This is a genomic window from Micrococcus sp. 2A (assembly GCF_039519235.1).
In the GTDB taxonomy this organism is placed as follows: Bacteria; Actinomycetota; Actinomycetes; order Actinomycetales; family Micrococcaceae; genus Micrococcus.
Genome location: NZ_CP154351.1, coordinates 1,817,136 through 1,874,806, shown reverse-complemented (window position 1 = coordinate 1,874,806; position 57,671 = coordinate 1,817,136). Strand labels below are relative to the sequence as shown.

Genomic DNA, 57,671 nt, shown 5'->3' with positions numbered 1-57,671 from the left:
CATCCGAATCCGGGGAACTTTGTCCCACGACGACGTTCGAGCGACCTTGAGCGGATACGAGGTCCTAGTCCTGCCCACCCGAAGTGAGAACTTCGGGCACGTGATCGCAGAAGCACTCTCGGTGGGGGTGCCGGTTGTCGTCCCCGATGTCACGCCGTGGACATCGGTGCTCGAGACCGGCGGCGCCGGCCGTGTCGTGGAACGCTCCGCGGCAGCGATCCGATCAGCCCTCCAAGAACTGGCGGACATGTCCGAAGCCGAGGTCATAGGCACGCGCCGTGCGGCGGCAAGTGCCTATGACGACTGGCGCCGGGCGTCGCTGGCGACGCCGCACCTGTTCGACCTCTTGAGGGGCCGGGGGCTCTTTCCAGACGCATGACGACGGGCGCCGCCCAGGGAGTGTTCCCTCCGCTTTGTGAGTGCCCAACCCCAGTAGACTCGGGGGCGATGCGCGTCGGCTCCGGCGCGCCCTGCCTGACCTCGGAGAGACATGCGCACAGTGGACATCGGCCAGCCGTACCCCCTCGGGGCCACGGTGGACGACACCGGCACCAACTTCGCCATCGCCGTCGGCCGGGAGGTCGAGGCCGTGGAGCTGTGCCTCGTGGGGGAGGACGGCACGGAGGAGCGCATCCCGATCGAGGAGCGCCACGACACCACATGGCACGTGCACGTGGCCGACGTCGGCCCGGGCCAGCGCTACGGGTACCGGGTGCGCGGTCCCTGGGAGCCCGCCCGCGGGCTGTGGCACAACCCCGCCAAGGTCCTGGTGGACCCCTACGCGCGCGCCTTCACGGGCGAGTACGCGTGGGGCCAGCAGCACCACTCGTACGACTTCGACGAGCCGGACCGCATGGACACCACCGACAACCTGGGCTCGACCATGCTCGGCGTGGTGGTGGCCGACGACTTCGACTGGGGCGAGGACGCCCCGCCGCACACCGAGCTCGCGGACACCGTGGTCTACGAGACGCACGTGAAGGGCATGAGCCGGCTGCACCCGGACGTGCCGGAGGAGCTGCGCGGCACCTACGCCGGCATGGCCCACCCCGCCGTGGTCGGGCACCTGACGCACCTGGGCGTGACCGCGGTCGAGCTCATGCCGGTGCACCAGTTCGTCAACGACGCGACGCTCCAGGAGAAGGGGCTGGACAACTACTGGGGCTACAACACGATCGGGTTCTTCGCCCCGCACGCCGCCTACGCGGCGGCAGACGACCTCGGCGGCCAGGTGCGCGAGTTCAAGCAGATGGTCAAGGACCTCCACGCGGCCGGCCTCGAGGTCATCCTGGACGTGGTCTACAACCACACCGCCGAGGGCAACGACAAGGGCCCCATGCTCTCCCTGCGCGGCTTCGACAACGCCGGGTACTACCACCTCGTGGCGGGCGACGAGCGCCACTACATGGACTACACGGGCACGGGGAACTCGGTGGACCTCTCCAGCCCCAAGGCCCTCCAGCTCGTCATGGACTCGCTGCGGTACTGGGTGACCGAGATGCACGTGGACGGCTTCCGGTTCGACCTCGCCACCACCCTCACCCGCGTGGAGGGGGAGAAGGGCCCGGACATGTTCTCCGGCTTCTTCGACGTGGTGCGCCAGGACCCGGTGCTGCGCATGGTCAAGCTCATCGCCGAGCCCTGGGACGTGGGGTGGGGCGGCTACCAGGTGGGCAACTTCCCCGGCATCTGGAGCGAGTGGAACGGCATGTACCGGGACACGGTGCGCGACTTCTGGCGCGGTGAGCCGGGCACCCTCGGCGAGTTCGCCACCCGCCTCACCGGCTCAGCGGACCTGTACGAGGGCGACGGCCGCAGCCCCGGCGCGTCCGTGAACTTCGTCACCGCGCACGACGGCTTCACCCTGCGCGACCTCGTCTCCTACAACGAGAAGCACAACGCCGCCAACGGCGAGGACAACAAGGACGGCGACTCGCACAACCGCTCCTGGAACTGTGGCGTCGAGGGGCAGACGGACGATCCGGAGGTCCTCACCCTCCGTGCCCGGCAGCAGCGCAACTTCCTCGCCACGCTCCTGCTCAGCCAGGGCGTGCCGATGATCAGCCACGGCGACGAGCTCGGCCGGACGCAGGGCGGCAACAACAACGCCTACTGCCAGGACAACGAGATCGCCTGGATCGACTGGTCCACGGTGGACGCGAACCTCGTGGAGTTCACGCGCACGCTCATCCGGCTGCGCCGTGAGCACGCGGTGTTCCGCCGGCGCCAGCACTTCGACGGCCGCCCCGCCGCCCGCGACGTGGACGCGCCCCTGCCGGACATCGTGTGGCTCGAGCCGGACGCCTCGCCCAAGACGGAGGACGACTGGGGCAACGAGGCCCGCTCGATCGGGTTCTACCTGAACGGCCATGCGCTGCCGCGCCGAGACGGGGAGGAGGAGCCCTACCGGGACTTCTACGTGCTGATGAACGCGTGGTGGGAGCCGGTGCCGTACACCCTGCCCGGCCCCACGTTCCCCGCGGCCTGGGAGATCGTCCTGGACACGTCCTCGCACGTGGCGCCCCAGGGCACCCATCCGATCGTGCGCGCCGGCGAGCTGGTCGAGCTGCCGCCGCGCTCCACCATGATCCTGCGCCAGACCCCCGAGGACGCCTCGGCGTGAGCCGCCCGGCCGAGGGGCGCGTCCCGGCGCGCCCGCGGCGTGCGGGGCCCCGGGCCCCGCGGTGGATGCTCGCGGCGCTCGCGGTCCTGGCGATCGCGGCCCTCGCGTACGGCGCGGCATGGGCCGCCCGCCAGACGCTCGAGCCCCACGCGGAGAACCCTGAGCACGTGGACGCGCTGCTCGTGCTCTACAGCCAGCCGGCGGTCTACGACGCGGCGCTCGACCTGCTCGGCGCGGGCGTGGCCGACCGCGTGTTCGTCTCCGCGCACCTCGGGCCGGACGGCCATGAGAAGCTGTGCGGAGAGCCGGCGAAGGCCGACCCCCGCCTGCACGGCGTCACCGTGGAGTGCTTCTCCCCGGATCCGGTGACCACCCAGGGGGAGGTCATGTACGCGGGCGAGCGCATGCGGGCCCTCGGCCTGCAGGACCTGGGGGTGCTGACCTTCGGCGAACACCTCGAACGCGCCCGCCTGCTCGCGCAGCGGTGCTGGCCGGAGGAGGAGGGCACGGTGTCCATGTACGAGTTCGACGCCGGATACGACGACGGCGTCCGCGCACGACAGGCGGCCTACGCGGTCCTCGCGTACGGGAAGGCGGGCCTCACGCCCGGCTGCGGCGACGAGCTGCCCGGCGTGGTGCGCTGGCCGCTCGATCTCGCCAAGCGAGCCCTGGGCATGCCCATCGAGGCCGCCGTGCGCACGGCTGGCGTCCGGCCGGTCGGCATCACGCTCGCGGAGACGTCGGCGTGATCGTCGGCGTGGGCGTGGACGTGGTGGACGTGCCGCGGTTCCGCGCGCAGCTGGAGCGGGCGCCCGCCCTGCGGGAGCGGCTCTTCACCGCGGACGAGCGGGACCTCCCGCTGCGCTCGCTCGCCGCGCGGTTCGCCGCGAAGGAGGCCATCGCCAAGGCGATGGGCGCCCCGCCCGGCATGATGTGGCACCACTGCTGGATCCCTCGCCCCGAGCACGGCGACGGCCGTCCCGAGGTGCGGCTGACCGGCACGGTCGAGGCGCAGGCCCGAGCCCTCGGCATCACCCACTGGCACCTCTCGCTCAGTCACGACGGCGACGTCGCCGCCGCCTACGTCGTGGCCGAGCGGCGAGCGGAGGAGGACACCCCGTGACCGCATCCCCGACCCCGTTCGCCGTCACCGGCTCCGCCGTGCGCGCCGCGGAGGTGCCCCTCCTGGCCGCCGGCCAGGGCGCCGCGCTCATGCGCTGCGCCGCCTGGGGGCTCGCCCAGCACGTGCTCCGGGTCCTGCGCGGGCGCGGCCCGGTGGCCGGCGCGACCGTCGCCGCGCTCGTGGGCACGGGCAGCAACGGCGGCGACGCGCTGTGGGCTCTGGCCCTCCTGCGCCGCCGCGGGGTGGCGGCCGTCGCCGTGCCGATCGCACGGGACGAGCACGGCGCGCCTCGCTGGCACGCCGAGGGCTGGGCTGCCCTGCGCGCGGCCGGCGGCACGGCCGCGGACGTGGTGCCGGCCCGGGCCGACGTCGTGGTGGACGGGATGCTCGGGACCGGATTCCGGGGGGAGTTCGCCGTGCCGGACGCGGCGCGCGGCCTGCCCGCGGGCGCCGCCGTGGTGGCGTGCGACGTCCCCTCCGGCGTGGACGCGGACACGGGCGAGGTGCGCGGCGGGGGCGTGCGCGCGGAGGTCACCGTCACCTTCGGCGCGCTCAAGACGGGCCTGCTGCTCGGCGACGGAGCGGACCTCGCCGGGGACGTCCGCCTCGTGGACATCGGCCTCGGGCCCCATCTGCCGAGCGCGCCGGCGGAGCGGCTGCGCGTCATGGACGGCCCGACGGCGGCCCGGCTGCACCCCGCCCCCGCGGCGGACGGCCACAAGTACACGCGCGGCGGCGTCGGGGTGGTGGCGGGCTCCGCGCGGTACCCGGGCGCGGCCGTGCTCAGCACCTCCGGGGCGCTCGAGGCGGGCGCCGGGATGGCGCACCACGCCGGCCCCGCGACGACGCGGGCCGCGGTCATCGCGGCGCACCCGGAGGCGCTCGTCTCGGCAGAGGGGCCGGCGCCGGAGCGCACGGACGCCTGGGTCGTCGGGCCCGGTCTGGACACCGAGGACGACGCGCGGGAGCGCTTCATCCGGGTGCGCGACGCCGTCCTGGCGAACCCGCGGGCGGCGCTCGTGGTGGACGCCTCCGCCCTCACCCTCGTGACAGCGGAGGACCTCGCCGCCCTGCGCGACGCCGGGGCCCGCGTGGTCCTCACGCCGCACGCGGGGGAGTGGGCGCGCCTCACCGAGCGGATCCCCAGGCCGGGGGCCGACGGCGCCGGCCACGCCCCGGACGAGCTCGCCCGCCTGCGGGCGTGGTCCGCCGCCCACGGCGCCGCCGTGCTGTTGAAGGGGCCGCGCACGCTCGTCGTGGCGCCCGACGGCGAGGCGTGGCTCATGGGCGAGGGCGGCCCCGAGCTCGGGGTCGGCGGGACGGGCGACGTCCTCTCCGGCGTGCTCGGCGCGGTGCTGGCCGCCGATGCGGCGCGCCGGGCCCGCGCGGCCGAGGAGGAGGGCGCGACGTGCGGGGCCGGGGAGGTCGAGCACGTCCCGACCCTCGCGTCCCTCGCCGCCGCGGCCGCGTGGCTGCACGCCCGCGCCGGCGCCGACCAGGCCCGTGCGGGCCGCATGACCGCCGGGACCCTGCCGGCCGCGGTCGGGGGGACGGTGGCGCGGATGTGGTGGGGCGAGGCACGCGGAACCCGGGCTGATTGAATGGGATCCGTGACCGACCACCCCCTCGAACGCCGCGCCCGCATCGACCTCGCCGCCGTCCGCCACAACGTGCGGACGCTGAAGGAGCGCACCCGCCGTCCCGACGGCACGCCCCCCGCGCTCATGGCCGTCGTCAAGGCGGACGCCTACGGCCACGGCGCCGTCCCCGTGGCCCGCGCCGCGCTCGCGGCCGGTGCCGACCGCCTGGGCGTCGCGCACGTGACCGAGGCGCTCAGCCTGCGGGCCGCCGGCGTCGACGCCCCGGTCCTGGCGTGGCTGCACACGCGGGACACCCCGTTCGCGGAGGCGCTCGGGGCCGACGTCGCCCTCGGCGTCTCGGGGTGGGAGATAGAGCCCGTCGCCGACGCGGCCCGCGCCGCCGGACGTCCCGCCACGGTCCACCTCAAGCTGGACACCGGCCTGGGGCGCAACGGCTGCCCGCCCGCCGTGCTGCCGGACCTCGCCGCGCGCGCCGCGGCGCTCGAGGCCGAGGGCGTGCTGCGGGTCGAGGGCGTCTTCTCCCACCTCGCGGTCGCAGACGAGCCCGAGCGCGCCGCGGAGACCGACGCGCAGCTCGCGGCGTTCGAGGCGGGTGTGCGGGTCCTGCGGGAGGCGGGTCTGACGCCCTCCGTCCGCCACATCGCCAACACGCCCGCCACGCTCACCCGCCCGGACGTGCACCTGGACATGGTCCGCGTGGGCCTCGGCCTCTACGGCCTCAGCCCGTTCCCGGATCGCCCCGCGCCGGAGTTCGGGCTGCGCCCCGCGATGTCGCTGCGGACGTCGCTCGCGAGCGTCAAGGCGGCACCCGCCGGCCAGGGCGTGTCCTACGGCTACCGGCACCGCACCGCCGCGCCCACCGTGCTCGGCCTCGTGCCGCTGGGCTACGCCGACGGCGTCCCGCGCGTGGCGGTGGACGCCCCCCTCGACGTCGCCGGACGCCGGCTCACCGTGGCCGGACGCATCGCGATGGACCAGTTCGTGGTGGACCTCGGCCCGGACGCCGCGGAGCGCGTGGGCGACCCCGTCGAGCTGTTCGGCCCGACGTCGGGCATCCCCGCGGACGCCTGGGCCGAGGCCGCGGGAACCATCAACTACGAGCTCGTCACCCGCATCGGGAGCCGCGTGCCGCGCGAGCACGTGGACTCGGACCACGGTCTCGAGGCGAGCGCCGGGGACGCCGCGGCGACGACGGGGGAGGCCCGCGCATGACCACCCTGCCTGCGCCCACGCTCACCACCGCCGTCGAGCTCGACGGGGCCGTCGGCACCCGCGCCGTCGGGCGCGCCCTGGCCCGGGTGCTCGGCCCCGGCGACGTCGTCATCCTCACGGGCGACCTCGGCGCCGGGAAGACGACGCTGACGCAGGGGCTCGGGGAGGGCCTCGGCGTGCGCGAGGGCGTCATCTCGCCCACGTTCGTGCTCGCCCGCATCCACCCGGGACCCGCCGACGGGCCGGACCTCGTGCACGTGGACGCCTACCGCCTGCGCTCCGGGGCGGAGCTGACCGACCTCGACCTCGAGGAGAGCCTCGACCGCTCCGTCACGGTGGTGGAGTGGGGCCGCGGGCTCGCGGAGTCGCTCGCGGGGTTCCCCGAGGACCCGGACGCCTCGTGGCTCGACGTGGAGATCGTCCGCGCCCGCGGCGGGGAGTCGGCCGGCCCGACGTCGGACGGCGGGCCTCCCGTGATCGTCACCGACTTCTCCGACGAGGAGGGCGAGTCGGCCGAAGAGGTGCGCACCGCCGTCGTGACCGGCTACGGGCCGCGGTGGCGCGGGGTGCGCCTTCCGTAGACTGGCGGGCATGCCGCTGCTCCTCGCACTGGACTCGTCCGCCGCCGCCTCCGTGGCCGTGCTCGCCGACGGGGAGGTCCGCGCGGCCTGGGCCACGGAGCGCACCACGACGCACGCCGAGGTGCTCGCCCCCGCCGTCACCCGCGTCCTCGCCGAGGCCGGCGTGCGCGGAACGGACCTGGACGGGATCGCCGTCGGCGTGGGCCCGGGGCCCTTCACGGGCCTGCGCGCCGGCCTCGCGACGGCGGCCATGCTCGGCTTCGCGTGGGACGTGCCCGTGCACGGCGTGCGCAGCCTCGACGCGCTCGCCCACCGCGCCGGCGTCGACGCCTTCCGCCGGGGCGCCGAGGAGTTCGTCGTCGCCACCGACGCGCGCCGTCGGGAGGTCTACTGGGCGCACTACGTGCAGGTGGGCGGCCAGCCGACCCTCCTGCACGGCCCGTTCGTCACGCCGCCCGCCGAGGTCACCCCGCTGCCCGCCTACGGCGCCGGCGCCGGCCTCTACCCGGAGGCGCTCGCGGGCGTGGACGGGTGGACCGCCGCCGTGCCGGACGCGGAGGGCCTCGGCGCCGTCGCGGAGCTGGCCCTGCGGCGCGGGCGCGGCCTGCTGCCGCCCGTCCCGCTCTACCTGCGCGAGTCGGACGCCAAGGTGCCCGGTCCTCGCAAGCGCGCGGGGGCCTGATGGCGGCGCACGACGACGCCGCCGCGCCCGCGGGCGCCGGCGTGGACCTCCCGACCGGCCTCCTGCTGCGGCCCATGACCGTGTGGGACATCCCCGAGGTGCTGATGCACGAGCACGCGCTCTTCCCCCTCGACGCGTGGCCGGCCCGCTTCTATGAGGAGGAGCTCGCCCAGGTGGGACCGGCCGGCGGGGCGGACGCGCACGGGCGCCCCGCGACCCGCGACTACCGCGTGGTCGTGCGCGACGAGACCGCGGACGTCGACGCCGGCGAGCACCCGGGGGACATCGTCGGCTACGGCGGGATCATGGTGGCCGGAGACGTCGCCGACGTGCAGACGATCGGTACCGTGGCCTCGGCCCAGGGCCGGGGGATCGGCGCGGCCCAGCTGCGCTGGATGCTCGAGGAGGCCGCGGCGCGCGGCGCCCGCGGCCTCATGCTCGAGGTGCGCGCGTCCAACGACCCCGCCCGCCGCCTCTACACGCGTCATGGCTTCGCCGACGTCCGCGTGCGGCGCCGCTACTACCCGGGCGGCGAGGACGCCGTCGTGATGCTGAAGGAGCTGTGAGCCGGGCGCGTCCCTAGAATGGAGCCCATGCCCACCGCCACCGCCGCCCCCCTCGTCCTCGGCATCGAGTCCTCCTGCGACGAGACCGGCGTCGGGATCGTGCGGGGCCCGCAGCTCCTGGCCCACGAGGTGGCCTCCTCCGTGGAGGAGCACGTGCGCTTCGGCGGCGTCATCCCCGAGATCGCCGCCCGTGCCCACCTCGAGGCCCTCGTGCCCACCGTGCGCCGCGCGCTCGCGGCCGCGGACGTCAGCCTCGAAGACCTCGACGCGATCGCCGTGACCTCCGGCCCCGGCCTCGCTGGGGCGCTCATGGTGGGAGTGGCCGGGGCGAAGGCGCTCGCGGCCGCGCTGGACAAGCCGCTCTACGGCATCAACCACCTCGTCGCCCACGTGGGCGTCGGCATGCTCGACGGCGTGCGGCCCGCAGCGTGGGAGGACCTCCCCGCCGACCTCGGCGCGCTGCTCGTCTCCGGCGGGCACACGGAGATCCTGCGCGTGGACCGCATCAGCTCCTCGGTCACCCTGCTCGGCTCCACCATCGACGACGCCGCCGGCGAGGCCTATGACAAGGTGGCCCGCCTCATCGGCGCCGGCTACCCGGGCGGCCCCGTCATCGACCGGATGGCCGCCGAGGGCGATTCGAAGGCCTTCCGCTTCCCGCGCGGGCTCACGGCGGGCAAGTTCGTCGGCTCGGCGGAGGAGCCCGGCGCGCACCGCCACGACTGGTCGTTCTCCGGCCTGAAGACCGCCGTCTCCCGCGCCGTGGAGCAGTTCGAGGCCCGCGGCCTCGAGGTGCCCCGGGCGGACATCGCCGCGTCCTTCCAGGAGGCCGTGGCCGACGTGATCACGGCCAAGGCCGTGCGCGCGTGCCGCGAGCACGGGCTCACCCACCTCCTGCTGGGCGGCGGCGTGGCGGCCAACTCCCGCCTGCGCGCGCTGCTGGCCGACCGCTGCCGCTCCGCCGGGATCGAGCTCACGGTCCCGCCGGTGAACCTCTGCACGGACAACGGCGCCATGGTCGCAGCCCTCGGCGCCCGTCTCGTGCGCGACGGCGTCGCCCCCTCCGACCTGGCGTTCGGGGCGGATCCGGGCCAGCCGGTGGCCACGGTGAGCGTCTGACCCCTTGATGACGGAGCGGGATCTGCCGTAGACACGAGGGCATGTCCGAGACCCCCCTGACTTCCGACCCCTCCGCCCCCCAGCCCGCCGCGGCCCCCCAGCCCTCCGCCCTCGACCGGGAGATGCTGGAGGACTACCTCAACCAGCACCTGCTCGGGTCCCGCCCGGGCGTGCCCGCGTTCCGCGCGGCCGCCGACACCTGGGAGGGCACGCCCCAGCACGCGGTGCTCGCCCGCCTGGCAGACGGCGTCGAGGCCAGCCAGGAGCGGCTCGAGGAGATCATCGCCCGCCTCGGCTTCCGCACGCCCGTGCGGGACCGGGCCGCCGGGGCCGTGGCGGCCGCGGGCGGGCGGCTGAACCCCGTCAACGCCGTGCGCGCGAAGGGCTCGGGGTGGACGCAGGTGGAGCTGGACGTGCTGACCGGCGCCCTGCAGGGCCAGTCCGAGATGTGGCGCATCCTGGAGCGCCTGGCCCCCCACGTGCCGGGGCTCGACGCCGAGGAGGCGCGGGGCCTGCTGGAGCAGACCCGGGAGTACCTGGCCGAGGTCCAGCGCGTCACCGACGAGACCCTGCTCCGCCGCTTCCTGGGCTGAGGCCCGCCCCTACTCGCTGCCCTTGGACTGCTCGTCCCCGGAGGGGCCGCCGTGGACCTCCTCCGGCAGCTCGGCCACCGGGATCACCACGACGTCCTCGAGCTTCCAGTCCAGCTCCTCGATCTGCTCGCGCAAGTCCGCGCAGCGGCCAACGGTGACGTCGGCCCCGTGCTGGGGCACCACGAACATCTCGACGTGGAACACGTGGCCCTCGTCCCGGACGCGGGCGCCGGCGTGGCGGACCCAGGGCTGCGCCCAGGCCACCCGCTCGGCGTGGTCGATGAGCGGGTGCGGCTTCTTTCCCTCGATCTCGGTGGCGCGCCGGTCGGCGAGGACGCCGATCGCCTGGCTGAGGTTGGACCAGCCGTCCTTGAGGATGCTGACCGCCACGAAGATCGCGGCCGCCGAGTCGAACCACCACAGGCCGAGCCCCACGCCGGCCACGCCGACGATAGTGGCCACGCCCGTCTGCCAGTCGGCCTTGTTCATGTCCGCGTCGGCGTAGAGCACGCGGTCGTGGAGCTGCTCGGCGAGCTTGAGCTTCTTGTGGCCGAGGATCACGGGCGCCGGGATGGACAGGGCCATCACGACCATCATGAGCCACCCCTGCCACACGGTGTGGCCGAAGAGCTGCAGGGTGCCGATCGCCGGGTGCTCGCCGGTGATCAGGGTCATCGCGGAGTCCACGATGAGAATCAGGCCCATGGCGGTCAGGGCGACGGCGGCCACGAGATGGCCCACGCCCACGGAGCGGTGGTCGCCGTAAGGCCGCTCCCGCCGCGGACGCCGACGCGAGACGCGCAGCGCGATGAGGAAGGCGATCGGCGGGACGAGGGAGAGCAGGTCCTCGATCCAGGCCGCCTTCATCGCCTGCGAGGATCCCATGACGAGCACCACGAGGGTGATGGTCACGGCGAGCGAGGCGAGGGTCAGCCATTCGAGGACCACGGCCTGATGGGCCGCGCGCTGGATCTCGGGGGGCAGCTCGGTGCGTCCGAATCGGCGCCCGGCGGGGGAGTCGGTGCGGCTCATCCTCGGTCCTCCTGCGGCTGCTCGTCGAGGAACCTCTCCAGGGCCCCGAGCATCTGGTTCTCCCCGAGCGGGACGGCCATCACGAGCTTCGCCTTCTCCCCGTCGGGTCCGGTGACCTCGGCGTAGGGTCGGGTGAGGCTCGCGTGGGTGGTCCACGGGGACTCCTTGGTCAGACCCCCGACGACGACGTCCAGGTCGCCCTTCTCGAGGGCCGTCATGAGCGCCTCCTCGCCGGAGGCCGTCCACTCGACGGTCGCCCCGCGCGACTGCGCGAAGCGGCGCACGAGGTCCGCCTCGGAGCCCGTCGGCTCCGCGCCGGTGACGTCCACGTAGGGCGGGTGGTGGGCCGCGCCGGCGCGCAGCACGCCCCCGGTGATGCGGTCGAGGGTGCCCTCCGGGTCGGCCGGATAGCCGGAGGAGGTGCAGCCGGCAAGACCGAGGCCCGCGGTGGCGAGCAGGCCGGAGAGCACGAGGCGCCGTGGGGTCCCCATGGCGCTCACTCCGCGGGGGAGTGGGAGCGGTGCCCGGCGTTGCCCAGCCCCTCCCGCCCGTCGAGGTGGTCCAGGACGAGGCGGACGGCCTCGCGCGCGTCGGTCGTCGGGCGCCAGCCGGTCGCCCGGCGCAGGGCGGAGGTGTCCATGACCGGCACGGCGGCGGCCATGTCGATCCATCCCGGATCGGTCGGCTGCAGGCGGGCGCGGTAGGTCGCGGCCGCGAGGGCGCGGAAGACGCCCACGGGCAGCTCGAGGATGCGGCGCGCGCCGAGCACGGTCCCCATCGTGTGGGCGTCAAGCACGGGCTCGGCGGCGACGTTGAAGGCCCCGCCCGCCCGGTGCAGGATGACCTGCCAGTAGGCCTCGGCCACGTCCTGCGCGGTGAGCGCCTGGAAGCGCAGGCCCGCCGGGAAGGGAAGCAGCGGCGTCCGCAGCCGGGCGACCAGCCGGCCGGGGACGAGGTCCCCGAGGAAGTAGTCCTTGATCTCCGGACCGGCGGCGGCCTGGAAAATGAGGCCTGGCCGCAGCCGGGTCACGAGCATCCGGGGGTTCTCTGCCTGCACGCGGTCGAGGACCGTCTCAACTTCCGCCTTCTGGGCGGCGTAGTGCGAGGTCGGCACGCCCGTCGTCGGGTGCGACTCGTCGACGGCGACGTGCTTCGGCCCCGGTCCGTACGCGCCCACCGAGGACGCGTAGACGAGGTGGGGGACGCCCGCGGCGGCCGCGGCCCGGAAGACCCGCTCGTTCCCCACCACGTTCACGGCCCGCAGGTGCGCGCGGTCCCGGTTGGGGCGGATCACCCACACGAGGTCGACGACGGCGTCGGCGCCCCGCAGAACCTCCTCCAGCTCAGGGGCGGAGGCGGGGTCGGCGATGTCGAGACGGTGCCACTCCACGCCGTCGTAGGGGGGCCCCGCCCTGTCCGGGCCCCGGCGGCTCACACCGACGACGCGGGTGACCTCCGGGGCCCGGTGGAGGCGTTCGAGCAGGGCGGTGCCCACATTGCCCGTCGCGCCGAGGACGACGATCCTCACGGCTGCAGGACCACCTTGATGCAGCCGTCCTCCTTCTTCTGGAACATCTCGTACATTAGCGGGGCGTCCTCGAGGGGCGCCGTGTGCGTGGTGAGGTCCAGGACGCCCAGCGGGTCGGACGGGTCGTCCACGAGCGGCAGCAGGTCGTCGATCCAGCGCTTCACGTTGCACTGGCCCTCGGTGAGGGTGATCTGCTTGTCGAACATGGTCAACATGGGCATCGGGTCCTGCATGCCCCCGTACACGCCGGAGAGGGACACCGTGCCGCCGCGGCGGACGGCCTCGATGGCCGTGTGGAGGGCGTTGAGGCGGTCCACACCGGAGGTCTTCATGGCCGCCCGGCCCACAGGGCCGGGCAGGATCCCCACGGCCTGGTGCGCGGCCTTGGCCACGGGGGAGCCGTGGGCCTCCATGCCGACGGCGTCCACCACGCCGTCCGGGCCGCGCCCGCCGGTGGCCTCGCGCAGCAGCTCGGGGACCTCGCGGCCGCCCCAGCCCTGCATGTCCATGACCTCGACGCCGTGCCGGGCGGCCATGTGGCGCCGCTCGGCCACCGGGTCCACGCCGATCACCCGGTACCCCAGGTGCACGCCGATGCGGGAGGCCAGCTGGCCGATGGGGCCGAGGCCCAGCACGGCGAGCGTGCCGCCGGCGGGGACGTTCGCGTACTGCACGCCCTGCCACGCGGTGGGGACCACGTCGGAAAGGAACAGCCACTGCTCGTCGGGGCCGGTGTGGGGGACCTTGATGGGCCCGTAGTCGGCGTGGGGGACCCGCAAGTACTGGGCCTGGCCGCCGGGCACGGAGCCGTAGAGGCGGGAGTAGCCCAGCAGGGCCGCGCCGGAGCCCTGGGAGCGGACCTGAGTGGTCTCGCACTGGGACTGCAGCCCGCGCTCGCACATCCAGCAGTGCCCGCAGGCGATGATGAAGGGGATGACCACGCGGTCGCCGGGCTTGATGTGGGTGACGGCCGAGCCGACCTCCTCCACGATGCCCATGGGCTCGTGCCCGATCACGTCGCCCGCGTCCATGAACGGGCCCAGCACCTCGTAGAGGTGCAGGTCCGATCCGCAGATGCCCGTGGAGGTGACCTTGATGATGGCGTCCGTGGGCTCCTGGATCCGCGGATCCGGGACGTCCTCGACGGAGACGGTTCGCTTTCCCTGCCAGGTGAGTGCTCGCATGGACAGAAGGATAGGGCCCCGCCCCCCATCGCGCGGAAGCGCTGGGGAGCGGGGCCCGGATCACATGGCCTCAGGCCGACGGGGCGGCCGTGGTGTAGTCCGAGCGGTAGTACCCGTACCGGCCGTCCTTGCCCTTGCTCTCCACCCGGTTCAGCACCGCGCCGAGGATGGGGGCGTGCACACGCTCCAGCGCAGTCACGGCCTGGCGCACGTCATCGCGCGTGGTGGACTTCGCGTCCAGCACCAGCAGGGCGCCGTCCAGGCGCGTGGCCATGACGGCGGCGTCGGAGACGGCGAGCAGCGGGGGCGCGTCCACGATCACCATGTGGGTCTCGGCCAGCGCCTCCAGAGCCTGCTTGAAGCGGTCGGACATGAGCAGTTCCGTCGGGTTGGGGGGGACCTGGCCGGCAGGCAGCACCAGCAGGCCCCCGAACTCGGCCGGGGCCTGGATCACGTCGGCGAGGTCCGCACGCCCCACCACGACATCGCTGAGACCGGCCCCGGCGAGCAGACCGAAGGTGGTGGCCACGGTGGGCCGGCGCAGGTCCGCGTCCACGAGCACCGAGGGCACCCCGGCGTGGGCCAGGGTGGCCGCGAGGTTTGCCGCCACTGTGGACTTGCCGTCTGCCGGGTTCGTGGAGGTCACGGTGATGATGCGCGGCGGATCGTCCGGATTCATGAACTGCAGGTTGATGCGCAGCTCGTTGAAGGCCTCGCGGACGCGGAAGTGCGAGGCGTCCGGATTCGAGCCTCCCTCGAGGAGCACCCGGCGGTCACCGGAGAGCTCGATGGACGCGGGGATCATGCCGATGGGCGTGAGCCCGGCCCGCTGGAGGTCCTCCGTGCCGCGAATCCGCCGGTCCAGCGCCTCCAGGAGCAGGGCGAGGCCCACGCCCGCGGCAAGGCCGAGCGCGCCGCCCACCAGCAGGTTCAGCGCCTCGCGCGGGGAGGAGTGGCTCCCGGGCACGGTGGCCGGGAGCATGCGGTTGATCTGCACCTGGGGCGTGGCCCCGTCCGCCCGGGCGAGCGTGTCCGCCTCCTGGGTGAGGGCCTCCACCCACGCGTCCGCGAGCTGCGCGGCCTGCTGGGCATCCGCCCACTCCGCCCGCACCTGGATCAGCGACGTGCCCGTGGGCACAGTGGTGGTGACGGCGCCGCGCGCCTGGCCGGGGGTGAGCGGGAAGTCCACCAGATCCACGGCACGCGTGGCCACGAGCATGGACTTGGCCAGCTCGTTGTACTGCACGGCCCGCGACTTCGCCACGGTGTCCTGGCTCAGGGCGGCCGCCGGGTTGTCCGTCACCACGGGGTTCACCACCGCGGTGCTCGAGGACGTGTAGAGGCGAGGCTGGAGCGCGGTGAGGAGGGCGGCCAGGCCGAGTCCCAGGAGGGTCGCGAGGAGGACGGGCAGCCAGCGGCGCCGGAAGACCGCCATCACGTCGCGGAGCGTGAAGCCGCCCTGCTCCTCGCCGGGCATGCCGGCTTCTTCCGACATCTCGTGCTCGTGCATCGGTGCCCTGCCTCATCTTGTCGTCGGGTGAAGGGCCCAGGCGTCCGATTCCGGGCGCACCGCTCGGAGCCGAGCCGCGTGGCTGCCCTCGTCGTTCCGAACAGCCTAGTCATGGCGGGGCCATTCCTAGGCGTTCATCTGCAATTCACCCTGGATCTATTGATGCATGATCAGAGATGTGTCCATGAAATGACTGGCTTCTGTCTGTTTCTGAGGCGCTATGCTCCTCTGACATGGGGGTCAATCCAGAGGCCCGCTGCAAGGACAGCGAGAAGAGCCTCGTGCGGTGAGCGCGGAGAAGCGGAAGGACGCCCGATGAAATTGGTGGTTGTGGGTCAGGGGTATGTGGGGTTGCCGGTGTCGATGCGCGCGATCGAGGTGGGTCACCATGTCATCGGGCTCGACCTCAGCGAGGTGCGGGTGACTGATCTGCTCGCCGGCCGCTCCTATGTGGAGGACATCCCGAACGCGGAGATGCAGGCCGCCCTCGATTCGGGCCGCTTCCAGCCTTCCCGGGACTACGCGGACGCCGCCGGTTTCGACGTCGCGGTGATCACCGTGCCCACCCCGCTGCGCGACTCCCTCCCGGACTTGACCTTCATCGAGGCCTCCGGGGCCTCGCTGGCCGAGCACATCCGCCCCGGCTGCACCGTGATCCTCGAATCCACCACCTACCCCGGCACCACGGACGAGCTGCTGGTGCCCATCCTGGAGCGCGGCTCCGGTCTCACCGCGGGGACGGACTTCCACGTGGGGTACTCCCCGGAACGGATCGACCCGGGACGCACCGACTGGACGTTCCAGACCACGCCCAAGGTCGTCTCCGGTCTCACCCCCGAATCCCTGGAGAAGGTGCTCGAGTTCTACGCGACGATCATCGACACTCCCGTCCCCGTGAAGGGGATGCGGGAGGCGGAGCTGACCAAGCTCATGGAGAACACCTTCCGGCACGTGAACATCGCCCTCGTCAACGAGCTCGCCGTCTTCGCCCACCAGCTGGGCGTGGACGTATGGGACTCGATCCGGGCGGCAGACACCAAGCCCTTCGGATTCATGAAGTTCACGCCCGGTCCAGGCGTGGGCGGGCACTGCCTGCCGGTGGACCCCAGCTACCTCTCGTGGGCGGTGAAGAAGGACCTGGGGCAGACCTTCCGGTTCGTCGAACTCGCCAACGACATCAACGAGAACCAGCCCGTCCACGTGGTCGAGCGCGTGATGAGGCTGCTGAACCAGGACAAGAAGGCCCTGAACGGGGCGAGGGTGGCCCTCGCGGGCCTGGCCTACAAGAGGGACTCGTCCGATCTCCGGGAATCCCCCTCCGAGGTGGTGATCCGTCTCCTCCACGAGTACGGGGCCGAGGTCACCGCCCTGGACACCTGGATCCTGGATCGTGCCTGGCCGGAGCGCGTGGCGCGCGCTCAGGGCGTGGAGGACCTGCGCGGCCAGGACATCGTGGTGGTGCTGACTGACCACACCGACGTGGACTACCAGGCGCTGGCGGACCTCGGGGTCCGGGTATTCGATACCCGGCATGTCGTGCCGTCCGCAGAGAACGTGTCGGTGCTGTGATGGAGTGCGGTACATACTTCGTGGAGGTCGTCAGGTGACCATCAGCGTCAAACGACGCCGACGAGACTGGGTCCGTTTCCTCGCACTGGACGTGGGAGCCTGGGCCCTCGCTCTTCTGCTGGCAACCCTGTTCCGCTTCGAGTTCGTCATGGACGCCGCCCATTGGACGGGCTTGACTGCGATCTTCATCCTGGTGGTGACGGTCCAGCTCGTGAGCGGGTACCTCCTGGGGCTCTATCGGGGCAGGTACGGCTACGGCACTTTCGATGAGGTCCGGGGCCTCACCATTCTGGTGCTCGGCGTCTCTGCAGTGGTGACGGCCGTTCTCCTCATCGTGGGTCCGGCGTGGCAGGTCCCCCGCAGCACCATGGTGGTCGCCGGGCCCGTCGCCCTGGTGACGATGCTCGGCCTGCGCTACGTGCACCGTCTCCGCCGCGAGTCGCGCTTCGGGCCGGGAGACAATGCCGCGCCCACGCTGATCTACGGGGCCGGCATGCTGGGAGAGAGCCTGGCGCGACGTATGCAGATCGACTCGCACTCGTCGTATCGACCCGTGGGCTTCCTCGATGACGACCGCAGCCTGCAGCGCCGTCTCGTCCGCGGCGTACCGGTGGCCGGCACCCTGCGGGATCTCCCGAAGGCGGTGGAGCGGACGGGTGCCACCGAGCTGATCGTGGCCATCTCCGACGCAGACAACCATCTCATCCGAGATGTGGCAGACGTGGCGGCCCCCACCGGCGTCAACGTCCGGGTGCTTCCCGTGCTGGATCGCCAGCTCACGGATGCTGTCGGCCTCCAAGATCTGCGCAGCCTCTCCATCGAGGACCTGATCGGGCGGGAGCCCGTGGACACGGCGGTGGACACGGCGGCCGAGTATCTCTCCGGCAAGCGGGTGCTGGTCACCGGCGCGGGAGGCTCCATCGGTTCTGAGCTCTGCCAGCAGATCATCAAATACTCGCCAGCCGAGCTGATCATGCTGGACCGCGACGAGACCGCCCTGCAGGACGCCCAGCTGGGCACCGTGGGCCACGGCTTGCTGGACACCAAGGACGTCGTCCTGGCGGACATTCGGGACGCCGAAGCACTCAAGCAAGTCTTTGCGGAACGCCGGCCCCACGTGGTCTATCATGCGGCGGCACTCAAGCACTTGCCGATGCTGGAGCAGTATCCGGAGGAGGCTTGGAAGTCCAACGTCCTCGGCACGCTCAACGTCCTGGAGGCCGCCCGCGCCGCGGACGTGGACGTCTTCATCAACATCTCCACGGACAAGGCAGCCAACCCCACGTCCATGCTGGGTCATTCCAAGCGCGTGGCGGAGAAGCTGACCGCCTGGATGGCCGGGCAGACTCAGAAGCCCTATCTCTCGGTGCGGTTCGGCAATGTGATCGGCAGTCGGGGCTCCATGCTCCCCACGTTCCGCAGGCTCATCGAGCAGGGGGGCCCGGTCACGGTCACGCACCCGGACGTCACCCGGTACTTCATGACCATTCCCGAGGCCAGCCACCTCGTGATCCAGGCCGGAGCCATCGGCCGGCCGGGTGAGGTGATGATCCTGGACATGGGAGAGCCGGTGAACATCCTGGGCATCGCCCAGCGGATGATCGAGATGTCCGGCAAGGACGTCCCCCTCGTGTTCACGGGACTCCGCCACGGCGAGAAGCTCCACGAGGAGCTGATCGGAGAGGGGGAGACAGACAACCGACCCTTCCACCCCAAGATCTCCCACGCCGACGTGAGTACCCTCGGCCCCGACGCACTCGATTACGCGGAATGGTTGCAGCGTGCCCAGGGCACACAGCCCGTGCACGACGGCGCATCGACGGGGAACGCGGCATGAGGGTCGGCATGATCACCCAGTGGTATGACCCCGAGCCGGGCCCCGCCGCCCTTCCCGGTGTGCTGGCACGCGAGCTGGCACGTCGAGGGCATGACGTCACGGTGGTGACGGGCTTCCCCAACTACCCGACGGGTACGATCGCCCCCGGCTACCACCAGCAGAGGTGTGCAGTGGAGCATCGGGACGGCGTCCGCGTGGTGAGAACGCCGTTGTATCCCAACCATGGAACCGGCCTCGTCGGACGCATCCTGAACTACGGCTCCTTCGCGGTCTCCTCCACACTCTGGGGGGTGCGGCACCTCCGTGGCTCGGATGTCGTCTGGGTGAACTACTCGCCCATCACCGTAGCCCTGCCCATGCTGGCCAGTCGCCTCCTGCACCGCGTCCCGCTCGTCACGGAGGTCGCGGACCTGTGGCCGGACACTCTTCTCGTCTCCGGATTCGGTGCCGCGGGCATGCGGAGTCAGCTGGCGAGCGCCCTCCTGCACCGCTGGGTTGATGCCATGTACCGCGCATCCGACGCGGTGGTGCACATCGCGCCGTCCGTGGCAGACGTCCTCCGCAGCCGGGGTGTGGCTGCGGACAAGCTCGTCTACATTCCCAAGCCCGGCAACGAACAGGTCTTCCTGCAACCCGGTTCCGATCTGCGGGCCGGCCTCGAGATCAGCGCGGACACCGTCGTCCTGCTGTACGCAGGGTCCATGGGTGCAGCCCAAGGCCTGGAGACGCTCATCGAGGCACTGGAAGGGGTGGACCCCTCGCAGCTGGTCTGCCTGCTCGCTGGTGGTGGGACCATGGAGGCGGACCTGCGGCGGCGTGCCCGTCAGGTGCCGGCTGCCCGGTTCATCGGGCGCGTGGCTCCTGAGCGGATGCCGGATCTCATGGCGACGGCGGATGTGGCGTACATCAGCCTGGTCGCGGACCCCCTGACACCACTCACGCTGCCAAGCAAGACACAGGCAACCATGGCCAGCGGACTTCCCGCCCTCGTCGCGGCCACGGGTGATGTCGTTGCGGTCGTGGAGGGGTCCGAGGCGGGGCTCGGGGTAGACCAATCGAGCCCTCGCGCAATCCGCGAGGCCATCGATCGTCTGGCCGCAATGGGGCGGGTCAGCCTGGCGCAGTGGGGAACCAACGCCGGGCGGGCGTACGAGGACCAGTTCAGCGTGCGCACCACCACGGATGCCGTGGAGCAGCTGCTTGAGGAGGTCGCGGGCCGCCCAGCCCGTCGCGGTGAGAATGAGGAATTCACGGCGCACCGGTTGCGCCGGCGCCATATCCCCCAGGTCGCGGCCCTCCATCGGGCCGCATTCCCTGACTTCTTCCTCTCCCAACTGGGAGAGGGGTTCTTGAGGGAGTTCTACGCCGGATTCCTCGAGGACCCCGATGCCGTCACAGCCGTCGTCGAGGATGGCGCAGGTCATGTGGTCGCAGCGGCCGTGGGGAGCACGTCTCCGGCGGGATTCTTCCGGCGACTTCTGCGGCGCCGTTGGGCGGGGTTCGCCTACCAGAGCGCGAAGGCGGCGCTACGGGCTCCGCGCCGCGCGCCGCGGCTTCTCCGCGCCGTCGGCTACCGTGGCGGGGCGCCGGGGGTCGATGACCCGGATGGTGCGCTGCTCAGTTCTGTCTTCGTCGCACCGGGCCGTCAAGGCGCCGGAGTAGGACGTCTGGTTCTGGAGGGCTGGACTCGCCGAGCGAGTGGGCTCGGCGCCGATCGTGCCTTCCTGACGACTGACGCCTCGGGCAACGACGCCGTGAACGCGTTCTACCAACGCGCCGGCTGGAGCCTCGACACCACCTACACCACGCCCGAGGGGCGCCCCATGAACCGCTACATCACAGATCTGGCGGTCTCCCGCCCGACCGAGGCAGGAGTCACATCGTGACGCACACCCCCACGACGCGATCGTTCCTTCCCTTCGCCCTTCCGGACATCACGGAGGAGGAAGTGCAGGCCGTGGCGGACACCGTCCGTTCCGGCTGGCTGACCACCGGGCCCAACGCGGCCGCCTTCGAGAAGGAGATGGGCCAGTTCCTGGGCGCAGAGGACGCCCAATGCATCGCGGTGAACTCCGCGACTGCCGGTCTTCACCTCGCGGTGGAGGCCCTCGGAGTGGGTCCCGGCGATGACGTCCTCGTGCCCACCTGGACCTTCACGTCGACCGCGGAGGTGGTCCGCTACATGGGGGCTAACCCCGTCCTGGTGGATGCCGATCCGGTGACACTGAACATCGACCTCGCCGACGCCCGTCGGAAGATCACCGCACAGACGGTGGCGATCATGCCCGTGCACATGGCGGGCATGCCGGTGGAGGCCGGCCCCCTGCGGGCCCTCGCCGACGAGTTCGGCCTCAAGGTCATCGAGGATGCGGCGCATGCCTTTCCGGTGCGGTCCGCGGGCCGATGGGTGGGCGATTCCGACTCCGACGCCGTGGTCTACAGCTTCTATGCCACGAAGACCATGACCACCGGCGAGGGCGGCATGGTGGTGGTCAAAGACCCCGAGCTGGCCACCCGCATGCGCACGATGCGGCTGCACGGAATCAGCCGTGACGTCTTCAACCGCTACCAGTCCACCACGCCGTCGTGGCAGTACGAGGTGGTGGCACCGGGGTACAAGTACAACCTGCCGGACACCGCTGCCGCGATGGGCCGGGTCCAGCTGCGGCGAGCCCACCAGATGCGCGATGCCCGCCGAGCCATTGCGGAGCAGTACACGAAGGCCTTCGCGGACTTGCCCATCACCTGCCCGGTGGTCGAGACCGACCCTGATGCGCATGCGTGGCATCTGTACATCGTCCGCGTGGACGAGGACCGTGCGGGGCTCCACCGCAATCGCTTCATCGAGCGTATGAGCGAGGAAGGGGTGGGCACCTCCGTCCACTTCATCCCGCTCCACCTGCACCCGTACTGGCGCGATCACTGTGCAGTCACCGAGGCCGACCTCCCGGTGGCCAGTGCAGAGTTCGAGCGCACGGTGAGCCTGCCCATCTTCTCGTCGATGACCCAGGACCAGGTGGACACCGTGATCGATGCCGTGCGGCGCGTGGTCGGCTGATGCTGAAGCGTGCCTTCGACATCGTCGCCAGCGGCGCGGCCCTGGCGCTGAGCGCCCCAGTGCTCGCCGGTGTCGCGGTGGCCGTGAAGACCACCTCGCCCGGGCCGGCGTTGTTCCGTCAGGAGCGAGTCGGCCTGGGCGGACGCCCGTTCACCATCCACAAGTTCCGCACGATGCGGGTGGACCACGACGGCACCGCCGTGTCCCACGCTGGCGACCCGCGGGTCACCCCGGTGGGACGCGTGCTGCGCCGGACCAAGCTCGACGAGCTGCCCCAGCTCTACGACGTGCTGCGCGGGGCGATGTCCTGCGTGGGGCCGAGGCCGGAGGTTCCCCAGTACGTGGCACAGTGGCCGGCGGACCTGCGGCCCACCATCCTCTCAGTCCGCCCGGGGATCACGGACCCCGCCTCCATCGAGTTCCGCAACGAGGCCGACGAGTTGGCTGCGGTGGAGGACCCGGAGGCCCACTACGTCAGCAGCATTCTGCCTCGGAAGGCAGCCGCGTATGTCGGCTACGTCCGGACGCGTTCCTTCACGGGCGACCTGCGCATCCTCGCCGACACTCTGCGCACTGTGGTCCGCGACTGACCCGCCCAGCTTCCTTTCATGACGTCCTCACCAACCCGGGAGTCCTCGATGACTGAGACCGACCTCAAGATCCTGATCACCGGTGGCACCGGTTCCTTCGGCCACACCGTCACCAAGAAGCTCCTCGACAGGGGCGACATCGCGGAGATCCGCGTCCTCAGCCGGGACGAGGCGAAGCAGGACCAGATGCGCCACGACATCGGCGACGAGCGCCTGCGGTTCTACCTGGGCGACATCCGCGACTACACGAGCATGGAGCGGGCGGTCCGCGACGTGGACTACGTGTTCCACGCGGCTGCCCTCAAGCAGGTCCCCTCGTGTGAGTTCTTCCCCATGGAGGCGGTGCGCACCAATGTGAACGGCTCCGCCAACGTGGTGCGCGCCTCGGATGAGGCCGGGGTGCGGTCGCTCGTGTGCCTCTCCACGGACAAAGCGGTGTACCCCGTCAACGCGATGGGCATGTCCAAGGCGCTCATGGAGAAGGTGGCTCTGTCCCACGGCCTGAACAACCCCACGGCCGCCACCACCGTCTCCTGCGTGCGCTACGGCAACGTCATGTATTCCCGGGGCTCCGTGATCCCCCTCTTCATCCGCCAGCTCAAGGCTGGGAAGAACCTCACGGTGACCAACCCGGAGATGACCCGCTTCATGATGTCCCTCTCCGAGTCCGTGTCCCTCGTGGAGTTCGCCTGGGAGCACGCCGAGCAGGGTGACCTGTTCATCCGCAAGGCTCCTTCCTGCACGATCGGCGCCCTGGCACAGGCAGTGATCAACCTCTTCCACTCCGATGCCCGCGTGGACATCATCGGCACCCGCCATGCGGAGAAGGTCTCCGAGGCGCTGGCCAGCCGCGAGGAGCTCTCCCGCGCTGAGGACATGGGGGACTACTTCCGCATCCAGGCCGACGCCCGCGACCTCAACTACAAGGTCTATGTGGAAGAAGGAGACAAGGCACACACGCAGTACGATGACTACGACTCCCACACCGTTCCGCTCATGTCCGTGGAGGACGTCGAGCGACTGCTGCTGACTCTTCCGGACGTCCGCCGCGAGCTGGCACTCGCGGGCATTCCGACCAAGGAAGGCTGACCATGGCGCGCTATGTGTTGACGGGAGGTCGTGGTTTCCTCGGGCTCCACACGCGGGCCGCGCTCCAGGAGCACGGCCACGAGGTCGCCCTCCTGCCCGTGGGGGACTCCTTCGACCCGGAGGCGGCACGTGCGGCCCTGGACGGCGCGGACCAGCTGCTGCACCTGGCCGGCGTGAACCGGGGTACGGACCAGGAGGTCGCCGAGGGCAACAACCGGTTCGCGCGGCAGGTGGCCGAGGTTCTCGGGCAGGTCGACTCCGCTCCCTCTCGCGTGGTCTTCGCCAACAGCACCCAGGCCACCAACGGATCGGTCTATGGCGAGGCGAAGACGGGCGCAGCGGACGTGCTGGGCACTCAGGCGCGGAACCGGGGCGCTGAGTACGAGGACATCCGCCTGCCGAATCTGTTCGGGGAGTTCGGGCGTCCGTTCTACAACGCGGTGACAGCCACGTTCTGCCACCTGATCGCCGCCGGGGAGACACCGGAGGTGCAACAGGACAAGGAGCTGACCCTGCTGCACGCCCAGCACGCGGCGGACGTGCTCGTCGGCGCTGTGCCCGTCGCAGCCATGGACACCCTTGCGGTCCACGAGACGGTGAGTGGGCTCGCCGCCCGCCTGGGAGACATGGCCCGCACGTATGAGCGCACCGAGTTCCCGGATCTGGCCACTGACTTCGACCGGGACCTGTTCAACACGTACCGCTCCTACCTCTATCCCCATGGGCTGCCGCTGCCCATCACGCGTCATGCGGATGCACGAGGTTCCTTCTTCGAGATCGTGCGCTCCCGGGGCGGCACCGGGCAGACGTCGTTCTCCACGACCGCTCCGGGCGTCACTCGAGGCGACCACTACCACCGCCGCAAGGTGGAGCGGTTCACGGTGCTGGCGGGGGAGGCGGAGATCTCTCTGCGGAAGATGGGCACCGACGAGGTGTATGTGTTCCGGGTGAACGGGGAGCAGCCTGTCTCGGTGGACATGCCCACGCTCGTGTCACACAAGATCACCAACGTGGGTGCGTCCACTCTGTACACCGCGTTCTGGACCGACGACATCTTCGATCCCACGAACCCCGACACGATCCCTGAGGTGGTGTGACCATGAGCGGTCGCCTGAAAGTCATGACCGTCGTGGGCACCCGCCCCGAGATCATCCGCCTGGCGTGCGTGATCCGCCGGTTGGAGAAGCATGTGGACCATGTGCTGGTCCACACCGGGCAGAACTACGACTACAACCTCAATGAGGTGTTCTTCGAAGACCTCGGCCTCCGCCGGCCGGACCACTTCCTCGAAGCGGACACCAGCTCCCTGGGAGCCGTCCTCGGCGACGTGCTCAAGGGCACCGAGCGGGTGCTGCTGGAGGAGAAGCCGGATGCCATGGTCGTGCTCGGTGACACCAACAGCTGCGTGTCCGCCCTCATGGGCAGGCGGATGAAGGTGCCCGTGTTCCATCTGGAGGCGGGCAACCGCTCCTTCGATCCGAACGTCCCCGAGGAGATCAACCGTCACCTCGTAGACCATGTGAGCGACTACAACCTCGTGTACACCGAGCACTCCCGCCGGAACCTCTTGGCCGAGGGCCTGCACCCGCGGGACGTCATGGTGATGGGTTCCCCCATGAACGAGGTGCTCGCCGCCTACCGGGAGCAGATCGAGGCCTCGGACGTGCTGGAGCGCCTGGGACTGACGGCGGGGGAGTACCTCCTAACGTCGGTCCACCGCGAGGAGAACGTCGACCGGCAGGACCGCCTGGAGCAGGTGCTGGCATCCCTGCAGGCGGTGGCGGAGGACCAGGGGGTGCCGTTCCTCGTCTCCACTCACCCGCGCACCCGCCGTCGTCTGGAGCAGTTCGACCTCACCGCGTCCAGCGCGATCCGCCTTCACGAGCCGCTGGGCTTCCACGACTACAACAAGCTGCAGCTCAACGCCCGCTGCGTGATCTCCGACTCGGGCACCATCTCCGAGGAGTCCTCCATGCTGGGGTTCCCGGCGGTCACCCTGCGCGACGCAATCGAGCGCCCGGAGGCGATTGACACCGGAGCCATCATTGCCACCGGCCTGGACCCGGCGGACGTGGTGGACGCGGTGCGCACGGTAATCGTGGACTTCGCCGCGGACGGCCCGGCCGCACTGCCGGCGGACTACGCCATCCCGGACTCCTCTCGCCGCGTGGTCAACTTTATCCGCACGATGGCAGGGACTCATCACGAGCGGCGGGGGATCCGCCGGTGACTTTGTGGACCTCCGGAAGCGCAATGGCCATGACATCGGGGCAGCTTCGAGATGACGGAAGGCTTTAGATGATGGATTACTCGACATGCGAGGTCATGCATCAGGCGCTTTTCACCTGGTGCCAGCGTAAGGTGCTCGGTGATTGAACTAATTTTATTGGGTGTCGCAATCCTGCCTTTCGGGATTCTTGTAAAATCAAAGCGAGCCGGAGTCAGGTCTGCAGCGTTCTTGTTCGGGGCTCTAATACCAATTGACTTCGTGCAGGGCGTAAACTCGGTCGCACTCGATGCTTTTCGTTACGTTTTTGCTATTCTTATTGTTATTTTGAGTCATGGAGGCCATCGTCGCATATCCCCCCTTCCTGCGTTGGCAACTTTCAGCCTCCTTACCGTAAACGCAATCTTTCTAGTGAAAGGAACCTATGGACTTCAGCTTGATCTATTCAAGCCGATCGTTGGTCTTGTTTCAATTCTTCTCGCTTTCCTAATTAGCTTTCGCCCATGGACATTTCAACCGATGCTAGCGGGCCTCACTGTTGGCGGCTTGGCTAGCGCCGTCGATATTCTTCTGCAATATTTTGGAATGCCCTACATCGGCATGGAGAACACATTTGGCCTCCGATATTCTGGACTGTCTTTCAGTTCCACCAACACTGCACCTTTGCTCGGCCTCGCTAGTCTGGCGGTTATCCAGGGTGCACCTTTGAAAGGTGCATGCAAAAACTGGTTACTAAGATCTGTACTCGTCTGCATATTGGTTTCCGGTATGTGGATCTCTGGGGGCCGAGGGGGATTTATAGCATTTTCTGCCGCTCTTATCTTGATGGCGATTACGCGAATGCCACCTATCGCGACCGTGGTTATGCTGGCTATGGCCGGTATATATGCATTGACCGCCATATCCTTCTCCTCGGCGCTTGATGCCCTCCTGCGGGTCGAGGAGCGAGCAAACGCGGGCGGCGGAACGCCTGACATTACCTCCGGCCGCGTCGAATTCAACGCAGTAACCTGGAATGCGTTTGCAGATAATCCCTTTTTTGGCCCCCCCATTAGTGAACTCGATCTACTGCAGCCTCATACACCGGTGCTACTCCTTGCGGTTCAGGCTGGTATTATTGGCTTGGCGGCCGCTCTTCTTGTTTTGACCCTGGTCATCTACCGCCTGTTTTGTCCATCGAGAAGGGTGGGCGATAAGACTTTGATAAGATCCTACGCTGTCGTCATTCTTATTGTCAGCGCACTGGAGCCAAATGGATTTTTCGTTGGCATCGGGAAAACTGTGATACTTATGATTGTCTTAAGTGGCAATTTGGGGTTGCATCAGCGCGCTTCAACGCTCCCCCAAGCCAAGTCAAGCCCCCCCATGACAGTTGCGCATAAGATCCGTAGGTAGAGAGCCGCGTACCTGTCGAGAAGTGAGTTTTTGACCGGCGCGTCATTTGGGCAGGGTTATTTAGAAGGGTGACTTCAGATGCATGACACACTTTGGCAGCCTCCCGCCTGTGCGCATCGGTACTCTTCAGGGTATGATACTGCGCGTCAAGGCCTTGAAGTCGACTTCATAGTTGAGGCGGGCATTTGTGATCAGCGGCGTGAAGAGGGACGTATGGCTGGCGTTCACTACGGGGCCGTCTGCCTGTCTCAGGTAAAAAGTCCGAAGGAGCTACCTAGCCTGGCTCGGCAAATTCTAAGTGAGCATGGATTCGGCCACGTGAGTTCAGGGATTGGGCAAACTCCATTGCAACACAAAGTCCTATCGAGCGCGCAAAAACACAGAGCGATTCACTGTGCCGACTTCGAGTTCTGGCAATCAAATCTTTGGTCGAGGAAAATTAACGGGCGTCTGCGGAAATGCCAAAGGGTGCAAGGGTTAACGTCGGTCGTTCCCAGTAGCACCGCGATCGTCTTCGCCCTCCTGTGGGCGGCCAGGACGATCTTCACCCCACGCGATCTGCTCTGGTGCGTGTTCGTCGCCTCCGGTCTGCTCGTCATCTCCTCATTGCTGATGGGGATCGCGGGGATCGGCAGCCCGATCGAGGCCGGCCGGTTGCGCGGGCTGTTCCTGAACGCCAACGCCCTCGCGATCATGGCCCTCGTGACGGCGCTCGCGAGCGTGGTGATCCGTCGGCGCTGGGTCATGGTCGGCTACTGGGTGCTGGTCATGCTCACCATCGTGTGGCCAGCGTCCCAGGCCGGCGCCCTCGCGACGGCGCTGTTCCTTGTGCTCGCGGCCTGGAGGATCTTCTCCGACTGGCGGATCCGCGCCCTCATGCTCGGTGTGCTGGTGTTCAGTGTCGTGCAGTTGGTGACCTCGCCCGAGGAGTTCACGACCTCGGACGGCGACACCGGCCTGACCAGGACCAACGACTCCCGGACCCACTACTGGACGCTGGCGCTGGCGGACATCCGCCGCGGCATGCCGTCCGGGTTCGGCGGCGGATCCGCCTCGGTCCAGAGTGAGGCAGGAGTCAACGTCTTCCTCAAGGCCGCGTACGAATTCGGCTGGTGGGGGCTCGCGCTCATGGCGGGGATCCTGCTGGCGATCCTCGCCAGAACGCGGGGGACCCGCTTCGGAGCGGCGGCGTTCGTGGCGATCCTGGCGAACGTGCAATTCGAGGGCTGGCTCTTCACCTTCGGCAACTCGTTCACCGTGATGACATTCCTCGTGTTCTCCGCTCTGTTGACGGAGAAACCCCCGGCGCCGCACATGCGGCGTGCAGGAAGAAACTCCAGGGCCTGGTCGGAGCAGGACATCGCCTGGGGATTGAGAATCGAAGCGAGGAGCTCATGAAGTTCGTCTTCTGGCAACCCGTCCCCTCACTCCATCAGGCGGCGTTCCTCTCGGCTCTGGCCGGGCGGGGCCACACTGTCGATGTGGTCGCGCGAAAGCCAGTGGCGACACGCCGGCTCGCGCAGGGCTGGGACCAGGCCCTGGATCACGGCGACGCCCGTGTCGTCATCGCGCCGGAAGACGTCCCGGTGCCTCCAAAAGTCGCCGAGTCCTGGACGCAGGAGACCATCCACGTGATCTCCGGGATCGGCCGCACACCATTCGAGGTGCGGGCCCGTGAGACAGCGGTCCAATCGGGCGCATTCCACATTGGATACGTGGAGCCGTGGCAGTTGAACACCCTGCCCCGCCGAGCGAACTGGTGGATGCGGACCCGCCGGTGGGTTCGCCGGTTCTCCCGGGGAGGGGGGCACTTCCTGACGACGGGCCAGGGCGGCGTGGGCCAGCTCCGGCGAGCGGGGGTGCCTGCCGCGAAGGTCGCCCCCTTCGCGTACTGGCTCTCGCCCCACGCAGAGGCTTCCGGGGGGACATCCGAGGAGACAGCCGCAGGGCAGATCCTCTACGTGGGCCGCCTCGACGGCAACAAGAACATCGTCCCGTTCGCGCGGGCCGCCGTCCGTGCCGGCCTGCGGATGCGGATCGTCGGCTCGGGGCCGGCCGGGGAGGAGATACACGAGCTCGCGGCGCAACACCCGCAGCACCTCACCGTCAGCGGAGCGCTGCCGAATCCCGTGGTGCGTCAGCTCATGGCGACCGCGGACTTCCTGGTCCTGCCTTCGCGGTATGACGGATGGGGAGCGGTCGTCTCCGAGGCCCTCTTGTCCGGGACGAGGGTGTTGGTCTCCAGCGCTGCCGGCGCGGCCCAGGTAGTTCGGTCAGACCTGCAGGGATACCGGTTTGAACCGACCGAGAATGGCATACGGGCGGCGGTCGCGTGGGCGGGGGCGCAGGAGTGTCCCAGCGCCGACGGTCGGGATCGGCTGCGGGGTTGGGCGGAGTCCTCGATCTCCGCTGATGCGGGCGCCGCGTACCTCGAGCGCGTCATCGAGCACTGGCGTGAGGGGCTGCCTGGAGTGGAGCCGCCGCCCCTGCCATGGTGGTGAGGTGAGCCGAGGGGGACGCCCCGGGTGTGCCCAGTGGCCAGGGACGGACGCCCCGTCTCACACCGCGCGAAGACGCCGCCGGACGGCGCCCAGCGCGGTGGTATCCGCGCCTAGCTGGCGTCCGACGTGCCAGGCGATCGTCAGCCTGCGTAAGACGTTGGCCATGGCGGAGGCGATCGCCACCGCGAAGAGCGGGTCCATTACGGGCAGCAACGCGACGGTGAGTACGGGGAGGACCACGCAGGTGGCGAGGTTCACGCCGATGGAGAACCATCTGCTGTCGAGCAGCCGGACGATCTCGAAGGAGGGACCGCAGGCGATGGCCAGCACATGCCCGATGGCCAGAATGCTGAGGGCGCCCGACGCGGGGCGGTACTCCTCGCCGAAGATCACCGCGATCACCGGTTCACCGATGAGGAGGATGGTGGCGGTGATGGCCGCCGTGGAGACGAGGCCCAGTCCGACAAGCCGATCCGAGGCGCGGAGCACCCCTGGGAGATCGTCATTCTTGGCGAGGCTGACGCCGATGTCGCGGACCGAGACGAAGGCGATGGCGTTGTAGATGAACAGCAGCGCCACGACGCCCAGCAGCGCAACCCTCAGCTGTCCGGCCGCGACGGTCAGGCTGAGGGCGGAGAGGACGAGAACCTCGAGGTTCGTCATCAGGGTCTGTGAGCTGCTGAAGATCGTCTGATCCACTGAGGCGCCGATGACCTCCCGCGGGGTGATGCGCTCTCTCATGCCCCGGGGGACCCAGCGGTTGATGACGAGGTTGCCGTAGGCGAGGGCGATCAGCCCGGCCACGTTGTACGCAAGAAGCGCAACATTCACATCCAGGGACCCCGGCGTTAGGAGATACACCCCCAGCAAGACCACGGTAAAGATACCCGGCCGGATCAGAATCTCGGGGAGCTGGGCCTGCAGAGCGGATCCCATTCCACGCATGATTCCCGACCGCAGCGGGTCAAGCCCGAGGGTGAAGGCGAGGAGCATCACGAGGACGATGGTCCAGCCGTCAATGCTCGGCGTCACCCCCGTGAGCATCAAGACCCCCAAGAGAAGAGAGGCCAGCGAGGACGCCGCCAGGCCGAGACGGAACGTGGCGGAGCGGAGGCCCCTCACCCTGTCCATGTTTCCGCGGGCAATGGCGCGTGAGGACTCGCGGAAGAGGAAGACTCCCATGCCGGTCGGGGCCGCGAGGTAGACGACGGTGGCGAAGGCCAGGATGGCGGAGTAGACACCGAGGTCGTGCGCGCCGAGCATGCGGGCGAGCAGGACGGTCTGGCCCGCGGAGCAGAGGAATCCGCCGATGCGGATGGCGATGGATAAGAGATTTACGCGGTTCATGCCGCTGGCTGATCCTGAGCGAGCCTCTGCCGGTGGATCACGCGTCGAAGTGTTTAAGAACGCGCGCCGGGACCCCGCCGATCATCACGTTGTCTGGGAACTCGCCGCGCACGACGGCACCGGCCGCTACCATGCACCCGCGGCCCACGGACGAGCCCGCGAGGAACGTGGCCCGAGCCCCCACCCAGGTCCCGGCGCCCACCGTGATGCCGGCGCTGTAGCCCTGGCCCGCGCGCCGCGTGGTGTCGCCGAGGTGGTGACTGCCGACGACCAACATGACACCGGGGCCGAGGTCGCAGCGGTCCTCGATCCGCACCATGGCACCGGGGCCACCGATGAGCTGACATCCCGCGCCGATCCAGGCCTGGGACCCGACCTCGACCCACTTGTTCGACAGCACCGCCGTCCCGTTGATCTTCGCGGTGCGGTCCACGCGGGCCCCGGCGACCGAGTACACGCGCTGACGCAAAGCGAATCCCCGGGTGTGGGGCGTGATGGCAGAGAGGAGGTTGGGGAGCCACATGGACATGGGATCGATGGTATCCGCTTGGAGGTGTCTGCGAAGTCGCGACCGAATGGGGACGCGCGTCAGCGGTCGCCGTCCCAGGCGTCCACCGGCAGGGTTTTGGGGACCTTGCCCGCGACACTGAGGGTGGGCTCGCGCACCATTTTCACCGTGATCGCGGTGAGGTCGATCCCCTGATCCGTCTTCCGGACATCCTCGTGTACTCGCGCGGTGATCTCCGCGTCCGTCCACGTGGGCGCGGGGGCGGTCGCCAAGATCGTGAGCTCCCCGGCCGACGTCGGGGCGAACTGAACCTGGGTGATGGTGGGGAAGGCTCGCAGCATGTGTTCGTACTGATTGGGGAGGACGTTCGCGAACGTGCCATCCAGACGACGCACCGCCACCTGCTGGTTCACCCGACCCCGAACCGTCGACAGGAACCGGATGTCATCCACTCCGTCAACTCCCTCAACGGCGTCGCCGATGGCGTAGTTGAATAACGGGAAGCGGCGTGGGTCGAGCGTCGTCACCTGGATGCCTGTCTCGGGGTCGGGCAGGGCGCCGTAGATGCTCGCCCAGGGGACGCGCAGGGCGCCGGCGGTCGCATCGTAGTGGGCCAGCAGCCCGGTCTCGACGGATCCGTACTCGCCGGCGACTCTGGCCCCGAAGGCCCGCGCCATCACCTCAAGGTCCTCTGCGGTGGAGGTGTCCGACGTCGGGATGACCCATTCGAGTGAGCTGGGGGCGGGGAGGCCGTGAGAGATCAGGTGATGGGCCAGCTGGGTGATGTAGGAGGCGTACCCGATGATGTATTTGGGCTTGAGGCGGACCAACTCGTCCGCGACGGAGGCGAGGGCTTCGGGTGAGCGGTCATAACCATTGACTCGATGCCCTCCGCTCGCCAGATCTTTGGCGGCGCGCACCACCTTGCGGACGCCTGCCTGTGGGCCCCCGCCGAAGAGATGGCTGTGGCCCCAAGGATGGAGGTAAGGGTCCCCCGGCTCGATACCGATCCAGGACCGTCCGAGGAAGCCGTTAACCCAGCGGTCCGGGACCTCGTCGTCGCTCTTGGGGTACCGCATCGGTGAGCCCGTGCTGCCTCCCGTGACGTAGGCGGCCTCGCCGCCGCCGTCACCGAAGACAAGGTCTTGGTGCTCTCGCAGCACCTCCTTCGTCAGCAGCGGGAAGTCCTGCATCTGTTCCAGGGCCTCCAGTCGGGCGGGTAGGCCGTACTTCTTCGCCCAGTGTCGGTAGAAGGGGGAAGCCTCCCGTGCCCGCCCCCAAGTCTGGTTCAGCTTCTCGAGCCGGATCCGCTGCTGCTCGCCCGTCTCGGTCTCAGCGTACAGACGCTTTCGGTTGTCAAGTGCGGATAGCTGGCGACGCTTCGACGCACGGATCACGAACTTCCGCGGGTTCATGTGGGGTCTCTCCAAGAGGTGGGGGGCGGAGGCAGGCGGTGCAGAGCTGAGGGAGGCGCGAAGACCTGTGACCAATCGGCGCCCGCAGGAACTGAGTTCCCCGTCATGCTACCGCCTGGCCGCAGCGGCAATCCGGCGTGGGTCTGGCCGCCCGCCTGCTGAGGGGACTGGCGCCGCCGCCCGCAAAGGCTCAGCCCCACCTCGATGCAGCCGGCCTGCTTCTTTTCGGACTTCTCGTACATATCCGGGGCCGCCTCCAAGGAGGCCTTGTGGGTGGTGAGGTCGAGCACCCAAGAGACGTGACGATGCCCCAGACGGATGAAGACTCCCATGCCGGCTTCCGTAGATGTTCGCCCTCTCGTTGTCAGCCGCGAGGCGCGCCTGACCTGCCGAGAGATCAGGAACCTGTTTCCGAAGTCAGACGCCCCGCAACGACTCCCTCGTCCTCGCAGCCGCGTCCAGCACGACGGCCCGCAGCGGGGCCACGGCGTCGTCCGGCGCCTGCCCCTCTGCCGGGGGCACGCTCGCGGCCTCCCGCTCGATCCGCCGCTGCCGCGCCGCGCCGCTCTCGGCCATCATGGCGTGCACGTGGTCCAGCTCCGCTTCGCAGCCGAGCTCGCGGGCCACGGGGGCGAGACGCTCCAGCTCCTCGCCGAGGTGCTCGGCCACGGGAGCGTCGTTGCCCTCGGCGTCGAGGATCACGCGCGCCTCGAGGCCGTAGCGGGCGGCCCGCCACTTGTTCTCGGCCGCATACCACGGCGGCAGGATCGCGGGAGCGTCCGCGCCGCACTCGAGCCGGGACGAGAGATCGTGCACGAGGCACTGCGTCAGGGCCGTGACGGCGGCGATCTCCTCGATGGTGGCCATGCCGTCGCACACCCGCATCTCGACCGTGCCGAGACGCGGGACGGCGCGCACGTCCCAGCGGCACTCCGTGGCGTCGGCCACCATGCCTGCCTGGACCATCTGCTCCACGCAGCGCTCGAAATCCGCGTAGTCCTCGAACTGGTGGGGCAGGCCCGCCGTCGGCAGCTGCTGGAAAACCTGGGTGCGCTGCGACTGGTAGCCCGTGTCGTGGCCGGCCCAGAAGGGGGAGGAGGTGGAGAGGGCGAGGAGGTGGGGGAAGCGGTTGACGAGGCCGTTGACCACGGGCATCGCCTTCGAGACGTCGTCGAGGCCCACGTGCACGTGAACGCCGAAGATCAGCATCTGCCGCCCCCAGTACTGGGCGATCTCCACGACGCGGTTGTACCGGTCCTTGTCCGTGACCGGCTGCAGCCAGGGCTCCGCGAAGGGGTGCGAGCCCTGGCAGTAGAGCTGCAGGCCGCGCGCCTCGGCGGCCGTGAGGATGCCGGCGGCGATCCCGCGCAGCTCCTCGGCCGCGGCACCGGCGGTCCGGTGCACGCCCGTGACCAGCTCCACCGTGTTCTGCAGCATCTCCGCCGTGACGTGCGGGTGTTCGTCCTCCGGGCCGAGGCCGGCGACGTCGCGGGCGGCCGCGATGACCTCCGGGGCCTCGGGACGCAGGTCGCCGGTGACGGCGTCCACGAGTGCGAGCTCCCACTCGATGCCGAGGGTGGACTGCGCCGACTGCTGGAACGGGAGGCTCATGCAGACATCTTAGAGGCGCGGGCGAGCCCGGCGGGGCGGCGCTGCCCGACCCGGGCCCTAGCCTGGATCCATGGCCGACGACCGCGACCCCCGCCCCTCCGCCGAGGACTCCTCCCCGGACGCCACGCACCTGGCCCCCGCACTGACCGGGGCCGGCCGGGAGCTGTTGGACTCGCTGACCGACGCGGACGTCGCCGACCCGCTGGCCTCCACCACGCGGCTGCGGGCCGCCGGCCACGCCCCCGAGCTCGTGGCCGCGGTGCTCACCCAGGCCGCGCTGCGCCGGGCGGCCCGCACCAAGCTGGGCGACCTCGCCGATCGGATGCTCTTCACTCGCGACGGGCTCGAGCAGGCCACCCGCCGGGTCGTGGCCGAACGCCGCGCTGAGCGGTTCACGGCGGCCGGGTTGCGCTCGGTGGCGGACCTGGGCTGCGGGATCGGGGCCGATGCCCTCGGCCTCGCGCGCGCCGGGCTGTCCGTCGTCGCCGTGGAGCGGGATCCCGTGGTGGCCGCCGTGGCCGCCGCCAACATGGCCGCGCTGGCGCCCGGGGCGCGGGTGGAGGAGGGGGACGCGCTCGCGTGGGCGGGCGCCCACGCCGACGATGTGGACGCCCTGTGGTTCGATCCGGCCCGACGCCGGATCTCCAGCTCGGGCTCGGCGCGCGTGTTCGACCCGGAGGCGTTCTCCCCGCCGCTGTCCTTCGTCCTGGGGCTGGCCGCCGAGGGGCGCGCGGTGGGCGCCAAGCTCGGCCCGGGGCTGCCGCACGAGCACGTCCCCGCGGAGGCCGAGGCGGAATGGGTCTCCGTGGACGGCGACGTCGTCGAGGTGGTGCTGTGGTTCAACGCGCTGACGACGGCGCCGGGGGTCCGCGCGGCCGCCGTCATCGACACGCGGAGACCCCGGCCGTCCGTCGCCGTGCTGCGCGATCGTCCCGGCGGCTCGCCCGCCCTCGAGTCCGTGGGGGAGGCGGGACTGGACGCCCTGCCGGGCTGCGTCCTCCACGAGCCCGACGGCGCCGTGATCCGCGCGGGCCTCGTCACGGACCTCGGCGCCGCATGGGAGGAGGGCGGCGCGGTGGCCCGGCTGCTCGACCCGCACCTGGCCTACCTCGTGACCGAGGCCCCCGTGCCCTCCCCGCTGGCGCGCGGATACCGGGTGGAGGCCGTCCACCCCCTCGACGTGAAGGCGCTGCGCCGCTGGGTGCGCGAGCGCGGCATCACCCGCCTGGACGTGAAGAAGCGCGGCGTGGACGTGCGCCCGGAGGAGCTGCGGGCCCGCCTTCTCGCGGGGGCGGGGAAGGGCGCGGGGAAGAAGGGCCGCCGGGCCGGCGGCGGGGCAGCGGCGGGCGCGCACGGGACCCTCGTCCTCGCCCGCGTCGGCGGACGCCGCGTGGCCCTCGAGGTGACGCCCCTGGACGGGGTGGGCTGAGGGTCTCGATGTCGCCGTCCGACATCGGATCCGCGGAGTCGGGGCCCCGGTTTGTTGATTAGCGCACTCATGTGTACTTTAATCCACTGAGGCAAGCCTCACCTGAGGGTGGGCCCTGCCGACCCTGACGAGACACCCCAGACCTCGGCCCGCCTCGAGCGGCGCCCGGGAGGAGAACCATGCAGCGCGCCCCCCACGCCCCTCGCCTGTCGGCGATCGCCCTGACCTCGGTCGCCGCCCTCGCCCTCGTCGGCTGCTCCGCCGGCGGCGCAGCCACGGGCTCGTCCTCCGCGAGCGCCTCCGGCGAGTCCTCGGCGTCCGCGAGCTCCGCCGGCGGCTCCTCGGCCGCCTCGGGCGGCGTCGTGGCCGGGGTCACCGTCACCGACATGTCCGGCGCCGAGGGCACCCTGCCGGAGGAGGTCGACTCCGTCATCGCCACGGACAACCGCACCTTCCGCACCCTGGACGACTGGGGCATCGAGCTGTCGGCCGCGCCGAAGCAGATCATGTACAAGGGCGAGGGCGGGCCCTCCTACCTCCAGGACGACTCGGTCGCCGACATCGGCAACCACCGGGAGCCGGACATGGAGCTGTTCGTCACGGCCGAGCCGGACGTCGTCTTCAACGGCCAGCGGTTCAACGAGCGCAAGGCGGAGATCGACGAGCTGACCGGCGATGCCGCCGTCGTGGACACGAACTTCGACGTCACGCAGACCCCCATGGACGAGGGCCTGAAGAAGCTGACCACCCTGCTGGGCGAGGCCACCGGCCACGAGGCCGATGCCGAGAAGCTCATCGCCGACTTCGACGCCGCCACGCAGCGCGCCAAGGACGCCTACGACCCCGAGCAGACCGTCATGGGCCTCATCGCCTCGGGCGGCGAGCTGTCGTACGTCGCGCCCAGCACCGGTCGCGCCATCGGCCCGTTCTTCGACATGCTGGACCTGACCCCGGCCCTCGAGCAGTCCGGCTCCGACAACCACCAGGGCGATGACATCTCCGTCGAGGCCATCGCGAAGTCGAACCCGGACTGGCTGATCGTCATGGACCGCGACGCCGCCGTCGGCGAGGAGAACGCCACCGCCGCCGAGCTGATCGAGCGCTCCGAGGCCCTCCAGGACGTGACTGCGGTGAAGGAGGGCAACATCGTGTACCTGCCCGCCGACTTCTACGTCGCCGAGGACATCCAGAACCACACCACCGTCATGGAGGACCTCGCGAAGGCCTTCGAAGGCGCCCGGTGACCCAGTCGCCCACCGGCACCGTCGACGCCCGGACCCAGCCCCTCGCGGCGGGTCCGGGCGAACGCGTGTGCTGGGTCCCTCCCGCCGTCCTGCGCCCCGAGCGTTCGCGCTGGCAGCGCACGTGGCCCCTGCTCGCCGGCGCCGCGATCACCGTGGCGCTCACCGTCCTCTCCCTCTTCGTGGGGGTCTACGACCTCGACGCGGAGGGCGGGGCGGAGATGTTCGGCATCACGCGCGTGCCCCGCACGATCGCGCTGATCCTGGCCGGCGCCGCCATGGCCATGTGCGGGCTGATCATGCAGCTCATGACGCAGAACCGGTTCGTCGAGCCCAGCACGACCGGCACCACCGAGTGGGCGGGGCTGGGGCTGCTGGTCACCATGCTCCTCATCCCGGGCGCCGGGATCATGACCCGCATGGTCGGCGCCGTGCTGTTCGCCTTCGTGGGCACCATGGTCTTCTTCCTGTTCCTGCGCCGCGTGCGGCTCTCCTCCTCCCTGATCGTGCCGATCGTGGGCATCATGATGGGCGCCGTCGTGGGCTCGGCCTCGACGTTCCTCGCGCTGCAGACCGACATGCTCCAGCAGATGGGCGCGTGGTTCGCCGGCTCCTTCACCTCCGTGGTGCGCGGCCGCTACGAGCTGCTGTTCATCGTGCTGGCCGTGTGCGTGGCGGTCTTCGTGATCGCTGACCGCTTCACCGTGGCCGGGCTGGGCAAGGACATCGCCACGAACGTGGGGCTGAACTACGAGGCGGTCGTCTTCACCGGCGTCGCGATGGTGTCCGTGGCCACGGGCGTGGTCACCGTGGTGATCGGGGCCCTGCCCTTCCTGGGGCTCGTGGTGCCGAACATCGTCTCCATGGTGCGCGGGGACAACCTGCGCACCAACCTGCCGTGGGTGGTCATGGTGGGCATCTGGGTGGTCATCGTGTGCGACGTCATCGGGCGCACCGTGATCATGCCCTTCGAGGTGCCGATCTCCCTGATCCTCGGCGTCGTGGGGGCCGTGGTGTTCCTCGCTCTGCTCCTGAGGCAGGCCAAGCATGGCTGAGGCCCGCACCGTCCCGGGGCTGCGCCGCGGCTCCACCGCCGCCGGTCCCCTCGCCGACCGCGCTCGCGCGTCCGGCCCGTTCGTCACCCGCGCCGAGCGCACCCGGTACCTCGTGACCGTGGCGGTGCTCGCCGTCGTCGGGCTGGCCGCGACGGCCGGCATCCTGCTGTGGGGCAATGAGGCGACGCCGGGCTCCCGCGCGTTCTGGCTCATCGCCGGGATGCGCGTGGACGCGATCGGGGTGATCGCCCTCGTGGCCCTGTGCCACGCGTTCGCCACGGTCAGCTTCCACACCGCCACCGGCAACCGGATCATCACTCCCTCGATCATGGGCTTCGAGGCCCTCTACGTGGCGGTGCAGACCGCCGCCGTATACGCGCTGGGGGCTGCCGGCGTCGCCGTGGTGAGCGGGACCGGGCCCTTCCTGGCCCAGGCTGCGCTCATGGTGGTGCTGGCCACCGCCCTGTACTCGTGGCTGCTCTCCCGGCCGTACGGGAGCATGCACCTGATGCTGCTCGTGGGCGTGGTCCTGGGCGGGGGACTGGCGGCGCTGAGCACCTTCATGCAGCGCCTGCTGGACCCCAACTCGTTCGACGTGCTCTCGGCCCGCCTGTTCGGCAACATCTCCAACGCGCGCACCGAGTACGTGGCGGTGGCCGCGCCGATCGTCGTCGCGGTGTGCCTCCTGCTGTGGCTGCGCTCGCGGCGAATGAACGTGGTGGCCCTCGGCGCCGACGTGTCCACCAACCTGGGGCTGAGCCACCGTCGGGAGCTCATGGGGACGCTGCTGCTCGTCTCCGTGCTCATGGCCATGACCACCGCCCTGGTGGGGCCGATGACGTTCCTCGGCTTCCTCGTGGCCACACTGGCGTACTCCATCACGGACACGTACGACCACCGTCTCGTGCTGCCCGTGGCCGCACTGGCCGGCTACGCCGTGCTCGCGAGCGCCTACTTCGTGCTGCGGCACGTCTTCTACGCGGGGGGTGCGGTCACCGTGGTCATCGAGCTCGTGGGCGGCATCACCTTCTTGATCGTCGTGATGAGAAAGGGTCGGCTGTGATCGAACTGCGGGGCGTCACCAAGCGCCACAGTGACGAGGTGTGCATCGGTCCGGTGGACCTGCAGATCCCCGCCGGGGGCATCACCGCCCTCGTGGGGCCCAACGGCGCGGGCAAGTCCACCGTGCTGACGATGATCGGACGGCTTCAGGACGCGGACGCCGGGACGATCGCCGTGGGCGGCCAGGACATCACCGCGACCCCCTCGCGGCGGATCGCGCAGACCCTGTCCATCCTGCGCCAGGAGAACCACTTCATCACGCGCCTGACGGTGCGGCAGCTCGTGGGCTTCGGACGGTACCCGTACTCCCGCGGGCGGCTGACCCTCGACGACGAGCGCCACATCTCCGAGGCCGTGGACTTCCTGGGCCTGGGGCCGTTCGAGAACCGCTACCTCGACCAGCTCTCCGGCGGCCAGCGTCAGCGTGCCTACGTGGCCATGGTGCTCGCGCAGAACACCGAGTACGTGCTGCTCGACGAGCCGCTGAACAACCTGGACATGCAGCACTCGGTGCAGATGATGCAGCAGCTGCGCCGCGCCGCCGACGAGCTGGGCCGCACCGTGGTGATCGTGCTGCACGACATCAACTTCGCCGCGCACTACGCCGACCACATCGTGGCCATGGGCGACGGCCAGGTGGTGGAGACGGGCTCGCCCCACGAGATCATGCGCCCCGAGGTCCTCGAGCGGATCTTCAAGACGCCGTGCCACGTGGTGGAGGGGCCGGCCGGCCCGCTCGCCGTCTACTACTGAGCGGGGCTGGGCGGGGCTGGAGCTGGGCGGGGCGGGGCTGAGCTGGGCTGGGCTGAGCTGCCGTCGGCCGCCCGTGTGGTCTCCGGTCCCTCCATCCGACGCCCACACCCTCCGAGAGTGGTCACAACACGCCGTCTCAACTCTCTGCAGGCGGCGCGTCGTGACCACTCTGCGAGGTGGACTCCGGGCGCGGGTCGATGCGATGCCCCGCCGCCCGCCGTTCGAGAATGACCTCGACCAGCCGTCGGCAGGCCTCACGGTGATCCTCGGCCGTCACCCGCAGGGGAGCGACCCCCCGCGCGAGGAGCCAGCGGTCCCGCCGGGCGTCCCGGGCCTGCTGCTCCCGCGCGAGGTGATGCGCGCCGTCGTACTCGAGAGCGACGGCGCCGTCGGCGTAGTACAGGTCCACCTCGGGACACTGGGGATCGGCGGCGTCGAGGCGGAACTGCAGGATGGGTTCGCCCAGCCCCGCAGCGATCAGATCGAGCCGCACACGCGTCTCCAGGGGAGAGTCCGACCCCACGCGCACCTGCGCCAGCGCCCGTCGCGCCGCATCGATGCCCGGTACACCACCCAGCGCCTCCACGACGGCGGCCAGCCCCTCCGGAGTCGACGCCGGCTCGCGTCGTCCTCGCCGCGACCAGCGCCGGGCGAGCAGGTGGTCGCCGGCAGCGATGAGGTCCTCCGGCGTCCACGGAGCGCCGCGCGTGCACAGGTCCGCCCAGGTCCGCTCCGGCGTGGTGGCCCGCAGCCCGTGGACGGCACCCACGTGGTGCGCTGGAAGATCCCGACGGTGCGGGGCGACGCCCTCGCGCCGCAGCCGCTGCCCCGGCGGGAGCGTGACGTGGACGAGGCTGGAGGGGGCCGCGGCGTGCGGGGTCGGCATGCCGTGCAGATGCGCCGCGGTGTCGTGGGAGAGCACCGCCGCACCGCGTCGGCGCAGCAGGGCGGCGAGGACAGCACCGCTCCATCCGTGGCCCGGTTCGGCCAGGCCGACGTCCGCCCATGACGGGCCGGGAGACTCCGCGCGGAACCGCACGCCGTGCAGGGGAGTGGAGAGGTCAGCGCGTCGCAGCCGTTGAGGGGGCACCCCCGCTGTCCGCGCTTCAGCTGTGGTGAACGCAGGAGGCAGGGGAGGAAGGCCCGAGGGCGGCGTCGGCGACATGGCCGAAGCCTCGGCGCAGCGGGACCGTGCGACACCCGCGGTGAGCCCATCTGGGGATGGGGCCGCCCGCCGTCGGCCGCTGTGCAGGGGGCGTTGCGTGTCCGCTCCGGGGGAGGGTGGTCCCGCCTCCCTCCCGACGACCCCTATGGCTCTCCCGCCCTGTTTCCCGCCCCCGCCTCGCCCCGGCCCCGGCCCCGCCGCCCCGCCCCGCCCCAGCCCCCCGCAGGGTGGTCGCAACACGCCGCCTGAACTTCTTGCAGACGGCGTGTTGTGACCACCCTGGAACCGGGTCCATACGGCAAGGGGCCAGGAGTGGGCGCTGACGACTCGAGCCGCGCGGCGAGTCGGCGAGCGGACCCCGCCCCCGGACGCGGCTGGCACTCGTGTTGAAGGAGTGCCAAGGCCCGGAGTAGAGTCGACACTGGCACTCGGGGGTACCGGGTGCCAACGCCCGAGGATGGACCCTGCGGCACCGCGACGACGGAGGGTCTCCACGCCCGTGGCACCCCCTGAGACCACGTCAACGCAGACTCGGCGGCCCTGTCGCCGGCCCGCACGTCGAACAAGAAGGAGTGTGCAGCATGTCCGTTGCCATCAAGCCCCTCGAGGACCGCATCGTCGTCCGCCCGCTGGAGGCCGAGCAGACCACCGCCTCCGGCCTCGTCATCCCGGACACCGCCAAGGAGAAGCCCCAGGAGGGCCAGGTCGTGGCCGTGGGCCCGGGCCGCGTCGCCGAGAACGGCAGCCGCGTGCCGGTGGACGTCGCCGAGGGCGACGTCGTCCTGTACTCCAAGTACGGCGGCACCGAGGTCAAGGTCGGCGGCGAGGAGTACCTCGTCCTCTCCGCCCGCGACGTGCTGGCCATCGTCACCAAGTGACCCCCGCGCGTCGGGCCCGGTGAGCGGAGCGCACCACACCGGTGCGCCGCCCCGGGCCCGACGCGTCCCGCACTCCCCGAAGACTTCCTGAAGACTTCCTGAACCGAAAGGAGCGTCCGTCATGGCCAAGCAGCTGGCATTCAACGACGACGCACGCCGCGCCCTCCAGGCCGGCATCGACAAGCTCGCCGACACCGTCAAGGTGACGCTCGGCCCCAAGGGCCGCAACGTGGTGCTCGACAAGGCGTGGGGTGCCCCCACCATCACCAACGACGGCGTCACGATCGCCCGTGAGATCGAGCTGGACGACCCCTACGAGAACATGGGCGCCCAGCTCGCCAAGGAGGTCGCCACCAAGACCAACGACATCGCGGGCGACGGCACCACCACCGCCACCGTGCTGGCCCAGGCCCTCGTGAACGAGGGCATGCGCCAGGTCGCCGCCGGCGCCGCGCCGAACGACGTCAAGAAGGGCATCGAGGCGGCCGTGACCGCCGTCGAGAAGCGCCTGCTGGAGAACGCCCGCCCGGTCGAGGGCAAGAACGTGGCCCACGTGGCCGCCATCTCCGCGCAGTCGGACGAGGTCGGCGAGCTGCTGGCCCGCGCCTTCGACACCGTGGGCACCGACGGCGTCATCACCATCGAGGAGTCCTCCACCACCTCGACGGAGCTGGACGTCACCGAGGGCATGCAGTTCGACAAGGGCTACCTGTCCCCGTACATGGTCACCGACGCCGAGCGTCAGGAGGCCGTGCTCGAGGACCCGTACATCCTCATCAACTCCGGCAAGATCTCCAACGTGCAGGAGCTGCTGCCCCTGCTGGAGAAGGTCCTGCAGTCCAACCGCCCGCTGTTCGTGATCGCGGAGGACGTCGAGGGCGAGGCCCTGTCCACCCTCGTGGTCAACAAGATCCGCGGCACCCTGAACGTCGTGGCCGTGAAGGCCCCGGGCTTCGGCGACCGCCGCAAGGCCATGATGCAGGACATCGCGATCCTCACCGGCGCCCAGGTGGTCTCCCCGGACCTCGGCATGAAGCTCGAGCAGGCCGACCTCGACGTGCTCGGCACCGCGCGCCGCATCACCGTGTCCAAGGACAACACCACGATCGTGGACGGCGGCGGTGAGAAGGCCGACGTGGACGCCCGCGTCTCCCAGATCAAGGCCGAGGTCGCCGCGACCGACTCCGACTGGGACCGCGAGAAGCTGCAGGAGCGCCTCGCCAAGCTCGCCGGTGGCATCGGCGTGATCCGCGTGGGCGCCGCCACCGAGGTGGAGCTCAAGGAGCGCAAGCACCGCATCGAGGACGCCGTGTCCTCCACGCGTGCCGCGCTCGAGGAGGGCATCGTCGCCGGCGGCGGCACCGCCCTCATCAACGCCCTCTCCGTCCTGGACGAGGACGCCGACGTGCAGGCCCTCACCGGGGACGCCGCCGCGGGCGTGGAGATCGTGCGCAAGGCGCTCAAGCAGCCGCTGCGCTGGATCGCCCAGAACGCGGGCGAGGACGGCTACGTCGTCGTCTCCAAGGTCGCCGAGCTGGCGCCGAACCACGGCTACAACGCGAAGACGGGCGTGTACGGCGACCTCCTCGCCGACGGCGTGATCGACCCCGTGAAGGTCACCCGCTCCGCGCTGGCCAACGCGGCGTCCATCGCGGCGCTCGTGCTCACCACCGAGACCCTCGTGGCGGACAAGCCCGAGGACGAGGACGAGCACGGCCACCAGCACTGAGCTGAGTGACGTCGCCGGCAGGGCCGGCTCCCTCACGACGACGGCCCGTCATCTGCGCGCGCAGATGACGGGCCGTTTCGCGTCTCCGCACCTGTTGCCCGCTTCCGTTGGCGCACCGGGGCGCTCCGCGGCCGCGTCCTTGACGCAACGGGATCGATGGCGGTCCGGGACGTCGGACCCGGCGCCGTGACGGACCGCCGCGTGATGAGGTCTTGCGCCAGGGGGGCGCGGGGGAGAGGGCTCGGGACCACCGGGCAGCGCGCCGAGGGAGTCGCCGACGTGGGGACAGGCCAGGGGAGGAGGGGCCATGGCCCCTCCTCCCCTGATCAGCGCGTCGAGCGAGGGGCCGCGTCAGGGACGCGTGTCGACCCCGACCATCTGCGCCTGCGTGTCGGCGCGGTCCTGCGCCCGGGCTTCGACGATCTCGGCGTCGTCGTCGGCCATCACGTCGCCGCGCTCGGCGTCGTAGCGGGCCTGGTCCAGGATGCCCTCCTGCTTGGCCACGAGGGCCGGGATGAGCGCCTGGCCGGAGACGTTCAGGGCGGTGCGCCCCATGTCCACGATCGGGTCGACGGCGAGCAGCAGCGCCATGCCCTCGAGGGGCAGGCCCGCGGTGGACAGGGTGAGCGTGAGCATCACGGTGGCGCCGGTGGTGCCGGCCGTGGCCGCCGAGCCCAGCACGGAGACGAGCACGATCAGCGCGTACTGGCCGAGGCTCAGGTCGATGCCGTAGAACTGCGCCACGAACACGGCCGCGATGGCGGGGTAGATGGCGGCGCAGCCGTCCATCTTGGTGGTGGCGCCCAGCGGGACGGCGAAGGAGGCGTAGCCGGTGGGCACGCCGAAGTTCCGCTCGGCCACGCGCTGGGTCACGGGCAGGGTGCCCAGCGAGGAGCGGGAGACGAAGCCCAGCTGGAACGCCGGCCACACGCCGGAGAAGAACTGCCGCACGGAGAGGCCGTGCGCTCGGGCCAGCAGCGGGTAGACCACGAGCATGATGAGGGCGAGGCCGATGTAGATGGCGACCACGAACTTCACGAGCGTGCCCATGGTGGACCAGCCGTAGGAGGCCACGGCGGTGCCCAGCAGGCCGATGGTGCCGATCGGTGCGAGGCGGATGATCCACCACAGGACCTTCTGGATGATGGCCAGCATCGAGCGGGAGAACGCGAGGAACGGCTCGGCCTTCTCACCCACCTTGAGGGCGGCGACGCCCACCGCGATCGAGATGACGAGCACCTGGAGCACGTTGAAGGTGGGGGAGGCGACGACGGCGCCGGCGTCGCTGGTGGACGCCTTCACGGTGAGGCCGAGGAAGTTGACCGGGACCATGGAGGTCACGAAGTCGAGCCAGCCCACGTCGCGGGCGTTGTAAGAGTCCGGGGCGGTCTGCCCGGTGCCGACGCCGGGCTGCAGCATCACGCCCACGGCGAGGCCCACCAGCACGGCGATGAGGCTCGTGATCGCGAACCACAGCAGGGTCTTCGCGGCCAGGCGGGCCGCGTTGGTCACCTGGGCGAGGTTGGCGATGGAGGCGACGACGGCGAAGAAGACCAGCGGGACGACCGCGGCCTTCAGGAGGGTCACGTAGATGCCGCCGATCAGGTCGAGCATCTCTCCGAGCCAGGTCGGGTTCTCCTCGGTGTGGCCCATGCCGCGGGCGAGGAGGCCGAGGACGAGGCCGAGGACGAGGGCGGCCACGATCTGCCAGCCGAAGTTGGTCATCCAGGCGGGGAGCCGGCGTCGCGCGGCCGGTGCGGGGGAGGTCTGTGCTGTGCTCACCGGGAGAGGCTAGGAGGGTGCCTAGCACGACGACGAAACGGGTTGCGTTCTGTGACTCGGGCGTGACGCCGGTCTCGCCGGCGGCCCGTGCGCGAATCATGGCGGACCTCACGGGAGCGCCCCGACCGTCACATCATCGGGGAGCCCCCATGCCGACCTCCGTCTCCGGTCCTCGACCCGGACCCGCCCGACCCTGTGACCGCCGACGCACCCATCCCCGGCGCACCACCCCGTGGGCATAGAATCGCGGAAACCCCCGTCTCGAAAGGCCCCTTCGTGACCACCACCAGCACCGGCCCGTCCTCGGACCCCGTCCACTCCGCCGCCGATCCGTTCGGATTCTTCGGCCTGACGTACGACGACGTCCTCCTCCTGCCCAGCCACACGGACGTCATCCCGGCGGACGCGGACACCGGGACGCAGGTGACCAAGCGGATCCGCCTGAACATCCCCGTCATCTCGGCCGCCATGGACACCGTGACCGAGGCGCCGCTGGCCATCGCGATGGCGCGCCAGGGCGGCATGGGCATCATCCACCGCAACCTCTCCATCGAGGACCAGGCCTCGCACGTGGACACGGTGAAGCGCTCCGAGTCCGGCATGATCACGGACCCCGTCACCGTCGGCCCGGACGCCACCCTCGAGGAGCTCGACGAGCTGTGCGCGCAGTACCGCGTCTCCGGCCTGCCCGTGGTGGACACGGACGGCGTGCTGGTCGGCATCATCACCAACCGCGACGTCCGCTTCGTGGACCACGAGGACTTCGCCACCCGCACGGTGCGCTCGGCCATGACGCCGATGCCGCTCATCACGGGCCCCGTGGGCATCTCCCGCGAGGAGACGGTCGCGCTCTTCTCCCGCCACCGCATCGAGAAGCTCCCCCTCGTGGACGATCAGAACCGGCTGCAGGGCCTGATCACCGTCAAGGACTTCGACAAGGCGGAGAAGTACCCGGACGCCGCGAAGGACGAGGAGGGCCGCCTGCGCGTGGGCGGCGCCGTCGGCTTCTTCGGCGACGGCTGGGAGCGGGCCATGGCGCTCGTCGAGGCGGGCGTGGACGCCCTCGTGGTGGACACCGCCAACGGCCACACCCACGGCGTGCTGGACATGATCGCCCGCCTGAAGAAGGAGAAGGCCGCGGCGCACGTGGACATCATCGGCGGCCAGGCCGCCACGTACGCGGGCGCCAAGGCGATCGTCGACGCCGGCGCGGACGCCGTGAAGGTCGGCGTCGGCCCGGGCTCCATCTGCACCACGCGCGTGGTGGCCGGCGTCGGTGTCCCCCAGATCACCGCGATCTACGAGGCGGCCAAGGCCACGCGCCCCGCGGGCGTGCCGCTGATCGCCGACGGCGGCCTGCAGCACTCCGGCGACATCGGCAAGGCGCTCGTGGCCGGCGCCGACTCCGTGATGCTCGGCTCCCTGCTGGCCGGCACCGCCGAGTCCCCGGGCGACCTGGTGTTCTACCAGGGCAAGCAGTTCAAGGCCTACCGCGGCATGGGCTCCCTGGGCGCCATGCAGACCCGCAACGGCAAGCGCTCCTACTCCAAGGACCGCTACTTCCAGGCGGACGTGCCGGCCGAGGACAAGCTGATCCCCGAGGGCATCGAGGGCCAGGTGCCCTACCGCGGCCACGTCGCCAACGTGGTGCACCAGCTCGTGGGCGGCCTGCGCCAGACCATGTTCTACACGGGCGCGCCCACCATCGCGGACCTCAAGGAGAACGGACGCTTCGTGCGCATCACCTCCGCGGGCCTCAAGGAGTCCCATCCGCACGACATCATGATGACCGTGGAGGCGCCGAACTACAGCTCCCGCTGAGCCCGGCGCCCTCCCCGGTGGCGCCCAGGATCCCTGGGATAGGCTGGGGAGGTGACGAATCAGATTGAGATCGGCCGTGGAAAGCGCGGCCGCCGCGCCTTCTCCCTCGACGACGTCTCCGTGGTGCCGGCCCGCCGGACCCGGGACCCGGGGGATGTGAACCTGTCCTGGCGGATCGACGCCTACACGTTCGACATGCCCGTGATCGGCGCCCCCATGGACTCCGTGATGAGCCCGGACACGGCCATCGCGCTGGGCCGCCTGGGCGGCCTCGGCGTGCTGAACCTCGAGGGCCTGTGGACCCGGCACGAGGATCCCGCGCCGCTGCTGGAGGAGATCGCCGCGCTCGAGGCGGCCCCCGGCAGCCCCGAGGTCACCCGCCGCCTCCAGGAGATCTACGACGCGCCGATCCAGGCCGAGCTGATCACGGCGCGCCTCGCGCAGATCCGCGAGGCCGGCGTCGTGGTGGCCGGCTCCCTCACTCCGCAGAACACGCAGCAGTTCTACAAGACCGTGCTCGCCGCGGGCGTGGACCTCTTCGTCATCCGCGGCACCACCGTCTCCGCCGAGCACGTGTCCTCCACGCACGAGCCGCTGGACCTCAAGCAGTTCATCTACGAGCTCGACGTCCCCGTGATCGTGGGCGGCGCCGCGGGCTACACCCCGGCGCTGCACCTCATGCGCACCGGCGCGGCCGGCGTGCTCGTGGGCTTCGGCGGCGGCGCCTCGACGACGACGCGCCGCGCCCTCGGCATCCGCGTCCCCATGGCCACGGCCATCTCGGACATCGCCGAGGCCCGGCGCGACTACATGGACGAGTCCGGCGGCCGCTACGTGCAGGTGATCGCCGACGGCGGCCTGGGCACGTCCGGCCAGATCGTCAAGGCCCTCGCGATGGGCGCCGACGCCGTCATGCTCGGCACCGCGCTCGCCCGCGCCGCCGAGGCTCCCGGAGCCGGCTGGCACTGGGGCCTCGAGGCCGCCCACCCGGACCTGCCGCGCGGCCACCGCACGCACGTCGGCACCGTCGCCCCACTCCAGGAGCTCCTGTGGGGCCCCGGCCACCAGACGGACGGCACCTCCAACCTCATGGGCGCGCTCAAGCGCGCCATGGCGACCACGGGCTACACCGAGCTCAAGGACTTCCAGAAGGTGGAGGTCATCGTCGCGCCCACGCACGTGATGTGACCACCGGCGCCGGGGCGGGCCACCGCCGGCCCCGGCCGACCGCCCCTCGGCCCGCCGTCGCAGCGGCCCTCCCGTCCCGTTCCGGAAGAAGTGATCTCGGGTGCTCCGTACCGCCCTGAAGCCCGTGTGGCTGGCCACGCTCGTGCTGGCCCTCGTGGCGGCCGGCCTGTTCGTGGCCCTCTCACGCTGGCAGTTCCAGTCCGCGGAGACGGCGGCCCCGCCGCCCCGCACGCAGACGGAGAACGCCGTCCCGTTCACGGACCACGTCCGCCCCTCCGAGCCGCTCCTGGCCTCCCAGGCGGACCAGGTCGTCACCGCGTCCGGGGCGTTCCTCCCGGGCACGGACGCACTCATCGCCCGGCGCCTGCACGAGGGGCGGCAGGGCTTCTGGACCGTGACGGCCTTCCGGGTGGCCGGCGCCCCGGACGGGGAGGTCGTCCCCGTCGTGCGGGGCTGGTCGGAGGACGCCGCCCTCGTGGACCCGGCACCCACGGGCGAGGTGACCCTGACCGGGCGCCTCCTGCCCCCGGACGGCCCCCTGCCCCGTTCCACGGAGCCCGCGGAGACCTCCGGGCGCCCCGTGTACACCACGCTCGCCCCCGGCCAGCTGGTCAACGTCTGGGACGAGCCCTCCTACGCCGCCTACGTGGCCGCGTTCGCGGTGACGGACGCGGTGGGCGCGGACGTCTCGGCGGGGGCCGCCCCGGGAGGCCTCGAGCCCGTGTGGGTGCCGCCGCAGCCGGAGGAGACGCAGGTCGTCTGGCTGAACGTGTTCTACGCGATCGAGTGGATCCTCTTCGCGGGCTTCGCCCTCTTCCTGTGGTGGCGGTTCGTGCGCGACGACCACGAGCGCGAGCTGCAGGAGGCCCGCCTGGACGAGGAGTGGGCCGCCCAGTGGCGGGCCGAGGAGCTCGCCCGGCGCCGGGCCGCCGCGCGCGAGGCCAAGGAGCGGGCGCTCGCGGCGCAGGCCGCGCGCACCCCGCATGACGACGGACCCGCGGGTCCCCCGAAGGAGCAGACACGATGAGCCATCCCGACCCCCAGTCCCGACCGGACGCGCACGCCGCGGTGGACCCGACGAGCCTGCCGGACCCCGAGGACATCACCGAGGCCGACCTCCCCGAGCCGCCGCCGCGCCCGGGCCGGGAGAGCCGCCGGTTCGCCGGCACGCAGCAGCAGATCCGCTCGGCCACCCGGTTCTACGTGGTGTGCGCGTGGATCACGGGCGTCATGCTCCTGCTGCTCGTGGCGGAGATGGTGTTCAAGTACGGCCTCCACCAGGAGCTCTTCGCGGGCGGCACCACGGTGGACGGCGAGCCCAACGTGCTGGGCCTGCATCCGGAGGACTCGGTGACCGGGGGAGTGAACCTCTCCCTCCTCATCCTCATCGCCCACGGCTGGATGTACGTGGTCTACCTCCTCGCGTGCTTCCGCCTGTGGTCCCTCATGCGCTGGGAGCCGGTGCGCCTGCTGGCGATGGCGGGCGGCGGCGTCGTGCCCTTCCTCTCCTTCATCGTGGAGAAGCGCATGACCCGCGTGGTGCGCGACGAGGTCCACCGGTACCCGTCCGCCGCCCGCCGCTACTGAGGCGCGGGCGCGGCGCCCCAGGACGCCTGGACTATCCTTGGTCGGGTGACGCAGAACCCCCCCACCCCCGAGAAGCCCGCCCCGCTGAGCGACGTGATGCCCACCGTCCTGGTGATGGACTTCGGTGCGCAGTACGCCCAGCTCATCGCCCGTCGCGTGCGTGAGGCCAACGTGTACTCCGAGGTGGTGCCGGCGTCCACGCCCGCCGCCGAGGTGCTCGCCCGTGAGCCCGCGGCGCTGATCCTCTCGGGCGGCCCCTCGTCCGTGTACGAGCCCGGCGCCCCCCGGCTCGATCCCGCGCTGCTCGAGGCCGGCGTGCCCGTGCTGGGCCTCTGCTACGGCTTCCAGTCCATCGCCCACGCGCTCGGCGGCGAGGTCGCCCGCACCGGGACCCGCGAGTACGGCTCCACGCGCCTCACCGAGGTGGATCCCGAGTCGGTGCTCTTCGCGGGCCAGGACGACGAGCAGGTCGTGTGGATGTCCCACGGGGACGCCGTGACGGCGGCGCCCGAGGGCTTCGCGGTCACCGCCACCACCGTCGGCGCCCCCGTGGCCGCGTTCGAGGACCGCGAGCGCCGCATCTACGGCGTGCAGTGGCACCCCGAGGTGGGCCACTCCTCCCGCGGCCAGGAGGTGCTCGAGCACTTCCTGCACGACGGCGCCGGGCTCGCCTCCGACTGGACGGCCAGCAACGTGATCGAGGAGCAGGTCGAGCGCATCCGCGAGCAGATCGGCGACGCCCGCGCGATCTGCGGCCTCTCCGGAGGCGTGGACTCCGCCGTGGCCGCGGCCCTCGTGCAGCGCGCCATCGGCGACCGCCTGACCTGCGTGTACGTGGACCACGGCCTCATGCGCGAGGGCGAGTCCGCCGAGATCGAGAAGGCCTTCGGCGAGGCCCACGGCGGCGCGAAGCTCGTCATGGTGGACGCCCGCGAGGACTTCCTGGCCGCGCTGGCCGGCGTGACCGACCCCGAGCAGAAGCGCAAGACCATCGGCGAGCGCTTCATCCGCACGTTCGAGAAGGCCCAGGCGGACATCGTGCTCGAGTCCGCGCACGACCCGAACGCCCCCGAGGTCCGCTTCCTCGTGCAGGGCACGCTCTACCCGGACGTCGTGGAGTCCGGCGGCGGCGACGGCGCCGCCAACATCAAGTCCCACCACAACGTGGGCGGCCTGCCGGAGGACATCGAGTTCGAGCTGTGCGAGCCGCTGCGCGAGCTGTTCAAGGACGAGGTGCGCGCCGTGGGCGCCGAGCTCGGCCTGCCCGAGGGGATCGTGCACCGCCAGCCGTTCCCCGGCCCCGGCCTGGGCATCCGCATCATCGGCGAGGTCACGCAGGAGCGCCTGGACCTGCTGCGCCGCGCGGACGCCATCGTGCGCGCCGAGCTGACCGCGGCCGGCCTGGACCGGCAGATCTGGCAGTGCCCCGTGGTGCTGCTCGCGGACGTGCGCTCCGTGGGCGTGCAGGGCGACGGCCGCACCTACGGCCACCCCGTGGTCCTGCGCCCCGTCACCTCCGAGGACGCCATGACGGCGGACTGGGCCCGCATCCCGGAGGACGTGCTCTCCCGGATCTCCAACCGCATCACCAACGAGGTGGACGGCATCAACCGCGTGGTCCTGGACGTCACGTCCAAGCCCCCGGGCACCATCGAGTGGGAGTGAGCGGCGCCCTGCGCGCCGCGTGAGGGCCGCCCCGATCCGGGGCGGCATCAGGCTCGAATCCCGCCCGCCCGGGGCGGGCAGAGGAAGGACCGCACCGAAGTGACCGAGCAGGAGTTCCCCCGCCTGGCCCGCGCCCGCGCGGCCGCCCGCCCCGACGAGGGCGCCGCCCGTCCCGACCCGGCCACGTGGGTGGCCTCGCTCGGCTCGGGGGCGGAGAACGACACCATGCTGCGCTTCGCGCCCTCGGCGGCCAACAGCATCGACGTGACGGACGCCAACTCCTCCGGCGTCTCGCAGCTGCTGCTGGGGCGCCGCACGCGCCTGTCCACGCTGCTGCCGGCCGGCCCCGTGCTCGAGTCCGCCCACCAGGTCTCCCTCGGCCTGCGCGCCAAGGTGCGCGAGCTCTCGGAGGAGCGCGGCATCGACGTCGCGGCCCTCGCCGTGGGCGTGGCCACGTGGACAGCGCAGGAGGACGGCCGCCGGGAGCGCCGCTCCGCCCCGGTCCTGCTGGCCCGCGTGGCGCTCACCGTGCGCCGCGGCGCACAGGACCGGGACGAGCTCGAGGTGCAGATCACCGAGCCGGCGCGGCTCAACCCCGCCCTGGTCCGCAACCTCCGCCGGCACCACGGGATCCGCCTGGACCCGGAGGCGTACCAGCACGCCGCCTACGCCACCGCGCGCATGGAGCCGGGCCCCGCCCTGGCGCTGCTGCGGGAGCAGGCCGGGTCCCTGGACGGCCTGCAGGTCTCGGAGCGCATGCTGCTCTCCACGTTCGCGGACCTCGGGGAGACGGCGAGCCTGCCGGACTCCCTCGAGCACCTGCCCGTGGTCCAGGCCCTCTACGACGCCGGCACCGGCATGGTGCCCCGTCCCGCCGACCTCGGGCCCGTGGACGAACCGGACGGGGACGACCGCGCGCCGCAGGACGAGCGGCTCGTGCTCGACCTCGACCCCTCCCAGCAGGCGGTGCTGGACCACGCCTCCGCGGGCCGCTCGCTCGTGGTGCACGCCGCGCCCGGCACGGGCCAGACGCAGACCGCCGTCGCGCTGGCCGCCCGCCTGGCCTGGGAGGGCCGGCGCGTGCTGGTGGTGGCCGAGCGCTCCGCGGCCCTGGCCGACGTGCACGACCGCCTCGAGGAGGCCGGCCTGCGGGCCGCGGCCCTCGACGTGCCCGCCAACGCGGACCCGGAGTGGCTGCGGCGTCAGCTCGTGGCCGCCGTGCTGCGGACGGAACGCGCCGAGCAGCCGGACCGACGCCGCGCCGACGCCGAGCTCGTGGAGCGGCGCCGTCGCCTGCGCGAGCACGTGGGCTCGCTGCACCACGTGCGCCCCCGGTGGGGCTGCTCGCCGTTCCAGGCCATGCAGGCGCTCGCGGCCCTGACCGGCCTCGAGACCCCGCCCGCCACCACCGTGCGCCTGAAGCGCTCCGTGCTGGACTCCACCGTGAACCGCCACGCCGTGGCCGAGCAGCTCGAGCGGGCCGGCGAGCTGGGCGCGTTCTCGCCCCAGGCCACGCAGAGCCGCTGGTTCGGCGCGCGCGTGCGCAACGTGCAGGAGACCGAATCCGCCGCCGAGCTCGTGCAGGAGCTCGCGGCCACGCTCCACACCACGCGTCGCGCGGTGGACACCGCCGCGGCGCAGGCCGGGCTGCGCCCCGCGCGCACCGTGGCCGGCTGGCGTGAGCAGGTGGACCTGTACGAGCGGGTCGCCCGCTGCCTCGAGACCTTCACCCCCGAGGTGTTCGCGCAGGACCTCTCTCAGCTCGTGGCGGCCACCGCCTCCAGCGGGTGGCGTCGCCAGAACATGGTGGAGATGTCCTCCGTCGCCCGCTCCCGCGTGCGCCGCCAGGCCAAGGACGTGGTGCGTCCCGGCGTCCAGCCGCACGACCTGCACGCGGCGCTGCTGGAGGCGGAGGCCGTCGTCGAGGACTGGCGCCGCCACGCCGCCGAGCCCGGCTCCGTGCCGATGGTCCCGGACCAGGCCGCCCGCGGACTGGGCGCCGTGGCCGGCGTCGAGGACCGCCTCGAGCGGCTCACGGCCGTGCTGGCGCCGGAGGCCACCGCCGAGACCGCGCTCGTGGAGCGGGACGCCGACGACCTCGCCGCCGCGGTGGACGGCCTCGTGGCCGACCGCGAGACCCTCTCCTCCCTGCCGGAGCGCACGCTCGTGCTCGACCAGCTGCGCGACCACGGCCTCACCGAGCTCCTCGCAGACCTCCACGATCGGCAGGTGCCGCCCGAACGGCTCAACGCCGAGCTCGAGCTGGCCTGGTGGCAGTCCGCGCTCGAGGCCATGATCTCCGGCGACGACTTCCTGGCCATGATGAGCGGCACCGACCTGACCGAGGTCGAGCGCGGCTTCCGCGCGGCGGACCGGGACCTGCTGGCCTCCGGCGCCGAGCGGCTCTCCGCCGCGCTGTCCGAGCGCTGGCGCGCCGCGCTGGGCACCTACCGTGCTGACGCCGCCGTGCTGCGGAACCTCCTCAAGCAGGGCCGCCCGAGCGTGGAGTCGCTCGCCACGCTCACACCGGAGGTCCTGCAGCCCCTCGTGCCGATCATGACCACCTCGCCCATGGCGCTCGCGGAGTTCCCCGCGGACTGGTCCGCCGACGTCGTGGTGCTGCTGGACGCGGACTCCACCGCGCTGGCCACCGTGATGGGCGCGCTCGTGCGCGCCCCCCAGGTGGTCTCGTTCGGCGACCCCGTGATCGGCCGGCCGCAGTCCTTCCAGGTGTCCGTGGACCCCACGGCCACCGCCGGCCCGCTGCGTCCGCTGCGCTCCGCGCACGAGGCGCTCGCCGAGGTGCTGCCCGTGCTGCCGCTGCGCACGGTGCACCGCGGGATGGAGCGGCGCCTCGTCCGCCTGATCTCCACGCTGGCCTACGACGGCGAGCTCGAGGCCGTGCCCACGGCCGGCGAGCTGACGGGGCACGGCCGCACCGTGACCGCCGAGTACGTGGCCGAGGGCACCGGCATCCCCATGACGGGCGGAGACGTGGTGGAGTCCACCGACGCCGAGGTGGCCCGCACCGTCCAGCGCGTGTTCGAGCACATCCGGGACCACGCCGACGAGTCGCTCGCCGTGGTCACCGTGTCCGAGCAGCACGCCCGCCGCGTGGCCGCCGCCGTGCAGGCCACCGCCGCGCGCGCGCCGTGGGCGCGGGACTTCCTGGCCCGCGGGCGGGGCGAGGACGAGTCGACCCGCGAGCCCTTCGTGATCGTCCCGGTCACGCGGGCCGCCTCCGTGGTGCGCGACGCCGTGATCCTCACCCCGGGCTACGGCCGCACCCCCCACGGCCGCGTGGTGCACCACTTCGGGGCCGTCTCGGAGCCGGACGGCGAGCGCATGATGGCGATCGCGGTGAGCCGGGCGCGCCGGCGCCTGCACCTGGTCTCCGCGGTGGGCGCCTCGGACCTCGAGGCGGAGCGGCTGGACGGCGGCGCCCGCTGGTTCCTCACGCTGCTGGAGGCCTACCTCGGCTCGGGGGAGGAGCCCACGGGCGGCCAGGTGGACGATCCGCTCATGGCGGACCTGTGCGACCGCCTCGCGGAGCACGGCGCGCAGGTGCGCCCGCGGCTCGGCGGCGTCATGGACCTCGCGGCCGCCGGGCGGGGCGGGGCCGTGCGGCCGCTGGCCCTCGTGAGCGACGGCGGCCTGACGTACCGCTCGATGACCGTGCGCGAGCGCTCGCGGCGCCTGCCGGAGCAGCTCGAGGCGCGCGGCTGGGACACGGACACCCTCTGGGCGATCGACGTGTTCGCCGATCCCGAGTCCCTCGCGGACCGGCTGGCCGAGCGGCTCGGCCTGGACGAGCCGGTGGAGGAGTCGGAGGACGAGACCGACGCCGATGAGCGCTGAGCCGGGGCCCCCAGCCCACGGGCGTGCGGCGCGGGGGAGCGGTCCTCGGCGCGGCCGGTCCCGGCGCGCGGACGCCCCGGGCACGGGGCCGACGGCCGCCGACGGCCCGGAGCCGCGCGTCGCGGGGCTCGACGGGGCCGGTGCCCGCGCGCCCCGCTCCTCGCCCCGCCCCGGTGCCGCCGGTCAGGCGCCCGCGGGGCAGCCCGTGGCGGCGATGGACGAGCACGATCGCTGGCTGCTCGCGCAGCGCCCGCCGCACTGGGGCTGACGGACGGCCCCGCCCCCGGGGTCAGGGACCACGGGGGCGGCGGAGGTCAGTCGGCCTTGGACGCCGAGGTCGGGGTGCCGGAGGACGAGCCGCCGTCGCCCGCGCCGGAGCCGGACGTGCCGGAGGAGGCCGTGCCGCCCGTCGACCCCTCGGAGCCGCTCGCCGGGACGCCGGCCGATCCGCCGCGCGAGTCGGTGCGGTAGAAGCCGGACCCCTTGAAGCTCACGCCCACGGAGCCGTACTGCTTGCGCAGGGTGCCGCCGCACTCGGGGCACTCGGTGAGGGCGTCGTCCGTGAAGGACTGGACGGCGTCGAAGGCGTGGCCGCAGTCCTTGCAGCGGTAGGCGTACGTGGGCATGGGTCCCCTCGGGTCGGGCGCGCCGTGGCGCGGGGCGGATGGTCCGGGCCCTGCGATGCTACTCCGCCGCGCCCCGCGGACCCGCCGGTCCGAGCCACCGCAGCCCGGCGGCCGTGACCACCCCGTCCACGGGCCGGTCCGTGGGCTCGGCGGGCACCTCTGTGGCCGGGAGCACCTCGTGGGCGAACAGCAGGGCCACGGTGGGCACGGCGGCCGGCAGATCCGCGAGGAAGCGGTCGTAGTACCCGCCGCCCTGGCCCAGGCGCATGCCGTCCTCGCCCACCGCGAGCCCCGGCAGCACCACCGCCGTGGCGTCGGCGAGGGCGTCCGCGCGGAGTCGCGGCCCGATCGGCTCGTCGATCGGGGCCGCCGTCGCCCGGGCCATGCCCACCCCGGGGTGCCACGCGGCCCAGCTCAGCCGCCGCCCCGGCTCGATCACGGGCACCAGGATGCGCGCCCCGGCGGCGTGGAGGCGCTCGCGCAGCGGGCCGGTGTCCGGCTCCGTGGGCATCGGCAGCACCGTGGCGACGACGGGCGTGGCGCCCCGCCCGCGCGTCGCCGCGACGCGCGGACCGAGCCACTCCCACAGGTGCGCGGCCGCCGCCTCGGCCTCGGCGGCGCGGCGCGCCGGATCCAGGGCCCGGCGTGCGGCGCGCACGCGGGCGCGCAGGGCGGCCTTCGCCAGGGCCGTCGCGCCGGACTCGTCGAGCGTCGACGCGGGGGAGGGCAGGGGTGCGTCGGGGGAGGCCATGGAGCCATTGTGCCCGCGCCCTGGGACTCCGGCCCACGCCCTAGGATCGAGGGCATGTCGAGCTCGTCCTGGCCCGTGGCGCTGCGCCACGACTCCCTCACCCTGCGCCCGCTGCGTCGGCGCGACGAGCGGGCGTGGCGGGAGCAGCGGACCGCCAACGAGCAGTGGCTGACGCCGTGGGACGCCACGAGCCCCGAGCCCGGCGCCGGCCCGGCCACGTTCGGGCAGATGGTCCGCTGGCACGGCCGCCATGCCCGCGCGGGCACCTCCTTCACGTGGGGCGTGGCCCTCGACGACGACGCCCCGGGGCGGGACCGCCTGATCGGGCTGCTGAGCCTCAGCGGGGTGCAGTACGGCTCCGTGCTCTCGGGCGCGATCGGCTACTGGATCGACCAGCGCCACGCGGGCCGGGGGCTCACGCCGACCGCCGTGGCGATGGCCGCGGACTGGGCCTTCTTCACCCTCGGGCTGCACCGCGTGGAGGTCAACATCCGTCCCGAGAACGCGGCGAGCCTGCGCGTGGTGGAGAAGCTCGGACTGCGGGAGGAGGGCCTGCGCCGGAGCTACCTGCACGTGGACG

General features: G+C 71.4%; 50 protein-coding genes (2 of these 50 cut by a window edge). 37 read left to right on the top strand and 13 right to left on the bottom strand.

Annotation, left to right across the window (positions count from 1 at the left end):
- The 11 genes from AAG742_RS08565 to AAG742_RS08515 form a co-directional block, all read left to right on the top strand.
- Positions 1-379 carry the 3' end of a glycosyltransferase gene (locus AAG742_RS08565; protein WP_248115946.1) on the top strand. Its footprint begins 791 nt before the window's first position, so the window shows 379 of its 1,170 coding nt (coding positions 792-1,170); its start codon lies off the left edge, out of view; the stop codon is at positions 377-379.
- Between the two features lie 111 nt (positions 380-490).
- The gene (gene glgX / locus AAG742_RS08560; RefSeq protein ID WP_343282060.1) at positions 491-2,623 is read left to right on the top strand and encodes a glycogen debranching protein GlgX; all 2,133 of its coding nucleotides are present in this window, start codon (positions 491-493) and stop codon (positions 2,621-2,623) included.
- Entirely contained in the window at positions 2,620-3,372 is a 753-nt protein-coding gene (locus AAG742_RS08555) for a hypothetical protein (RefSeq protein ID WP_343282059.1), read from the top strand. Before glgX ends, AAG742_RS08555 begins: the two co-directional genes overlap by 4 nt.
- On the top strand, positions 3,369-3,746 hold the full coding sequence (locus tag AAG742_RS08550) for a holo-ACP synthase (protein ID WP_298711696.1): 378 nt from the start codon (positions 3,369-3,371) through the stop codon (positions 3,744-3,746). The genes AAG742_RS08555 and AAG742_RS08550 overlap by 4 nt, the downstream gene beginning before the upstream one ends.
- Positions 3,743-5,347, top strand: a complete 1,605-nt coding sequence (locus AAG742_RS08545; RefSeq protein ID WP_343282058.1) for an NAD(P)H-hydrate dehydratase — start codon at positions 3,743-3,745, stop codon at positions 5,345-5,347. The genes AAG742_RS08550 and AAG742_RS08545 overlap by 4 nt, the downstream gene beginning before the upstream one ends.
- Before the next feature lie 9 nt (positions 5,348-5,356).
- Positions 5,357-6,559 carry an alanine racemase gene (gene alr / locus AAG742_RS08540; RefSeq protein WP_343282057.1) on the top strand — a complete coding sequence of 401 codons (1,203 nt, stop codon included), beginning with the start codon at positions 5,357-5,359 and terminating at the stop codon, positions 6,557-6,559.
- Positions 6,556-7,140, top strand: coding sequence for a tRNA (adenosine(37)-N6)-threonylcarbamoyltransferase complex ATPase subunit type 1 TsaE (gene tsaE / locus AAG742_RS08535; RefSeq protein ID WP_298711689.1), 585 nt, complete (start codon positions 6,556-6,558; stop codon positions 7,138-7,140). Before alr ends, tsaE begins: the two co-directional genes overlap by 4 nt.
- 10 nt (positions 7,141-7,150) lie before the next feature.
- A complete protein-coding gene (gene tsaB / locus AAG742_RS08530) occupies positions 7,151-7,822 on the top strand; it encodes a tRNA (adenosine(37)-N6)-threonylcarbamoyltransferase complex dimerization subunit type 1 TsaB (RefSeq protein ID WP_298711686.1) in 672 nt (223 codons plus the stop codon).
- Positions 7,822-8,388 (top strand): GNAT family N-acetyltransferase, encoded by a 567-nt coding sequence (locus tag AAG742_RS08525; RefSeq protein ID WP_343282056.1) that lies wholly within the window; start codon positions 7,822-7,824, stop codon positions 8,386-8,388. The genes tsaB and AAG742_RS08525 overlap by 1 nt, the downstream gene beginning before the upstream one ends.
- A gap of 27 nt (positions 8,389-8,415) precedes the next feature.
- Positions 8,416-9,507 (top strand): tRNA (adenosine(37)-N6)-threonylcarbamoyltransferase complex transferase subunit TsaD, encoded by a 1,092-nt coding sequence (gene tsaD, locus AAG742_RS08520; protein WP_343282055.1) that lies wholly within the window; start codon positions 8,416-8,418, stop codon positions 9,505-9,507.
- 41 nt (positions 9,508-9,548) lie between these two features.
- On the top strand, positions 9,549-10,100 hold the full coding sequence (locus AAG742_RS08515) for a hypothetical protein (RefSeq protein WP_319074076.1): 552 nt from the start codon (positions 9,549-9,551) through the stop codon (positions 10,098-10,100).
- A gap of 9 nt (positions 10,101-10,109) precedes the next feature.
- Here AAG742_RS08515 and AAG742_RS08510 read toward each other — a convergent pair whose 3' ends face one another.
- The 5 genes from AAG742_RS08510 to AAG742_RS08490 all read right to left on the bottom strand — a co-directional run bounded on the left by AAG742_RS08510 (position 10,110) and on the right by AAG742_RS08490 (position 15,339).
- Positions 10,110-11,132 (bottom strand): cation transporter, encoded by a 1,023-nt coding sequence (locus AAG742_RS08510; protein ID WP_343282054.1) that lies wholly within the window; start codon positions 11,130-11,132, stop codon positions 10,110-10,112.
- Complete coding sequence (locus AAG742_RS08505) at positions 11,129-11,623, bottom strand: transporter substrate-binding domain-containing protein (protein WP_343282053.1); 495 nt, start codon at positions 11,621-11,623, stop codon at positions 11,129-11,131. Before AAG742_RS08505 ends, AAG742_RS08510 begins: the two co-directional genes overlap by 4 nt.
- A gap of 5 nt (positions 11,624-11,628) precedes the next feature.
- Positions 11,629-12,660 carry an NAD-dependent epimerase/dehydratase family protein gene (locus tag AAG742_RS08500; protein ID WP_343282052.1) on the bottom strand — a complete coding sequence of 344 codons (1,032 nt, stop codon included), beginning with the start codon at positions 12,658-12,660 and terminating at the stop codon, positions 11,629-11,631.
- Entirely contained in the window at positions 12,657-13,844 is a 1,188-nt protein-coding gene (locus AAG742_RS08495; protein ID WP_343282051.1) for a zinc-dependent alcohol dehydrogenase, read from the bottom strand. The genes AAG742_RS08500 and AAG742_RS08495 overlap by 4 nt, the downstream gene beginning before the upstream one ends.
- A 70-nt stretch (positions 13,845-13,914) precedes the next feature.
- Positions 13,915-15,339 (bottom strand): polysaccharide biosynthesis tyrosine autokinase, encoded by a 1,425-nt coding sequence (locus tag AAG742_RS08490; RefSeq protein ID WP_343282050.1) that lies wholly within the window; start codon positions 15,337-15,339, stop codon positions 13,915-13,917.
- A 330-nt stretch (positions 15,340-15,669) separates the two neighbouring features.
- Between AAG742_RS08490 and AAG742_RS08485 the strand changes: the two genes are divergently transcribed.
- The 11 genes from AAG742_RS08485 (at position 15,670) to AAG742_RS08435 (ending at position 29,620) form a co-directional block, all read left to right on the top strand.
- Positions 15,670-16,923 (top strand): nucleotide sugar dehydrogenase, encoded by a 1,254-nt coding sequence (locus AAG742_RS08485; RefSeq protein ID WP_343282049.1) that lies wholly within the window; start codon positions 15,670-15,672, stop codon positions 16,921-16,923.
- A gap of 34 nt (positions 16,924-16,957) precedes the next feature.
- Entirely contained in the window at positions 16,958-18,760 is a 1,803-nt protein-coding gene (locus AAG742_RS08480; RefSeq protein ID WP_248115908.1) for a nucleoside-diphosphate sugar epimerase/dehydratase, read from the top strand.
- Between the two features lie 8 nt (positions 18,761-18,768).
- Positions 18,769-20,646 carry a GNAT family N-acetyltransferase gene (locus AAG742_RS08475; RefSeq protein ID WP_343282048.1) on the top strand — a complete coding sequence of 626 codons (1,878 nt, stop codon included), beginning with the start codon at positions 18,769-18,771 and terminating at the stop codon, positions 20,644-20,646.
- Positions 20,643-21,818 (top strand): DegT/DnrJ/EryC1/StrS family aminotransferase, encoded by a 1,176-nt coding sequence (locus AAG742_RS08470; protein WP_343282047.1) that lies wholly within the window; start codon positions 20,643-20,645, stop codon positions 21,816-21,818. The genes AAG742_RS08475 and AAG742_RS08470 overlap by 4 nt, the downstream gene beginning before the upstream one ends.
- Complete coding sequence (locus AAG742_RS08465; protein WP_248115902.1) at positions 21,818-22,408, top strand: sugar transferase; 591 nt, start codon at positions 21,818-21,820, stop codon at positions 22,406-22,408. Before AAG742_RS08470 ends, AAG742_RS08465 begins: the two co-directional genes overlap by 1 nt.
- 48 nt (positions 22,409-22,456) lie before the next feature.
- Entirely contained in the window at positions 22,457-23,497 is a 1,041-nt protein-coding gene (locus AAG742_RS08460) for a polysaccharide biosynthesis protein (RefSeq protein WP_248115900.1), read from the top strand.
- A gap of 2 nt (positions 23,498-23,499) precedes the next feature.
- Positions 23,500-24,594, top strand: coding sequence for an NAD-dependent epimerase/dehydratase family protein (locus AAG742_RS08455; protein WP_343282046.1), 1,095 nt, complete (start codon positions 23,500-23,502; stop codon positions 24,592-24,594).
- A gap of 2 nt (positions 24,595-24,596) precedes the next feature.
- Positions 24,597-25,727 carry a UDP-N-acetylglucosamine 2-epimerase (non-hydrolyzing) gene (gene wecB / locus AAG742_RS08450; RefSeq protein ID WP_343282045.1) on the top strand — a complete coding sequence of 377 codons (1,131 nt, stop codon included), beginning with the start codon at positions 24,597-24,599 and terminating at the stop codon, positions 25,725-25,727.
- 258 nt (positions 25,728-25,985) lie between these two features.
- Positions 25,986-27,119, top strand: coding sequence for an O-antigen ligase family protein (locus tag AAG742_RS08445; protein WP_343282044.1), 1,134 nt, complete (start codon positions 25,986-25,988; stop codon positions 27,117-27,119).
- Positions 27,120-27,437: 318 nt separating this feature from the next.
- Positions 27,438-28,517 carry a hypothetical protein gene (locus AAG742_RS08440; protein WP_343282043.1) on the top strand — a complete coding sequence of 360 codons (1,080 nt, stop codon included), beginning with the start codon at positions 27,438-27,440 and terminating at the stop codon, positions 28,515-28,517.
- Positions 28,514-29,620 carry a glycosyltransferase gene (locus AAG742_RS08435; protein WP_343282042.1) on the top strand — a complete coding sequence of 369 codons (1,107 nt, stop codon included), beginning with the start codon at positions 28,514-28,516 and terminating at the stop codon, positions 29,618-29,620. Before AAG742_RS08440 ends, AAG742_RS08435 begins: the two co-directional genes overlap by 4 nt.
- A 57-nt stretch (positions 29,621-29,677) precedes the next feature.
- Here AAG742_RS08435 and AAG742_RS08430 read toward each other — a convergent pair whose 3' ends face one another.
- The 4 genes from AAG742_RS08430 to AAG742_RS08415 all read right to left on the bottom strand — a co-directional run bounded on the left by AAG742_RS08430 (position 29,678) and on the right by AAG742_RS08415 (position 34,501).
- A complete protein-coding gene (locus tag AAG742_RS08430; RefSeq protein ID WP_248115892.1) occupies positions 29,678-30,967 on the bottom strand; it encodes an oligosaccharide flippase family protein in 1,290 nt (429 codons plus the stop codon).
- A gap of 37 nt (positions 30,968-31,004) precedes the next feature.
- On the bottom strand, positions 31,005-31,496 hold the full coding sequence (locus AAG742_RS08425) for an acyltransferase (protein ID WP_248115890.1): 492 nt from the start codon (positions 31,494-31,496) through the stop codon (positions 31,005-31,007).
- A gap of 59 nt (positions 31,497-31,555) precedes the next feature.
- Complete coding sequence (locus AAG742_RS08420) at positions 31,556-32,890, bottom strand: hypothetical protein (RefSeq protein ID WP_248115889.1); 1,335 nt, start codon at positions 32,888-32,890, stop codon at positions 31,556-31,558.
- Between the two features lie 417 nt (positions 32,891-33,307).
- Positions 33,308-34,501 (bottom strand): glutamate--cysteine ligase, encoded by a 1,194-nt coding sequence (locus tag AAG742_RS08415; RefSeq protein WP_343282041.1) that lies wholly within the window; start codon positions 34,499-34,501, stop codon positions 33,308-33,310.
- Positions 34,502-34,571: 70 nt separating this feature from the next.
- Here AAG742_RS08415 and AAG742_RS08410 point away from each other — a divergent pair, with 70 nt between their 5' ends.
- From AAG742_RS08410 to AAG742_RS08390, 5 genes are all read left to right on the top strand, one after another.
- Entirely contained in the window at positions 34,572-35,930 is a 1,359-nt protein-coding gene (locus AAG742_RS08410) for a class I SAM-dependent methyltransferase (protein ID WP_343282040.1), read from the top strand.
- Positions 35,931-36,109: 179 nt separating this feature from the next.
- Positions 36,110-37,174 carry an ABC transporter substrate-binding protein gene (locus AAG742_RS08405; RefSeq protein ID WP_343282039.1) on the top strand — a complete coding sequence of 355 codons (1,065 nt, stop codon included), beginning with the start codon at positions 36,110-36,112 and terminating at the stop codon, positions 37,172-37,174.
- Positions 37,171-38,226 carry an ABC transporter permease gene (locus AAG742_RS08400; RefSeq protein WP_298711617.1) on the top strand — a complete coding sequence of 352 codons (1,056 nt, stop codon included), beginning with the start codon at positions 37,171-37,173 and terminating at the stop codon, positions 38,224-38,226. The genes AAG742_RS08405 and AAG742_RS08400 overlap by 4 nt, the downstream gene beginning before the upstream one ends.
- A complete protein-coding gene (locus tag AAG742_RS08395) occupies positions 38,219-39,289 on the top strand; it encodes an iron chelate uptake ABC transporter family permease subunit (protein WP_343282038.1) in 1,071 nt (356 codons plus the stop codon). The genes AAG742_RS08400 and AAG742_RS08395 overlap by 8 nt, the downstream gene beginning before the upstream one ends.
- The gene (locus AAG742_RS08390; RefSeq protein WP_248115879.1) at positions 39,286-40,041 is read left to right on the top strand and encodes an ATP-binding cassette domain-containing protein; all 756 of its coding nucleotides are present in this window, start codon (positions 39,286-39,288) and stop codon (positions 40,039-40,041) included. Before AAG742_RS08395 ends, AAG742_RS08390 begins: the two co-directional genes overlap by 4 nt.
- 136 nt (positions 40,042-40,177) lie before the next feature.
- Here the strand turns inward: AAG742_RS08390 and AAG742_RS08385 are convergent, their stop codons facing one another.
- Positions 40,178-41,080 carry a hypothetical protein gene (locus AAG742_RS08385; RefSeq protein ID WP_343282037.1) on the bottom strand — a complete coding sequence of 301 codons (903 nt, stop codon included), beginning with the start codon at positions 41,078-41,080 and terminating at the stop codon, positions 40,178-40,180.
- Between the two features lie 707 nt (positions 41,081-41,787).
- On the opposite strand from AAG742_RS08385, the gene groES reads away from it, so the two are divergent.
- Together groES and groL are read left to right on the top strand one after the other, a co-directional pair.
- The gene (groES, locus tag AAG742_RS08380; protein ID WP_248115875.1) at positions 41,788-42,084 is read left to right on the top strand and encodes a co-chaperone GroES; all 297 of its coding nucleotides are present in this window, start codon (positions 41,788-41,790) and stop codon (positions 42,082-42,084) included.
- 121 nt (positions 42,085-42,205) lie between these two features.
- Positions 42,206-43,813, top strand: a complete 1,608-nt coding sequence (gene groL, locus AAG742_RS08375) for a chaperonin GroEL (RefSeq protein WP_343282036.1) — start codon at positions 42,206-42,208, stop codon at positions 43,811-43,813.
- A gap of 351 nt (positions 43,814-44,164) precedes the next feature.
- On the opposite strand, the gene AAG742_RS08370 is transcribed toward groL, so the two are convergent.
- Positions 44,165-45,595: a dicarboxylate/amino acid:cation symporter gene (locus AAG742_RS08370; protein ID WP_343282035.1), complete on the bottom strand. Its 1,431-nt coding sequence runs from the start codon at positions 45,593-45,595 to the stop codon at positions 44,165-44,167.
- A gap of 276 nt (positions 45,596-45,871) precedes the next feature.
- On the opposite strand from AAG742_RS08370, the gene guaB reads away from it, so the two are divergent.
- From guaB to AAG742_RS08335, 7 genes are all read left to right on the top strand, one after another.
- Positions 45,872-47,416 (top strand): IMP dehydrogenase, encoded by a 1,545-nt coding sequence (guaB, locus tag AAG742_RS08365; RefSeq protein ID WP_319074112.1) that lies wholly within the window; start codon positions 45,872-45,874, stop codon positions 47,414-47,416.
- Between the two features lie 51 nt (positions 47,417-47,467).
- Positions 47,468-48,604, top strand: coding sequence for a GuaB3 family IMP dehydrogenase-related protein (locus AAG742_RS08360; protein WP_343282034.1), 1,137 nt, complete (start codon positions 47,468-47,470; stop codon positions 48,602-48,604).
- Between the two features lie 100 nt (positions 48,605-48,704).
- The gene (locus tag AAG742_RS08355; protein WP_343282033.1) at positions 48,705-49,631 is read left to right on the top strand and encodes an SURF1 family protein; all 927 of its coding nucleotides are present in this window, start codon (positions 48,705-48,707) and stop codon (positions 49,629-49,631) included.
- Positions 49,628-50,191: a DUF3817 domain-containing protein gene (locus AAG742_RS08350; protein ID WP_248118274.1), complete on the top strand. Its 564-nt coding sequence runs from the start codon at positions 49,628-49,630 to the stop codon at positions 50,189-50,191. The genes AAG742_RS08355 and AAG742_RS08350 overlap by 4 nt, the downstream gene beginning before the upstream one ends.
- Positions 50,192-50,287: 96 nt before the next feature.
- Positions 50,288-51,856, top strand: a complete 1,569-nt coding sequence (gene guaA / locus AAG742_RS08345) for a glutamine-hydrolyzing GMP synthase (protein WP_343282425.1) — start codon at positions 50,288-50,290, stop codon at positions 51,854-51,856.
- 99 nt (positions 51,857-51,955) lie between these two features.
- Positions 51,956-55,714 (top strand): DUF4011 domain-containing protein, encoded by a 3,759-nt coding sequence (locus AAG742_RS08340; RefSeq protein ID WP_343282032.1) that lies wholly within the window; start codon positions 51,956-51,958, stop codon positions 55,712-55,714.
- Positions 55,704-55,982 carry a hypothetical protein gene (locus AAG742_RS08335; RefSeq protein WP_248118278.1) on the top strand — a complete coding sequence of 93 codons (279 nt, stop codon included), beginning with the start codon at positions 55,704-55,706 and terminating at the stop codon, positions 55,980-55,982. Before AAG742_RS08340 ends, AAG742_RS08335 begins: the two co-directional genes overlap by 11 nt.
- A gap of 46 nt (positions 55,983-56,028) precedes the next feature.
- On the opposite strand, the gene AAG742_RS08330 is transcribed toward AAG742_RS08335, so the two are convergent.
- Positions 56,029-56,340, bottom strand: a complete 312-nt coding sequence (locus AAG742_RS08330; RefSeq protein ID WP_248118280.1) for an FmdB family zinc ribbon protein — start codon at positions 56,338-56,340, stop codon at positions 56,029-56,031.
- Positions 56,341-56,398: 58 nt separating this feature from the next.
- Positions 56,399-57,091: a 5-formyltetrahydrofolate cyclo-ligase gene (locus AAG742_RS08325; RefSeq protein ID WP_248118282.1), complete on the bottom strand. Its 693-nt coding sequence runs from the start codon at positions 57,089-57,091 to the stop codon at positions 56,399-56,401.
- A 54-nt stretch (positions 57,092-57,145) separates the two neighbouring features.
- Between AAG742_RS08325 and AAG742_RS08320 the strand changes: the two genes are divergently transcribed.
- Positions 57,146-57,671: the 5' portion of a GNAT family protein gene (locus AAG742_RS08320; RefSeq protein ID WP_248118284.1), read on the top strand. 104 nt of this gene lie beyond the right edge of the window; the window shows 526 of its 630 coding nt (coding positions 1-526); it begins with the start codon at positions 57,146-57,148; its stop codon lies off the right edge, out of view.

Bases quoted from the DNA above. Each gene is read 5' to 3' on its own strand.
- AAG742_RS08430 (WP_248115892.1), bottom strand. From the start codon at position 30,967: ATGAACCGCGTAAATCTCTTATCCATCGCCATCCGCATCGGCGGATTC.
- AAG742_RS08485 (WP_343282049.1), top strand. From the start codon at position 15,670: ATGAAATTGGTGGTTGTGGGTCAGGGGTATGTGGGGTTGCCGGTGTCG.
- AAG742_RS08415 (WP_343282041.1), bottom strand. From the start codon at position 34,501: ATGAGCCTCCCGTTCCAGCAGTCGGCGCAGTCCACCCTCGGCATCGAG.
- guaA (WP_343282425.1), top strand. From the start codon at position 50,288: ATGCCCACCGTCCTGGTGATGGACTTCGGTGCGCAGTACGCCCAGCTC.
- AAG742_RS08460 (WP_248115900.1), top strand. From the start codon at position 22,457: ATGACTGAGACCGACCTCAAGATCCTGATCACCGGTGGCACCGGTTCC.
- AAG742_RS08510 (WP_343282054.1), bottom strand. From the start codon at position 11,132: ATGAGCCGCACCGACTCCCCCGCCGGGCGCCGATTCGGACGCACCGAG.
- AAG742_RS08435 (WP_343282042.1), top strand. From the start codon at position 28,514: ATGAAGTTCGTCTTCTGGCAACCCGTCCCCTCACTCCATCAGGCGGCG.
- groL (WP_343282036.1), top strand. From the start codon at position 42,206: ATGGCCAAGCAGCTGGCATTCAACGACGACGCACGCCGCGCCCTCCAG.
- AAG742_RS08515 (WP_319074076.1), top strand. From the start codon at position 9,549: ATGTCCGAGACCCCCCTGACTTCCGACCCCTCCGCCCCCCAGCCCGCC.
- wecB (WP_343282045.1), top strand. From the start codon at position 24,597: ATGAGCGGTCGCCTGAAAGTCATGACCGTCGTGGGCACCCGCCCCGAG.
- AAG742_RS08475 (WP_343282048.1), top strand. From the start codon at position 18,769: ATGATCACCCAGTGGTATGACCCCGAGCCGGGCCCCGCCGCCCTTCCC.
- AAG742_RS08465 (WP_248115902.1), top strand. From the start codon at position 21,818: ATGCTGAAGCGTGCCTTCGACATCGTCGCCAGCGGCGCGGCCCTGGCG.
- AAG742_RS08410 (WP_343282040.1), top strand. From the start codon at position 34,572: ATGGCCGACGACCGCGACCCCCGCCCCTCCGCCGAGGACTCCTCCCCG.
- tsaB (WP_298711686.1), top strand. From the start codon at position 7,151: ATGCCGCTGCTCCTCGCACTGGACTCGTCCGCCGCCGCCTCCGTGGCC.
- tsaE (WP_298711689.1), top strand. From the start codon at position 6,556: ATGACCACCCTGCCTGCGCCCACGCTCACCACCGCCGTCGAGCTCGAC.
- AAG742_RS08405 (WP_343282039.1), top strand. From the start codon at position 36,110: ATGCAGCGCGCCCCCCACGCCCCTCGCCTGTCGGCGATCGCCCTGACC.
- glgX (WP_343282060.1), top strand. From the start codon at position 491: ATGCGCACAGTGGACATCGGCCAGCCGTACCCCCTCGGGGCCACGGTG.
- AAG742_RS08395 (WP_343282038.1), top strand. From the start codon at position 38,219: ATGGCTGAGGCCCGCACCGTCCCGGGGCTGCGCCGCGGCTCCACCGCC.
- AAG742_RS08420 (WP_248115889.1), bottom strand. From the start codon at position 32,890: ATGAACCCGCGGAAGTTCGTGATCCGTGCGTCGAAGCGTCGCCAGCTA.
- AAG742_RS08455 (WP_343282046.1), top strand. From the start codon at position 23,500: ATGGCGCGCTATGTGTTGACGGGAGGTCGTGGTTTCCTCGGGCTCCAC.
- tsaD (WP_343282055.1), top strand. From the start codon at position 8,416: ATGCCCACCGCCACCGCCGCCCCCCTCGTCCTCGGCATCGAGTCCTCC.
- AAG742_RS08350 (WP_248118274.1), top strand. From the start codon at position 49,628: ATGAGCCATCCCGACCCCCAGTCCCGACCGGACGCGCACGCCGCGGTG.
- AAG742_RS08525 (WP_343282056.1), top strand. From the start codon at position 7,822: ATGGCGGCGCACGACGACGCCGCCGCGCCCGCGGGCGCCGGCGTGGAC.
- groES (WP_248115875.1), top strand. From the start codon at position 41,788: ATGTCCGTTGCCATCAAGCCCCTCGAGGACCGCATCGTCGTCCGCCCG.
- AAG742_RS08495 (WP_343282051.1), bottom strand. From the start codon at position 13,844: ATGCGAGCACTCACCTGGCAGGGAAAGCGAACCGTCTCCGTCGAGGAC.
- AAG742_RS08490 (WP_343282050.1), bottom strand. From the start codon at position 15,339: ATGTCGGAAGAAGCCGGCATGCCCGGCGAGGAGCAGGGCGGCTTCACG.
- AAG742_RS08505 (WP_343282053.1), bottom strand. From the start codon at position 11,623: ATGGGGACCCCACGGCGCCTCGTGCTCTCCGGCCTGCTCGCCACCGCG.
- AAG742_RS08325 (WP_248118282.1), bottom strand. From the start codon at position 57,091: ATGGCCTCCCCCGACGCACCCCTGCCCTCCCCCGCGTCGACGCTCGAC.
- AAG742_RS08330 (WP_248118280.1), bottom strand. From the start codon at position 56,340: ATGCCCACGTACGCCTACCGCTGCAAGGACTGCGGCCACGCCTTCGAC.
- AAG742_RS08335 (WP_248118278.1), top strand. From the start codon at position 55,704: ATGAGCGCTGAGCCGGGGCCCCCAGCCCACGGGCGTGCGGCGCGGGGG.
- AAG742_RS08425 (WP_248115890.1), bottom strand. From the start codon at position 31,496: ATGTCCATGTGGCTCCCCAACCTCCTCTCTGCCATCACGCCCCACACC.